This is a genomic window from Yersinia similis (assembly GCF_001053095.1).
Classification (GTDB): Bacteria; Pseudomonadota; Gammaproteobacteria; order Enterobacterales; family Enterobacteriaceae; genus Yersinia; species Yersinia similis.
Genome location: NZ_CGBP01000022.1, coordinates 1 through 57,671, shown reverse-complemented (window position 1 = coordinate 57,671; position 57,671 = coordinate 1). Strand labels below are relative to the sequence as shown.

Sequence of the window (57,671 nt, the reverse complement as noted above, 5' to 3'; positions counted from 1 at the left end):
CCAGTTCGCGACTGTATGGATGTGTCCACTCACCAACCAATTCAGCCTGAGTATGCGGGGCATTCACCAGCGGGTTGTCTTCCAATGGCCATTCGCCTTGAGCCACTTTATCTATCTCGGCGCGGATAGCCAACATCGCATCAATAAAGCGATCTAACTCAACTTTGCTTTCAGACTCAGTGGGTTCAACCATCAACGTACCGGCAACCGGGAAGGACATGGTCGGTGCATGGAAACCGAAGTCGATCAAGCGCTTGGCGATATCCATTTCACTGATACCAGTCGCTTCTTTCAACGGACGGATATCCAAAATACATTCGTGCGCCACACGGCCATCATGGCCGGTATAGAGCACCGGATAAGCATTTTTCAAGCGAGTAGCAATATAGTTGGCATTTAAGATCGCGACCTGACTGGCTTGCATCAGACCATCGGCCCCCATCATGCGGATATACATCCAACTGATCGGTAAAATAGAAGCACTGCCAAACGGTGCGGCAGAAACCGCCCCTTGCTGCGTCGTCATGCCATCAATTTGCACCACGCTGTGACCGGGTACAAAGGGGGCTAAATGGGCTTTCACACCAATAGGCCCCATACCTGGGCCACCGCCGCCGTGTGGGATACAGAAGGTTTTATGCAGATTAAGATGCGAAACATCCGCGCCAATATAACCCGGTGTGGTGATCCCAACTTGGGCGTTCATGTTCGCGCCATCCAGATACACCTGCCCACCAAACTGATGAACGATCTGGCAAACTTCACGGATGGTTTCTTCATAAACCCCGTGAGTTGATGGGTAAGTCACCATAATACATGACAGCTCATCACCCGCGAGTTCCGCTTTCTGACGTAAATCGTGCAGATCAATATTGCCTTGTTTATCACAGGCGACCACCACCACCGACATACCCGCCATTTGTGCTGAAGCCGGGTTCGTTCCATGGGCTGAACTTGGGATCAGGCAGATATGACGGTTCGCCTGATTGCGGCTCTCATGGTAACGGCGGATAGCCAGTAGACCAGCATACTCACCTTGCGCCCCTGAGTTTGGCTGCATGCAGACAGCATCATACCCCGTCAGTTGCACTAACCATTGCGATAGCTGACCAATCATCTGCTGGTAACCCGCAGCCTGTTCTGGTGGACAGAATGGGTGCAATTCAGCGAACTCCGGCCAGGTGATTGGGATCATTTCAGCCGCGGCATTCAGTTTCATGGTGCAGGAACCCAGCGGGATCATCGCCTGATTCAGTGCCAAATCTTTACGCTCTAATCGATGCATATAGCGCATCATTTCCGTTTCGCTGTGGTAACGATTAAACACCGGATGGGTCAGGATCGGATCCCGGCGCAGCATACTGTCTTGAATTGATTGGCTATGCTGACTCACGACGGCATCAATTTGATCGATATCCAAACCGTGGTTATCGCCAACGAACAAGGCAAACAGCGTCTGAATATCTTCGCGTGAGGTGGTTTCATTCAGTGTGATCCCTACCGCGCCATGAATGTCAGTGCGCAGGTTAATGCCAAAACTTAATGCACGGGCCAGTACCGCTGCTTTATCTTTAACCTCAACGGTTAGGGTATCGAACCAGTGTTTGAAACGTAAGGTCAACCCCGCTTGCTGCAAGCCAGCAGCCAGAATGTCAGTCATCCGGTGGATGCGACCAGCAATACGCTGTAAGCCCTGTGGGCCATGATAAACCGCGTACAAACTGGCAATATTGGCCAGCAACACCTGCGAGGTACAAATATTGGAATTGGCTTTTTCACGGCGAATATGTTGTTCGCGAGTTTGCATCGCCATTCGCAACGCCGTATTGCCTGCAGCATCACGGGACACCCCGATAATCCGGCCTGGCATTGAACGTTTAAACTCATCACGGCAAGCAAAGAATGCGGCGTGTGGACCGCCGTAGCCCATAGGTACACCAAAACGTTGTGCGGAACCAAATACCACATCCGCCCCCTGAGCACCCGGAGCGGTCAACAGTACCAACGCCATAATATCAGCGGCAACACTGGTAATAATTTTACGTTTTTTCAGTTCGGCCAACAGGGCGCTGTAATCATGTAACTCGCCGGTGGTCCCCACTTGTTGCAACAGCACACCAAAGATACCGTCCAGTTCCAGTACTTTTTCTGCGCTATCAACAATAACATCAAAACCAAAGGTCTCAGCGCGGGTCAGTACCACATCCAGCGTTTGTGGGTGGACATCATCTGCGACAAAGAAACGGTTAGCGTCTTTCAGCTTACTGGCACGTTTTGCCAGTGCCATGGATTCTGCCGCTGCCGTAGCTTCATCCAGCAAAGAGGCTGATGCCAGATCCAAGCCAGTCAAATCTTGTGTCAATTGCTGGAAATTCAGCAGTGCCTCAAGGCGGCCTTGAGAAACTTCGGGTTGATAAGGGGTATACGCGGTGTACCAGCCGGGATTTTCCAGCATATTACGCAGGATGACCGGCGGGGTCAGTACCGGGCTGTAGCCCATGCCAATATAGGATTTATAGCATTGATTCTGGCTGGCAATCCCTTTGAGTTCCGCCAGCGCCTGATGTTCGGTGGCGGCATCACCCACTTGTGGTGGGCCAGGCAATTGGATATCTGCCGGAACAATTTGCTGGATCAACGTACCTAACGAACTGGCACCAACGGCGGCCAACATCTGCTGCTGCTGTTCAACTGAGGAGCCAATATGGCGCTGAATAAAAGCATCGTTATGTTCAAGCTGGCTGAGATTCTGAGTCATTTGCTACAAATTCCTGAATAGCGCTGGGACGGGAAATGGGCTGACACAACTTATACCCTTCGAACTTGACGCTACAGGGCGCTAACGACATACACTCGCCTGAATCAGTGACCTATATTGGATAGGCTCATCGGGGACGTTCGTTTGCACCGGGCTGTAGCGCCAATGCCTTTGGGTATATTGAGTTACTCTTCAATCGCCGCGAGGTAAGCATCAGCATCCAGCAGATTGTCCAATTCGGACTCATCAGCGGCTTTAATACTGAATAACCAACCATCGGTATAAGGCGCACTGTTAACCAATTCTGGCGAGTTTTCCAACTCAGTATTAACTGCAACGATTTCACCGCTGATCGGCGCGTAAATATCGGAAACGGCCTTCACCGATTCGGCAACCGCACAATCGCTACCCGCCGAAACATCGCTGCCCACATCTGGCAGATCAACGAATACCATATCACCCAGCAGCTCTTGCGCATGTTCAGTGATCCCGACGCTATACACACCATCGCCGTCAGCACGAACCCATTCATGAGATAAGGCATATTTCAATTCTGTTGGTACATTGCTCATTGCTATTCCTTAAAAGAGATAGAGCCAAAAGAGAAGGCTCTTATAATTCAGAATAATGGAAAACAAACTTACAATACGATGGCTTTGCCCGCTCGCACAAAACCGGGTTTTGTTACCCGTACCGGCATTTCACGGTTACGGATTTGTACCACAGCATGTTCACCGATACCTGCGGGTACACGGGCTAGCGCAATACTGAAACCCAGGGTTGGCGAAAATGAACCGCTGGTTATCACCCCAACATGCTGATTGCCTGCGGCATCAAAAAAATACACCGGTAATTCATTACGTAACACGCCTTTTTCCGTCATGATCAGACCGACTAGTTGCTCAGTCCCTTTAGCTCGCTGCCTTTCCAACGCAGTACGGCCAATAAACTGGCGATCTTCTGGTTGCCAGGCCACGGTCCACCCCATATTGGCGGCTAACGGAGACGTTCTTTCATCCATTTCCTGACCATATAAGTTCATCCCTGCTTCTAAGCGCAGCGTATCACGCGCACCAAGGCCTGCGGGCTTCACACCGGCGGCCAGCAGTTGCTGCCAGAACGCGACGACCTGCTGTTTCGGTAACGCAATTTCATACCCGGCTTCACCGGTATAACCCGTGGTAGCAATAAATAAATCGCCGGTTTGAATACCAAAGAATGGCTTCATGCCTGCAACAGCTTGTTGCTGTTCGGTAGTCAGTAACGTGGCCACTTTCTGTTGGGCTTGTGGGCCTTGCACTGCAACCAGCGCCAGATCGTCACGCACAGTGACCTCGACCTGATAAGGTTCAGCATGCTGAATTATCCAAGCCAGGTCTTTATCACGGGTAGCGGAGTTAACCACTAAACGGAAATAATCTTCGCTGAGGAAGTAAACAATCAAATCATCGATAACACCGCCGGATTCATTCAGCATCCCGGTGTAAAGGGCTTTGCCCGGTTGGGTCAGTTTGGCTACATCGTTAGCCAACAGATAGCGCAAAAACTCACGGGTACGGCTACCGTGCAAATCAACGATGGTCATGTGGGAGACATCAAACATGCCTGCATCCTGCCGCACAAGATGGTGTTCGTCAATTTGGGAGCCATAATGCAATGGCATCATCCAACCATGAAAATCTACCATACGCGCACCGCACGCGACATGTTGGTCATACAGCGGGGTCTGCTTAGCCATCTTTTTCCCTCAATATACACTTCGTGTTTGAAGCCGCAGGATACCTGCTTCAAAACCACAATAAACAGGTATGAACACCACGACGCAAACGATACCGTTTACTCAACGTTAGCACCGATCTCTTCAGGGAACCATAAGTTAAAATAGGCGACATGCTCTATTCAAGCGAAAAAAAACAGAGGGATTGTGCAGAGTTTTCCACTGTAAAACTGCGTACAGAAGCACACAATTAACAATTAATTCGTAAAAATGACGAGGTTATATAACTAAATGGCCAAAATCCTGTCGGATTAAACTTTTCAAACCTCGATTATCCGTGAGAAAAACTAATGCGAAAAATAGACTGAAATTAGATTATTTCAACTGAGAGATCGTAGGCTGATACCGCTAGTGATAATGAATACGGCTTATTGATATCCATAACATCTTATCCATAAATCACGGGCACCGGCCACACGTGCACAGAATATCGGCATTTTAGCCCCCCAAGCCAACTTTTATTTATCGCACAACATTCATCACACAAACGGCCCATAGTTCGAACGGCTGACACCCCCCAATGGCGTAATATTGGGCCAGGCCGTCCCACGCCAGAGAGCACGCGGTTTGAGGCTCCAGCGAGGGCTGTTTTGTACATACATTGGTGGTGTCTCATTAATACCCGTAACGGCGTATTATTAAGAACGCTCCAGCCATTCTGGCAAATCATTCAGCCCCATCGCCTGCCGTACCAGTTGCGGTTTAACCCCCGGCAAGTTATCGGCCAGCGTTAACCCAATATCACGTAATAACTTTTTAGCCGGATTGTTGCCAGCAAACAGATCACGGAAGCCCTGCATGCTCGCCAGCATCATTGCAGCACTGTGTTTGCGGCGGCGTTCATAACGGCGCAGATAGAGATGCTGACCAATATCCTTCCCTTGACGCTGTAAACGCCGAAGTTCAGACACTAATTCGGCTACATCCATAAAGCCCAGATTGACGCCCTGCCCAGCCAATGGATGTACGGTATGTGCCGCATCACCGACTAACACCAGCCGGTGCGCGGCAAAACTACGGGCATAACGCCCGGTTAGCGGGAACGTTTGCCTCTCACTCTCAAGCTGACATTGCCCAAGGCGCATATCAAACGTCATCGCCAATTCACGGTTAAATTGCTCTGCGGGCAGCACGGCTAACTCGTCGGCACGCTCCGGCGGTAATGACCAGACAATAGAACTGAGATGAGGGTCGCTAAAAGGGAGGAAAGCCAAAATACCGTCACCGTGGAACACCTGACGCGCGGTCGCCTGATGCGGCTCTGCAGTACGGATAGTCGCCACCAAAGCATGGTGGGCATAATCCCAGAAGGTCAGAGGAATATCTGCATGCTGACGCAACCACGAGTGTGCGCCATCAGCCCCAACAACCAGCCGAGCACTGAGCATCCGGTCATCGGTTAGGGTAATAAACGCTTCAGTCTCGCCCCAAGCCACTTGTTTGAAGCTGGCTGGTGCCAATACCGTCACCTCTGGCAGTTGGCTGGCCCGCAGCCACAATGCTTGCTGAATTACCTGATTTTCAATGATATGACCAAGATGGCTAAAACCATATTCATCCGCATGAAAGGCAATTTTGCCGAAGCTGTCTTTATCCCACACCTCCATACCGTGGTAAGGGCTAGCACGCAGTGCCTGAATCGTTTCCCACACCCCGATTTTTTGCAGTAAGCGCTCACTTGCTGCATTGATCGCCGAGACTCGCAGTGCCAGCTCACCGGTCAGAGGTGTCGCTAACGGCATCGGTACAGGCTGATGCTCGATAATGGCGATACGCAGGCCACTGCCTTGTAAACCACAAGCCAGCGCCAGACCAACCATCCCACCACCGGCGATAACTATGTCAAATGATTGCATGCCGAACATTTCCCCATGAAAATATGAACTTTATTTACCCTATGGATTTCTCGATGCAGGAAGGCGCAAACAAGAAGTAAATTGGTCGGGAACCGATTTGAACAGCATTTATGCTAGCCCATAGGGTGAGACTCAAGGATGAGGCCCATTAATCCCGATGAGTCTATTTAGTTAGCGCTCTACCCAGCCCAACGTGCGCCGGGCGAAAGTATCACGTATTGCAGGTATCTGTTCCATGGCCATCAGCGCCAAATTCCGCCCTGCGATTAACGGCCCATAGCGGTTCGCAAATAAGCGGATCAAGCCATCAGTAACGCCAATAGTCGCCTGTTGATCCTGCTGACGCCGCTGCTGATAGTGGCTAAGAACGGTATAGTCACCGAGATCATTCCCCATGGCCGCAGCCTCTGCAAGGGTTTCAGCTAGTGACATCACATCCCGCAAGCCAAGATTAAACCCCTGACCGGCTATTGGATGTAAGGTTTGTGCCGCATTCCCCACCAACGCCAGGCGGTGGCTGATATGACGTGAGGCGGTCAGTAACTGTAATGGGTAACTATGACGTTTACCTGCCTGAAGCATTTTCCCCAACCGCCAACCAAAAGCTTGCTGTAACTCCGCCAAAAAACGCGCGTCATCCCAGCTATCGATCTGTTGTTGGTCATGCTTAGCATGGCACCAAACCAGAGAACTGCGCCCCTGAGACATCGGTAGTAAAGCTAATGGCCCATTGCGGGTAAAACGCTCAAAAGCACGGCCATCCGGTGGCTCAGAGGTGGTAATATTCGCAATAACTGCAACCTGTTGATAATCCTGTCGCAACCATTGGATATCACAGGTTTGGGCTAATGCCGAGTGAGAACCGTCTGCGGCCACCAGCAATTTTGCCGTCAGTTGTTGCCCGTCATCCAGCGTCACACTGGCGGATTCAGCGGTACGAACCACATCAACCACTTTGGCCGGACAATGCAGCGTCACCCCCGGTGCTTTCATCAGCAAGGCAAATAACCGCTCACCTGCATCATGTAGCTCGATAACATGACCCAGCGCCGGTACGCCGTAATCTTTAGCCCGTAAATTGACAAAGCCAGAATGGCCGCGATCACTGACATGAACATGATCAATGGCCGTGGCACAATCGGCCAATACCGACCAGGCACCAATGCGATCCAACTGCTGGCAAGTCCCCTGCGCCAGCGCAATCGCTCTGGCATCAAAGCCCGGATGCTGTCTGTCATTGGGTTGCTGCGCCTCAACCAGTGCAACGGGTACCTGCCCCTGAGTAAGGGATGAAATGGCCAGTGCCAGAGTTACCCCCGCCATTCCACCACCAACAATTATCACACTCATCAGTTATCTCGCGGCCATCAGTGCTTCAATGTCATCAGGATCTTTAACCACGCCTGCGGTCAAATTTTCGTTACCTGTGGCGGTAATCACAATGTCATCTTCAATACGAATACCAATGCCCCGGTATTGCGGCGGGACATCGGCATCTGGTGCAATGTACAAGCCCGGCTCCACGGTTAATACCATACCCGGTTCGAGGATGCGACCACGATCACTGCTACCGTAATCGCCAACATCATGGACATCCATCCCCAGCCAGTGGCTCAGGCCGTGCATAAAGAATGGCCGATGTGCTTGTTCAGCGATCAACTGCTCGATATCACCTTTCAGAATACCCAACTCCACCAAACCGACGACCATGATCCGCACCACCTCTTCCGTGACCTCACGGATGCTGGTTCCGGGGCGGAACAACGCCAGCGATTTATTGATAGCCGCCAGAACGATGTCATAAACCGCCCGCTGAGCAGGGGTAAATTTGCCATTTACCGGGAAAGTGCGGGTGATATCACCGGCATAGCCGCGGTATTCACAACCGGCGTCGATAAGAACCAAATCCCCGTCGCGCAGTTCACACTCATTCTCGGTGTAGTGCAAAATACAGCCGTTTTCACCGCCACCAACAATGGTGTTGTACGCTGGGTAACGCGCGCCATGGCGGGTAAATTCATGCAGAATTTCCCCTTCCAATTGATATTCAAACATACCGGGGCGGCATTTTTCCATCGCACGGGTATGGGCCAGTGCGCTGATTTCACCTGCGCGGCGCAGCACGGCAATCTCTTCTGCTGATTTAAACAGGCGCATTTCATGCAACCAAGGCCGCCAATCGGTTAACGTGGCTGGCGCTCGCAGATTTTTACGAAAACCATGACGTAATTTTTCCAGCGCAGCAAAAACAAGGTTGTCTGCGTAAGCATATTGCCCCTGAGCGTGATAAATCACATCCAGGCGATTAAGCAGCAAATAGAGCTGCTCGTTGATTTCATCGAAAGGTAAGGCGCGATCCACCGCCAGTTTCGCGGGGGCGGCCTCTTGCCCTAACCGACGACCAAACCAGATCTCAGCGGTTAAATCCCGTACCCGGTTGAACAGCACGCTGTGGTTATGAGTCTCATCGCTTTTAACCAGAATCAACACCGCTTCTGGCTCGTTGAAGCCCGTCAGATAGCTAAAATCGCTATTCTGCCGATAAGGATATTCAGAATCTGCACTGCGTGTGGCTTCTGGTGCGGCAAAAATCATGGCTGCACTGCCAGGGGCCATCTTCGCCAACAGTGCCTGACGGCGGTTCTGGTATTCTTGCTGAGTCATTACCTTCTCCTGAAATATCCGGTTTGCATCACCTGAAACGCACATAACCACACTCGCTAATTGATAAAATTAGCTCATTGATCAAAATCAATGCAGTGTTGGTTTACGCATTTCAGGGGCGGTAGGTTTCTGCTGGGTAAATTCGATATGGCACAAAATTGCCGCAACACGCACATACTCGACAACTTCTTCTAATGATTGCGCCAATTCTTCTTGATCTTCATCTTCGTCATATCCCAATTGGGCGATATTACGCAAGTCGTCAATGGCCTCACCCACTTCATCTTTCACCTGTGCCAGCTTCGGCTGCAACATCCCCAACCCCAACAGGAAATGATTTACCCAGCCAGACAAGGCGTCAGCCCGGTCAAATACCGTGACGTTATCCCCTTCAGGGATCAGTAACTGGAACATAAACCCTTCGTTCTCCAGCGCTTCTTGTGTTGCTTCATGTAATTGTTGTAACGGCAGACTGAGAGCCTGTGGGAAAGCAACACCCTCATTGGTCAAGTCATGCACCAGCGTCTGCCAGCCGTTGTCTTTACTGCCACCACAGAGCATTCCGCTAATCAACCCATGCATCTCAGCTGGGGTTAATGCTACTGCTTGCTGGCTGAGTGCCAAGGCAAGTGATGGGTAAGTTGGTAATGTATTCTCTATAGACATGCGTATTGGTCATCGTTGGCAGGATAAGTTCATGTTATGCTACCATCAAGATCAGTCGCTATACCAGAAAACGCAGCACCCTATACCCTATAGATTGCAAGATGCAGGAAGGCGGCAAGCCAGAAAGTCCCAATAATCTTATCGATAAGTAACGTCTACGACAGATAAGTGATTTGGGTGAGTGGGAGCAGCTAACACACCTACAACTTGGAAGATGATGGATATTAAGGGGTTGTATCTTGGTATCGAGGTATATATAGTGACGCCCGCTTTGCAGCTACGAGCAATTGGCCTCTGGTTTTGCAGTGCTGGCGCGAAAATTAGGCAGGAAGGTAGCATGTCTGCACAACCGGTAGATATTCAAGTTTTTGGTCGGTCATTAAGAGTTAATTGTCCACCAGAACAGCAAGATGCGTTGAACATGGCAGCAGAAGATCTTAGCCAACGGTTGCAAGATCTCAAAGTTCGCACTAGAGTCAACAATACTGAACAGTTAGTTTTTATTGCAGCATTGAACGTATGTCACGAACTGGCTCAGGAAAGATTAAAAACACGTGACTATGCCTCCAATATGGAGCAACGTATACGGATGCTACAACAGACCATTGAACAGGCATTACTTGAACAAGGTCGTATCTCTGACCGTCAAGATACACAGTTTGAATAAATCTCTGTGTTTGAATAAATTACTGTTGAATGATAGATTCTACAGTGAGTAAAGAATTTCTCTGAGGTGTTTGCCAGCGGGCCAGTCCCCTGAGCCGATATTTAATACCAACAGAATGTAGTGCTCCGTAACCGGTGAGCATGCTCGGTCCGCCGAGAAGCCTTAAGGTTGCGACGCTGCGTTCACCTTGAACCAAGGGTTCAAGGGTTACAGCCTGCGACGGCACCTCGGAGATCCCTTTACTATCGTTGATGAGTCGTATTGATGATCAACAGTATTGATATCCAAAAGTAGCGATGTTCAAAAATAGCGTTAATCAACACTCTTTGGGTTATCGCACACATCCAAATACAGGCAGTTAGTATGCCGCAAAATCCACAATATGCCCTTGAGCGGCAACGTATCCGCGCGGAAATCCGTGAGCGTCGGCATCTGCTAACACCCGTTCAACAGCAACAATCGGCACATCTGGCGGCACAGCATATTGCCGAGCACCCCAAAATCCAGCAAGCTCACACGGTAGCCGTGTTTCTCTCCTTTGACGGCGAACTTAATACCCAGCCAATTATTGAGCAACTGTGGCAGCAGAAAAAACAGGTTTATTTGCCTGTCCTCCACCCGTTTAGCCCCGGTAATTTATTATTTCTGCGCTATCGCCCAGAAAGCACACTTATCCGCAACCGCCTGAAAATCCTTGAACCCCAACTCGATGTCCGGGAAATTTTGCCATTGCACCAACTCGACGTGGTGATTACCCCATTGGTTGCCTTTGATCGCTATGGGCGGCGTTTGGGGATGGGGGGAGGGTTTTATGACCGTACGCTGCAACGCTGGCAGCAAAATGGCCCTTATCCTATTGGCTTGGCCCATGATTGTCAGTTAGTCGAACAGTTGCCAAGTGAATATTGGGATGTGCCGTTGCCAGAGATTGTGACACCAGCAAAAGTGTGGCAGTGGTGAGAGAAAATCGTTCTAAAAAAACACCCGAGATCCTATGGATGCCAGGTGTTTAATTATTTCAGGTATTAGTACAATAAACGAGCACGGATCGTCCCTGGAATGGCCTTCATCGCCTGCAATGCTTTTTCCGCATTATCTGCATCATCGGTTTCAACATCAATCACGACATAACCAATATCAGCGCTGGTTTGTAGATACTGTGCCGCGATATTAACATTCTGCTCAGCAAAAATGGTGTTAATGCTGGTCAAAATGCCTGGCCGGTTTTCATGAATATGCAACAACCGACGGGTATTATCACCATGTGCTGGCAGAGAGACTTCGGGGAAATTCACCGCAGACAGTGTCGAGCCATTATCAGAATACTTCGCCAACTTACCAGCCACTTCATCACCGATATTTTCCTGCGCTTCCTGAGTAGAACCACCAATATGCGGGGTCAGTAACACATTATCAAATTCACACAGTGGTGAATTGAACGGGTCTTTATTGGTCGCAGGCTCTTCAGGGAAGACGTCAATTGCCGCACCTGACAAGTGATTACTGGACAGCGCATCGCACAGGGCCGGAATATCGACCACGGTGCCGCGAGAGGCATTAATCAACAGCGCCCCCGGCTTCATCTGTGCCAATTGCTCAGCGCCAATCATATTCTTGGTAGTGTGGTTTTCCGGTACATGCAGGCTGACCACATCGCTTATATTCAGCAAATCTGACAATTGGCGGACTTGCTGCGCATTCCCTAACGACAGTTTATTTTCGATGTCGTAAAAGAAAACTTTCATACCGATACTTTCAGCCAGAATACCCAGTTGAGTACCGATATGACCATAACCGATAATCCCCAGTTTCTTACCTCGGGCCTCAAAGGAACCTACCGCCAGCTTGTTCCACTCGCCACGGTGCGCTTTCGCGTTAGCAGACGGAATGCCTCGGAACATAAGCAGCAACTCACCCAGTACCATTTCGGCTACCGAACGGGTATTGGAGAATGGGGCATTGAATACTGGCACACCACGTTTGGTCGCCGCTTTTAAATCAACCTGGTTAGTACCAATACAGAAACAACCCACGGCAACCAATTTTTCTGCTGCCGCAAAAACGTCTTCGGAAAGATGTGTGCGCGATCTAATTCCGATAAAGTGAGCATCACGAATGGATGCCTTCAGTGATTCGGCGTCTAAGGCACCTTTATGGTATTCAATATTGCTATATCCGGCTGCACGCAGGTTATCAACCGCGCTCTGGTGCACCCCTTCCACTAACAGAAACTTAATTCTGTCTTTCTCCAGTGATACTTTTGCCATGTCCCCGACCCTATTTTCAGACTTCAGATGCGGCTGCCGATATCGAATGAATCTGGTCAGCACCCTGTCAACATAACAAATATTACGTAAGCAGCAATACAAACGATTGCCTGCCCATCAACATAACCGTCAGTGTGAATGTTAATTTATGGAAGAAAAAACTAGCGAACCGAGGGAGGGCGGCAGGTTAATCAAAGGAAATGACGAAATGTGATATATATCACCAAATACAATGATTTTAAGAAAAGATATTTAAAGGTAAAAATTATCAGGGTGAAGCCAAATAAACGACACCCTGAAAAATTTTATCCAATCACTTTAACACCATTGGCCGTACCAATCAGGGCCACGTCAGCACCACGATTCGCAAATAGCCCCACCGTTACGACACCGGCAATGCCATTAATTTTATTCTCTAAAGCGATAGCATCCAAAATACTCAAGTTGTGGATATCCAGAATAACGTTACCGTTATCGGTCAGGACATTCTGGCGGTATTCAGGCAGCCCACCCAACTTAATCAGCTCACGCGCCACATAAGAACGGGCCATCGGGATCACTTCGACTGGCAGCGGGAACTTACCCAGCACACCGACTTGTTTGGATTCATCAGCAATACAGATAAATTTCCGGGCGATAGCCGCAATAATTTTCTCTCGGGTCAGTGCTGCGCCACCGCCTTTAATCATCTGCATCTGGCCGTTAATTTCGTCAGCGCCATCAACATAGATATCCAATACATCAACGTCATTGCAATCAAATACAGGGATACCATAGCTTTTCAGCTTGGCGGTTGAAGCATCAGAACTGGAAACAGCACCTTCAATCTGGTGTTTAATCGAACCTAGCGCATCAATAAAATGCGCCGCGGTTGAACCAGTGCCGACACCAACAATAGTACCGGGTTTAACGTAATCTAATGCTGCCCAGCCTACCGCTTTTTTAAGTTCATCCTGAGTCATGGTAAGTTCACTGCCTATGATCTGAAAACAAAAGCCTATTATAGAACATGCACAGCAAAAATCGTCTCAATAAAGCCCGTTTGTGACGGGGTTAATTCTAGCGAGATCACAGTTACACTCAAAGTCATTGGCGCTGCAACCAGGCAAAGTGTGGGAATTCTGATGAGCTGATGCAAGTTGGTGATTGGGATAAGCAAGAGCAGCAATATCATGCTTGAAGGAGGTATGCGTGTTTATTTAGAGCGAACACCTCAGTATTTCCCTTATAGAAAAATGACCAAAATGTCACAGCGAAATGTGGCATAGTGTTGTATCGATTTACTATTTTGGAGAGATGACTCCGATGAAACGCCCAGACTACCGTACGCTACAAGCGCTGGACGCGGTGATCCGTGAACGCGGTTTTGAACGTGCGGCACAGAAGCTTTGCATCACCCAATCGGCGGTATCTCAACGTATTAAGCAGTTGGAGAACCTGTTTGGTCAGCCACTGCTGGTACGCACAGTGCCACCACGGCCAACGGAACAAGGGCAGAAACTGCTTGCTCTGCTGCATCAGGTTGAGCTATTGGAAGAAGAGTGGCTCGGTAATGATAACGGGGTCGATACACCGTTGCTGCTATCGCTGGCCGTGAATGCTGACAGTCTGGCGACCTGGCTACTACCAGCGCTGAAACCGGTGCTGGCTGATTTACCTATTCGGCTAAATTTACAAGTGGAAGATGAAACCCGTACACAGGAGCGTTTAAGGCGTGGTGAGGTCGTTGGAGCCGTTAGTATCCAGCCACAACCACTGCCAAGCTGCCTGGTGGACCAACTTGGCGCTCTGGATTACCTGTTTGTGGCATCTAAGGCCTTCGCAGAACGCTATTTCCCTAATGGCGTGACCCGTTCAGCGTTGCTGAAAGCACCCGCGGTGGCATTTGATCATCTGGATGATATGCATCAGGCGTTTTTACAGCAAAATTTCGATTTATCACCGGGTAGCGTGCCCTGCCATATCGTCAACTCGTCTGAAGCCTTTGTGCAGTTGGCCCGCCAAGGTACCACCTGCTGTATGATCCCGCATCTGCAAATCGAAAAAGAGCTGGCCTCCGGCGAGCTGATTGACCTGACACCGGGGTTACTGCAACGGCGGATGCTGTTCTGGCACCGGTTTGCACCAGAAAGCCGGACCATGAGAAAGGTCACTGACGCCCTATTATCCTACGGGCGTCAGGTATTACGACAGGACTCGTTTATTGGGCAGTAGCTGCGATCGATGCCGGGTTGGCTCCCGTTTGCAGCTCAAAGACCACATCAACCTGATCATCAAAATTGATGGTCTGTTGTTCGTAGGTTTGCTCCACCGCCGTGTCGGATACCGCTCCAGCACTTTTATACATGCGAGCTACCGGCATTGGCTGGTAATTCGCTATGTGGTAACGAATGCTATAAACCGGGCCTAATTTAACTTTAAATCCATCAGCCAGTGCGCCGGCCTGCGTAATCGCATTCTCAATGGCTTTTTTACGTGCCTGCTCACGGTAGGTTTCTGGGCTGGCAACACCCAACTCAACGGCGCGGATCTCATTCAGACCCGATTTCAACGCACCATCCAGCAAATCATTTAATTTATCCAACTGGCGCAATGTCACCTGAACCTGACGCACAGCACGGTAACCTTTCAATACAGCTTCACCGCTTTTCTGGTAGTCATACTCAGGCTGGGTACGAATATTAGCCGCATTGATATCTTTCTTTTCAATACCGCTTTTACTTAGGAAATCAAAATATTGCGCGACGCGGGTATCGACCTGTTTTTTGGCATCTGCTGCATCTTTGGCAGATACACTGACTTCAATTGCGATAGTCGCAATATCTGGGGTTGCCTCAACGCTGGCGGTACCTGATGTGACAACATGCGGCCCTTCTGGCACTTCGGCCGCTTGAGCTTGCAGCGCCAAAGGTAACGTCCCTAATCCTATCATTGCGGCCAAAGCCAATGTCTTCAACTTCACGGTGCCTCCTAAGATATGCATGACAAATGAACCTGCACCTGTCAGAGAATCAATGCACGACACTCACTGAAATTCCATTAACATCGCGATTCATTCGCCGTTGATCATTCATTGTTAATAAATAGAGGTATTAACCTATCAAACGTAGCATATCTTATAGAGTTAGGGATTCAGATTAGTGATAAAAACTCATAGGCCTAATCCCTGTCGTGCCAATTGGAAGGCAATAAACCCCATTACCCCGCCAACAAATAGGTTAATGATTCGTTGTGCCACTGGACGATTTAACCATGGTGATAGCCATGCCGCTAGCAACGCTAAGGCAAAAAACCAAACAATGGAGGCAGTGACCGCCCCTAAAGCAAACCAAGGGCGAATATCAGGTAATAGCTGCCCACCCAGACTGCCCAAAACAACAAAGGTATCCAGATAAACATGAGGGTTAAGCCAGGTGACCGCCAGCAATGTCATTAATATCCGCCAGCGCCCCTGTGCCACTACGGTTGTGGTAGAAGATATACTGTCACCCCGCCACGCCGCCATCAATGCACCCCAACCGTACCACATCAGGAACGCAACGCCCCCCCAGGTCACCAACGCCATCAATAAAGGCGAACGGCTCAATAAAGCACTGCCGCCAAAAATCCCTGCGCAAATCAAGATAATGTCGCTGAGAGCACAAAGGGACGCGCTCATCAAATGATGCTGACGCTTGATCCCCTGATTCATCACAAAAACATTTTGTGGCCCAAGCGGCAAAATCATCGCAGCGCTAAGGACAAAACCTTGCAAATAGACCGCTAACATACTGTTACCTTTAAATACTGTTACCTTTAAATAAGGAATAGACGCCACTGAAAATACAGGAGACCGAGTATCGGCATATTACGGGGAGATGATCATCAGAGGAAATGGATATTTCTTATCAAGCATAAGACAGGCTAATAATGCGACTAAACGGATAAAACAGTAGAGCGAGTAAAAACGGGCACTGAGGCCCGTTTAATCTATTTACCGCTTACTGTGGTGAAAACCTTACTCCGGCTTCCCGGCTTCGACTTTTGCCACTTGATGCAAATGCACATCCATTTGTGGGTAAGGAATACTAATTTTGTGCGTATCCAGCGCCCGCTTGAAGTTTTCAGTCAAGTCCCAAAACACCTCTTGCGCATCACCATTGGTCGTCCAAACACGAACAACAAAATTCAGTGAAGACGGTGCCATTTCATTCAAGCGTACCGTAACCCCTTTCTCGTGCATGATCCGGCTATCAGCTGCAATAATGTCACCAAGAACCTTTTTCACCACATCAATATCAGCATCATATGCCACACCCACGATCATGTCGGTACGGCGGTTCGGCTCACGGCTGGTATTAATAATATTGTTGGCAATAATTTTGCCATTCGGTACCACAATGATTTTGTCATCAACCGTACGTAGGGTAGTTGAGAAAATCTGCACCTGCACCACTGTCCCGGCCACACCGCCCAGATCGACGTATTCACCCGCTTTAAACGGACGGAAGGCAACCAGCAGCACACCGGCAGCAAAGTTGGACAGCGACCCTTGTAGGGCTAAACCAACGGCCAAACCCGCAGCACCAATGACCGCAATGACTGATGCGGTTTGTACACCCAGCCGCCCCAGTACCGCCACAATGGTGAAAGCCAGAATACTGTAGCGCGCCATTGCAGATAAGAAGTCGGCAACAGTGACATCAATGCCACGCAATCTCATCACCCGATTGAGCATGCCAGATAGCACTTTAGCGATGATCGAACCGACAATCAGGATCAATAACGCGGCAATAATATTGACTGCGTATTGAATCAGTAAGTCCTGATTATTTACTAACCAGCTACTCGCATTATTGAACCCATCAACTACGTTTAGTTCTTCCATTTAAACCATCCTACAAAAAGCTCCCGACAGGAGCAATTACGCAAAAAAAATCACCACCTAACGCTGACTGCCATAGCCAACGGCCTATGTAGGGTAACTAACAATAATGAATGTTGCCAATTTTCTCAGAAAATATCAGCACAGCATACCAAGCCATTAAGTCAGTAACGACAGTGGATCATGTTGGATTGTCAGCAACGAAAAAAGGCCCCGCAGGGCCTTTTAGGTCAGTCAAAATAGACTGAAATTACAGTACGTCGATGGCATTCAGTTCTTTGAATGCCAGTTCCAGACGGGTGATCATTGTCACCTGGGCAGCACGCAACCATACGCGTGGATCGTAGTATTTCTTGTTCGGCTTGTCAGCACCTTCTGGGTTACCCAGTTGGCCTTGCAGATAACCTTCGTTCTTTTTGTAATAGTTCAGAATACCTTCCCACGTCGCCCACTGGGTATCGGTGTCGATATTCATTTTAACTACGCCGTAGCTTACTGCTTCTTTGATCTCTTCAGCAGTAGAACCAGACCCGCCATGGAACACGAAGTTCAGGCTGTTGTGCGGCAGATTGTGTTTCTTGGAAACATAATCCTGAGAATCGCGCAGAATAGTTGGGGTCAGTTTAACGTTACCTGGCTTGTAAACACCGTGTACGTTACCAAAAGAGGCAGCAATGGTGAAACGTGGGCTGATAGCATTCAATTTTTCGTATGCGTAATCAACATCTTGTGGCTGAGTGTACAGAGAAGAAGCATCCATGTGGCTGTTATCCACGCCATCTTCTTCACCACCAGTACAACCCAGTTCAATTTCCAGTGTCATACCTATTTTTGACATACGAGTCAGGTACTTGCTGCAAATTTCAATGTTCTCTTCCAGAGACTCTTCAGACAGGTCAATCATGTGAGAAGAGAACAGTGGCTTGCCGGTCGCCGCAAAGTGTTTCTCACCCGCATCCAGTAAACCATCTAACCATGGCAGTAATTTCTTCGCGCAATGGTCGGTGTGCAGAATAACCGGAACACCGTAATGTTCAGCCATCTGATGTACATGGTGTGCACCAGAAATAGCACCCAAGATTGCAGCACCTTGTGGAGCGTCAGTCTTCACGCCTTTACCTGCGATAAACGCAGCGCCGCCGTTGGAGAACTGAACGATAACAGGTGCGCGCACTTTGGCTGCTGTTTCCAGCACTGCGTTGATAGAGTCAGTGCCTACACAGTTAACTGCTGGCAGAGCAAAGTTATTTTCTTTTGCTACTGCGAAAACTTTCTGCACGTCATCACCTGTGATGACACCTGGTTTTACGAAATCAAAAATTTTAGACATGTAAGTTGTCCTGTATCGTCGGCCGAAGATAAATGTGAATAGGTTCGCTGTTATACCCGCCCGCCGTCATTGCGAGGGGAAATAGCGAAACGGGCGGCATTGACCCCCCGTTATCCAAATTACTGCTTAGCGCGCTCTTCCAGCATCACTACTGCAGGCAGTTTTTTCCCTTCTACGAACTCAAGGAAAGCACCACCGCCAGTAGAAATGTAGGAGATTTGGTCAGCAATACCGAAGAGATCGATTGCTGCCAAAGTATCACCACCGCCTGCGATAGAGAATGCTTCGCTTTCTGCAATGGCGCGAGCCACGATCTCGGTCCCTTTACGGAAGTTAGGGAACTCGAACACACCAACCGGACCATTCCACAGAATGGTTTTGGCATTTTTCAGGATCTCAGCCAGACGCTCCGCAGATTCGTCGCCCAGATCCAAAATTTGTTCGTCATCTTTAATTTCGCTAGCTGGTTTCAGCGTCGCGGCTGCCGTTTCAGAGAACTCAGTTGCAACACGAACATCAGTAGGAACTGGGATATCACAGGTCTCTAGCAGTCTTTTCGCTTCTGGGATCAGATCGGCTTCATACAGAGATTTACCGACATTGTGACCTTGAGCCGCAACGAAGGTGTTAGCGATACCACCGCCAACAATCAGTTTGTCTGCAATTTTAGACAGCGAAGCCAATACAGTCAGTTTGGTTGAAACTTTAGAACCACCAACAATAGCAACCATTGGACGCGCTGGGTTACCCAGAGCTTTACCCAATGCTTCCAGCTCTGCTGACAACAGCGGGCCGGCGCAAGCAATAGGAGCAAATTTACCCACACCGTGAGTCGATGCCTGAGCACGGTGAGCGGTACCAAAAGCATCCATCACATAGACATCACACAGCGCGGCATATTTCTTGGACAGAGCTTCGTCGTCTTTTTTCTCGCCTTTGTTAAAGCGAACGTTTTCCAGAACAACCAACTCACCAGCTGCAATTTCAACGCCATCCAGATAGTCCTTCGCCAGACGTACCGGAGAAGATAACTTCTCTTTCAAGTAGTTAACGACGGGCAGTAAGGAGAACTCTTCGTTGTACTCGCCTTCGGTCGGGCGCCCCAAGTGAGAGGTAACCATTACTTTAGCGCCTTGCTTCAATGCCGCTTCGATAGTTGGCAGAGAGGCACGGATACGCGCATCAGAAGTCACTTTGCCTTCTTTTATCGGAACATTGAGGTCCGCACGGATCAAAACGCGTTTGCCAGCCAGATCCAGATCGGTCATCTTAATTACAGACATGGTGAATCCTCTTGTTGATTCTCTTTAAAGTTGCATAAGCTGCACATTAACGCCCATAAGACCGCAGTAAATAACGGTAAAACAAGACGTTAATACGCCATACTAGAAACCACTTTTGGCCATCGCCAATGTCGTATCCAACATTCTATTGGCGAAGCCCCATTCATTATCGCACCATACCAACGTCTTAATCAGGTGCTGCCCACTAACCCGCGTCTGGGTGCCATCGACAATAGCACTGTGCGGATCGTGGTTAAAATCCATCGACACCAATGGTAATTCCGTATAGTCAACTATACCACGAAATGTACCTCTTGCTGCCTTTTGCAAAAGCTGGTTAACCTCCGCCACGCCGACAGGATGAGTAACGCTGACACTTAAATCGATAGCCGTAACGTTGATAGTCGGTACCCGTACCGAGATAGCCTCAAACCTGTCACAAAACTTCGGAAAAATGCGGGTAATACCTGCCGCCAGTTTGGTATCCACAGGAATGATGGATTGGCTGGCCGCTCGAGTACGACGTAAATCCTGATGATAAGCATCAATAACCGGCTGGTCATTCATTGACGAATGAATGGTAGTGACAGTGCCAGATTCAATGCCATAAGCAATATCCAACAACTGAATAATAGGAATAATGCAGTTCGTGGTACAGGAGGCGTTGGACACAATCCGGTGCTCTGCCCGTAAATCCTGATGATTAACACCATAGACCACAGTAGCATCCAAATCATGACCGCCGGGATGGGCAAACAGCACTTTTTTTGCACCAGAGACTAAATGCGCCTCGCCATCCTCACGGCTACCATACACACCGCTACAATCCAGAACGACATCTATTCCTAATTCACCCCAGGGTAACTGCTCAATCTCTGACTGATGAATCAGCCGGATACTATCGTCCCCGACATACAATGAATCACATTCCTGACGAACATCCCAAGCGAACCGGCCATGGCTGGAGTCATACTTCAGCAGATGGGCCATCCCTTCTGCATTAGCCAACTCATTGATTGCGACCACCGAAATTTCTGCCCGACGACCTGATTCATACAACGCGCGTAAAACACTACGGCCAATACGGCCAAAGCCATTTATCGCTATGCGGATTGCCATGTGACTCCCTGCTTCTGGTTATTATCATGCAACCCCATAGAGTACTGTAGCGCGTCCTTAGATGTTAATCGTATTATCACAATTCGGCCATAATACTGGCCGAGGTTTTCTCGATGGGATCTGATTAGATCCGAAAGCAAACCATAACTGAAACGCTTCAGCTAGAATAAACCAAAGTCATGATAAAAGGAATATTTCCCTGAAAAAGGACACAATTCATCCATGGATTTGACAAAAAAAAAGACCGCAAAAGCGGTCTGAGGTTATTGACAAAGTGCCCGCGACGGAGAGAACAGGCAGATCGTAAAGACGCCGGCTTCCCTGTATAAAAATAGCCTTCCCTGGGGGCTCGAGCCGCGCCATCCTTGGCGCGGACTCTTTACTCTTCTGCCTATCCTCACCGTTCAAGAGTGAGCCATCGGGGTTTGTCAGCAGTCTGAGACCGCAAAAGCGGTCTTTTAACAGGTGCATTACCGAGATTCTCATCACTGTTCACACCCATTTGCAGTATTGATAACGTTACTGCCAGTTTTAACAGTTAATGGCTTATTAACCGTTAATTACTTCAACAGCGCCTGAGCTTTCGCCACCACGTTTTCCACGGTGAAACCAAACTCTTTGAACAGCAATTCAGCGGGTGCTGATTCACCGAACGTGGTCATACCTACTACCGCGCCATTCAGGCCAACGTATTTGTACCAGTAATCAGCAATACCCGCTTCTACCGCAACACGTGCGCTAACCGCAGATGGCAATACAGACTCACGGTAAGCCGCGTCTTGTTTATCGAATGCATCAGTTGATGGCATAGAAACAACACGGACTTTACGGCCAGTGGCAGTCAGTTGATCAGCAGCAGCAACCGCTAATTCCACTTCAGAGCCGGTAGCAATTAGGATCAGTTCAGGCTGGCCTGCACAATCCTTCAGCACATAACCGCCTTTGGCGATATTGGCTAGCTGCTCAGCAGTACGTGGCTGCTGTGCCAGATTCTGTCGGGAGAAGATCAGTGCACTTGGGCCATCTTTACGTTCCAGCGCATACTGCCATGCCACTGCAGATTCGACCTGATCACAAGGGCGCCAGGTACTCATATTCGGTGTAACACGCAGGCTGGCCATCTGTTCAACAGGCTGATGGGTTGGGCCATCTTCGCCCAGACCAATAGAGTCATGGGTATAAACGAATACGCTACGGATTTTCATCAGTGCCGCCATGCGCACTGCGTTACGGGCATATTCCACAAACATTAGGAAGGTTGCGCCGTAAGGGATGAAGCCGCCGTGCAGGGCAATACCGTTCATGATGGCAGACATACCAAATTCACGGACACCGTAGTGAATGTAGTTACCAGCCAGATCATCGCTCAATGATTTAGAGCCAGACCAGATAGTCAGGTTACTCGGTGCCAGGTCAGCAGAACCGCCCAGGAACTCAGGTAACACTTTACCGAAGGCTTCCAGCGCATTTTGTGATGCTTTACGGCTGGCAATATTCGCTGGATTGGCTTGCAATTGTTCGATAAATTTCTTGGATTCAGCTGCCCAGTTAGCCGGTAATTCACCGCTCACACGACGTTTGAATTCAGCCGCCAGTTCTGGGTAAGCCTTGGCATACGCGGCAAACTTCTCGTTCCAGGCCGCTTCTTTGGCTTTGCCCGCTTCTTTGGCATCCCATGCCGCATAGATATCTTGTGGGATTTCAAATGCCGGGTATTTCCAACCTAATGCTTCACGGGTTGCTGCAACTTCCGCTTCACCTAATGGCGCACCATGGGAATCATGGGTGCCTGCTTTGTTTGGTGAGCCAAAACCAATAATCGTTTTGCACATCAACAATGAAGGCTTGTCGGTAACCTGATGGGCTTCTTCGATAGCCGCTTTGATGGAGTCCGCGTTATGACCATCAACACCACGTACCACATGCCAGCCGTAGGCTTCGAAACGGGCAGCCGTGTCATCAGTGAACCAGCCTTCAACATGACCATCAATAGAAATACCATTGTCATCATAGAAAGCCGTCAGTTTGCCCAGCTTCATCGTACCGGCCAGAGAGCAAACCTCGTGAGAGATACCTTCCATCATGCAACCATCGCCCATAAAGGCGTAGGTATGGTGATCGACAATGTCATGGCCTGGGCGGTTAAACTGCGCACCCAGCGTACGTTCTGCGATAGCAAAACCAACAGCATTGGCAATGCCTTGCCCCAATGGCCCGGTGGTAGTTTCTACACCAGCGGTATAACCATATTCAGGGTGACCAGGCGTTTTAGAGTGCAGTTGGCGGAAATTTTTCAGCTCTTCCATCGACAGGTCATAACCTGTGAGATGCAACAGGCTATAAATCAACATGGAGCCATGACCATTTGACAGGACGAAACGGTCACGATCAGCCCAGTGTGGGTTTGTTGGATTATGGTTCAGATAATCACGCCACAGGACTTCGGCAATATCTGCCATACCCATCGGGGCTCCGGGATGGCCGGACTTCGCTTTTTGCACGGCATCCATGCTTAGTGCGCGGATAGCGTTGGCAAGCTCTTTACGAGAGGACATGTTTTACTCCAGGTCGGATTAACAAAGCGTTCAAGGTTACCATTTTCTCAGACTCAGCATTGAAACGGCAATCACTATACTCTAAATAATTCGAGTTGCAGGAAGGCGGTAACTGAGTGCATCCCCAAGAGCTTACACAAGTAAGGGATTGAGGTGAACAAAAGCAGCCACCGCACAGCGACAAACCATAGGCTACAACAATAATTTCGGGCAAGACCTATTGCCAACAGAGTAGAACAAGCGTGAGCGATCCAACAACTATTAATGCGATTCCAACAACTATTAATGCAATAGCTAATAATGATGTGATGATTACGCGCGGGTAGCCGTGATAAGGATAACTATGATAAATAGACCGCCGTGATAAACAGATAACATTGATAAACAGATAACAGCTGCTCATTCGGCGTCATCACCGATAGAATAGCCTTCTTCAATGAAAAAAATGGCAACCCCACAGGAAGAACGTGTTATGAAAATTCGTACCTCAATGATTGCACTGAGCCTGACAGCACTATTAAGTGGCTGTCAAAGCCTCAATACTGAAGGCTTAATGCAGTCAGGTGCGCAAGCATTTCAGGCCGCAACCTTGAATGATGCTGACGTGAAAGCCCTTAGTGAAAAATCTTGCGTTGAAATGGATCAAAAAGCCCAGATCGCCTCAGCGGATAGTCAGTACGGTAAACGTATGGCAAAAATTGCTGCGGCCTTGGGCGATAACATTAATGGCACCCCAGCTAACTATAAGGTCTATGTGACCAAGGACGTTAATGCTTGGGCAATGGCTAATGGCTGCATTCGTGTCTACAGCGGTTTGATGGATATGATGACCGACAATGAAGTGGAAGGTGTCGTGGGCCATGAAATGGGCCATGTGGCATTGGGGCATACCCGTAAAGCCATGCAGGTAGCCTACGGAACAACCGCGCTACGGACTGCTGTCGCCTCTGCGGGTGGTGTCGTGGGTACCTTATCGCAATCTCAGCTAGCGGATCTCGGTGAGAAACTGGTTAATGCCCAATTCTCGCAAAAACAAGAAAGTGAAGCCGATGATTACTCATTCGATTTGCTGAAAAAACGGGCCATTGACCCGAGCGGCCTGGTAAGCAGTTTTGAAAAACTGGCCTCTATGGAAGCGGGCCGTAACAGCAGTATGTTCGATGATCATCCATCATCACAAGCCAGAGCAGAGCATATTCGCCAACGCATTGCGGCGGAGAAGTAACACTTAACGCCAGTCTCTTATAAATGCAAACGCCCTCGCTGTTGGGGCGTTAGACTGCTGACAAACCCCAATGACGTGATCTTGAACGGTGAGGATAGGCAGAGGAGTAAAGCGTCCGCGCCAAGGATGGCGCGGCTCGAGCCTACATGGATGTATTTACGGCGTCTTTACGATCTGCCTGTTCTCTCCGTCGCGGGCACTTTGTCAATAACCTCACGCCCCACTGTTGGGGCGTTAGTTCTATAGCTGACGTTTGATATTTGATATTTGATATTTGATAGCTAATACCTAATAGCTATTAGCCATGCCTGCTACTCGCCATCGCCATCCAAATTAACGTCGATCTGATCGCCATTGATCCGCACTGCATAGGTGTTTAAATCGCGATCGCCCGGCTCACGCAAACACTGCCCCGTCCGCACATTAAACAGTGCACCATGTAGCGGGCACTCAATGATTTCACCATCATTAATTCCCTGACTTAGCAACGCATAGGCATGAGGGCAGATATCCTCCATCGCAAAATACTCGCCCTCAACCAGATAAATACCCACTCTGTTATTACCCGCTTGAGCCGAAAACGGAAAATCTGGTTTGATATCATTCACCTTACAGACGCTGAACCAGCCCATTGAGATGCCTCCAGATTATTATTACGACGAAAGTCTAAACCGTTAACATAAGTGTGGTTGATATTCGGGTAATTACCACCGAATTAGAAGGGGATAGCGCTGAAAAAAAGGACAAACCTGAGTTTGCCCTTTAATCGATACTGAATGAATCGTTAGCGATTATTCATCTTCAAGATATGTGTAGCCGTATAAGCCAGCTTCAAACTCTTCCAGGAACTGCGCCTGCAATTCAGTATCCAGATCGGTCTCTTTTACCTGACCGCGGAAATGTTCCAGCAATTTTTCAGGGTTCAATTGGACGTATTCCAACATATCAGCCACTGTATCGCCTTCATCGGTCTGTTCAACCTCTACCGTGCCATCAGGGAAGACATAAACGTCTACCGCCGCAGTGTCACCAAACAGATTGTGCATATTACCCAAAATTTCCTGGTAAGCACCGACCATAAAGAAACCTAGCAGTGGCGGGTTTTCCGGATCATACGGTGGCATTGGCATGGTGGTCGCTACCCCATCCCCATCAATATAATGATCGATGGTGCCATCGGAATCACAGGTAATATCTAGCAATACTACGCGGCGCTCTGGTGGCTTATCCAACCCTTCCAATGGCAAGACTGGGAACAGTTGATCGATACCCCACGCATCCGGCATTGACTGGAACAGCGAGAAATTTACATACAACTTGTCAGCCATCCGCTCTTGCAACTCATCAATGATTGGACGGTGGGCGCGGTTGCTTGGATCCAGCTGTTTTTGAATATCATTACAAATACTTAGATAAAGCTGTTCTGCCCAAGCACGCTGAGTCAGATCCAGCATACCGTGAGCATATTGGGTATGGACGTCGTGTAAATCCATTTGGCTATCGTGTAACCATTCGCGCAGTGAACGGCGGTTTTCCGGCTCCTGCATCTCCTGCCAGGTACCCCATAAACTTTCCAAAGCACGTGGCGCATCAACTGTTGGCGGTAGTGGTTCACAGAACTCATTGCGTTCTACACCGATAACATTGGACACCAATACCGTATGGTGAGCGGTAACCGCACGACCAGATTCTGTAATAACAGTAGGATGCGGCAAACCGTGTTCGTTACATGCATCACCGATACCCCAGATAACGTTATTGGCATATTCATTCAAGCCATAGTTAACAGAGCAATCAGATTGAGAGCGCGTCCCTTCATAATCGACGCCCAAACCCCCGCCCACATCAAAGCACTGGATATTAACGCCCAGCTTGTGTAACTCCACATAAAAACGAGCAGATTCACGCACGCCAGTGGAGATATCACGGATGTTGGAAAGTTGAGAGCCTAAGTGGAAATGCAGTAATTGCAAACTTTCCAGGCTATTCGCCTCACGCAGCATATCAACCAGTTGTAATACCTGTGTTGCAGACAAACCAAACTTGGACTTTTCACCCCCACTGGCTTGCCACTTACCGGAGCCTTGTGATGCCAGGCGGGCGCGAACCCCCAAACGTGGAACCACATTCAGCCGCTCAGCTTCTTCCAGTACCATTTTGATTTCTGACATCTTTTCGATGACCAGATAAACCTTATGGCCCAGTTTTTCACCAATCAAAGCCAAACGAATGTATTCACGGTCTTTATAACCGTTACACACGATAACCGAACGAGTCATGCCAGCATGGGCCAGCACCGCCATCATCTCAGCTTTAGAACCCGCTTCCAGCCCTAATGGTTCACCGGAATTGACCAGCGACTCAATCACCCTACGGTGCTGGTTTACTTTAATGGGGTAAACCAAGAAGTAGCCGCCTTCATAACCGAAAGACTCACGCGCACGTTTAAACGCCGCGTTAATTGAGCGTAAGCGATGCTGTAAAATTTGTGGGAAGCAGAACAGCGCAGGCAAACGTTGCCCTTGTTCGAGCTGCATCTTCTTAACCAGTTGCGCCAGATCGACACGCGCCTCACGAATATCCGGATCAGGGCAAACACTGATATGACCTAATTCATTGACGTCATAATAGTTGCCACCCCAGTAGGCGACGTTATACGTGCTCAGCATCTTGCTGGCATTCCGATCATTCATGGCAACCTCCTGCATGGAGCGTAAAGAAACATGTGCGCCCGCAATTGACGGACGGCTAATCAAGTTATCATCAGACATAATTCGCCTCTATTGCGATACTGACGATAACGTCAGCCACTATCGCAGCTACAACCTACAAGGACAATCCGTGTGCACGCCCAGATATTACGCTGAAAGCCTGGTTCACGAGCGGTTTATCACTCATCGATTCATTACTAAGGAAAGAGTAAACACGTTTCAGTATCAATACGTATTAAGGTTTCGTGAATTGGACTCGCCGCAAAATAGCACCAGCTATCCAGATTCAGTACTTCGGGTAACCGTTAACCGGCCCGCGAATCCTGAGTCGCACCCATGTGGGTATAACATCGGGTTGATGGGGTACAAGAAAGGAAGGTTGCAAGGGGGGATTGAACGTCAGAACGACGCAACTGTTGATATGCAGCAACCAGTAGACAACGGATCATTAATCCAACCACCTCCATGCATGCCGCTCACGATTGAGCGAACAAGGCTTTATTAATATACCCTTTTTACTTGAAGTGGCAGCGATGTTAGCGGTTCTTTCTCACTCAAATCACAGGTGTGAGCCACACTCATCATGATTTGCTCGCTACGCGCAACTCCATTTAATTTGGTATAGACATTTAATTTGGTATAGACAATTTAGGTAACAGTTCGATGACGCCACTATTTTTGCACTCACCCAGAATAACTTCCCACAAACCGAGCACAAAACACTGAGAATTTAACAATGAGCTAATGTCATCTTCTGCCATCTTCATCATTGCTTATCAAATAAGCCGCGCGCGCAGTTTATACCGATAACCAAGGCAAAATGCAAAATGAAATTTGCAATGTCACCATATCAAACAGTAAAAAAAGCCTGCCACAGCTAAATCGAGAAATATCTTAATACAAAAAGGGCTGGCTTTCAGAGCAAAAGCTAACCTAAAATAGACGTCCAGATGTTAATACATCCATACTCTTTAATTGCTAGAATGCTAACAACGTTATCTCCTCAAAGTCAGTAGCGTGACAGTATGTTCCATTAACATCGCTGCAACGTCAGGTAAAAAGGGGAGATGTTGAAGGTTTCTAAGTTGATAGACTGCTAAAGGCTTTGCCTAAAGGGGCATTGTGAACTGCCAACACAACAGAAAGTCAGGTACTGTTCTGTCTGCTGTTGCTTGGTTTCCAGCGCTATGCAGTGACTTCTCACTTGTATTTCAAGGTAAAGAAAATAATGGCTAAACACCTATTTACGTCAGAATCTGTCTCTGAAGGACATCCAGATAAAATCGCTGACCAGATTTCCGATGCCGTACTTGATGCAATTCTTGAGCAAGACCCAAAAGCGCGGGTTGCCTGCGAAACCTATGTCAAAACGGGAATGGTATTAGTAGGCGGTGAAGTTACCACCAATGCATGGGTTGATATCGAAGAGATCACCCGCCGCACAATACGCGAAATTGGTTATGTACATTCCGATATGGGTTTTGATGCTAACTCTTGTGCGGTTTTAAGCGCTATCGGTAAGCAATCTCCTGATATTAATCAAGGTGTTGACCGCGAAAACCCACTGGAACAAGGTGCGGGTGATCAGGGCCTGATGTTCGGCTATGCCACCAACGAAACCAGTGTCTTAATGCCAGCGCCCATTACCTATGCTCATCGTTTGGTAGAGCGTCAGGCTGAGGTGCGTAAAAATGGTGCCTTGCCATGGTTGCGCCCAGATGCCAAAAGTCAGGTTACCTTCCAATACGATGACGGTAAAATCGTGGGTATTGATGCGGTAGTCCTGTCGACTCAGCATTCAGAAGATATCAACCAGAAAGATTTGCACGAAGCAGTAATGGAAGAGATCATCAAGCCAGTTCTGCCTGCTGAATGGATCACTGCCAATACCAAATACTTTATCAACCCAACTGGCCGTTTTGTTATCGGTGGGCCAATGGGTGACTGCGGTCTGACTGGCCGTAAAATTATTGTTGATACCTACGGCGGCATGGCTCGTCACGGTGGCGGCGCATTCTCGGGTAAAGATCCATCAAAAGTGGATCGATCTGCGGCATACGCTGCCCGTTATGTAGCGAAAAATATCGTGGCGGCGGGTCTGGCTGACCGTTGTGAGATTCAAGTATCTTACGCCATCGGTGTAGCAGAGCCGACCTCCATCATGGTTGAGGCTTTCGGCACGGAGAAAATCCCAGCAGACCAACTGACCCTGCTGGTTCGTGAATTCTTCGATCTGCGCCCTTATGGCTTGATTAAAATGCTGGATCTGTTGCACCCAATCTACCGTGAAACTGCAGCCTATGGTCACTTTGGCCGTGAGCATTTCCCATGGGAAAAAACCGACAAAGCAGCGTTATTACGTGATGCTGCGGGTTTGAAATAAATTTCATTCCCTGTGTAATTGAAGCAGTAAAACGATGAAGAACCACCCTGTAAGCAACACGCTGGCAGGGTGGTTTATTTGTATGCACCCTGGGAAAATACGCCCCGGAACTGTTCAAGTGAAAATGAACCCACCCCGTGGTGATGTCAGCTTGCATCTGGCTATCCACCGTTTTATTCTTCCGCATTATGAGCACACTAAGAATCCCCATCGCACTACAGCAAGCGGTTATGCAGTGCCTGCGTCACCATTTGCAACTGGCTAACCAGTATCTTGGCACCGCGTATCCGGAGCCAAAAATTAATTGTCATCAGCGTGGTACCAACGCGGGCAGTGCCTATCTGCAATCATTCGAAATTCGTCTTAACCCAGTATTATTGTTGGAGAATAAACAGCCGTTTATTGATGAAGTCGTACCACATGAATTAGCGCACTTGCTGGTTTACCGCCAATTCGGCCGCGTAGCCCCCCATGGCAAAGAATGGCGATGGATGATGGAACACGTCTTAAAAGTACCCGCCAGCCGCACCCACCAATTTGAAGTGGCGTCAGTGCGCAGTAAGACCTTCAATTATCAATGCAAATGTCAGCAACATGCTTTAACCATTCGCCGCCACAATAAAGTGCTGCGAGGAGAGAGTGAATATCACTGCCGGAAGTGTGGGGATAAACTCCAGTTCATCGCAATAAATCCCAATTAATGACTAACGTTACTTGTTATAAAACAGCACGTTAACTTGCCATTCATCATGATTATCTATAACATGCGTACTTTTCATTATCGGGCTGTTTTGAGATATGTTACGCAATATTTTGTTCTTGCTAGTTTTATCTTCTCCACTGTTTCCTCTGATCAGTCACAGTCACGGCATCAATAACTTCTCCCAGGCAAAAGCGGTGGCCGCTAAAATTCACCAAGATGCACCTGGCAGCTTCTACTGCGGTTGCCAAATCGACTGGCAAGGTAAAAAAGGTATCCCTGACCTAAACAGTTGTGGCTATCAACCCAGAAAAAATGCAGCGCGAGCCGCGCGGATTGAATGGGAACATGTGGTTCCTGCCTGGCAATTTGGTCATCAGCGCCAATGCTGGCAAGAGGGGGGCCGTAAAAATTGTGCCAAAGATCCGGTCTATCGTCAGATAGAAACTGACTTGCATAACCTGCAACCTGCTATTGGTGAAGTGAATGGTGACCGTAACAATTTCATGTATTCACAATGGAATGGCGGCAATGGTCAATATGGTCAGTGTGCGATGAAAGTGGATTTTAAAAATAAATTGGCAGAACCACCGGTACGTGCACGTGGTGCCATTGCCCGCACCTACTTTTATATGCGCGATCAATATCAACTGCGCCTTTCCAGCCAGCAAAGTAAACTCTTTGGTGTCTGGGATCGTCAATATCCCGTCACTGACTGGGAATGCTTACGCGATGAGCGAATTGCGAAAATTCAAGGTAATCATAATCCTTATGTGCAACGCGCTTGCCAGCGGCCAAAAAGCTAATTGAGCCATATTTTCAGATCAATCGCCCCCCATCATACCTTGTTGCGGATGACGTTAGTTTCTAATGGGGTGGCGTTATTTCCTGGTGGGCTGCAATTTTCGATTGGCTGAAACTTCCCTGCCTCTGCTATCCTTAGGTGCTTATTTATTTTGCGTTTATTTCGCGCGGTACTCATCACCGCACGGTATGATTTTCGTTTCAGGACTTAGAGCAAACCCATGCGTATACCCCGCATTTACCACCCACAGCCTTTGCAGGCCAATACCGAACTGGCGCTCACTGATGAAGCAGCAAATCATGTAGGCCGCGTACTACGGATGACTGAAGGGCAAAGCCTGCAATTATTTGACGGCAGTAATCAGATTTTTGACGCTGAAATTATACGGGCAGATAAAAAGAATCTGATTGTCCGACTCGCTGAAGGGCAATGGGAAGATCGGGAATCCCCCCTGAATTTACATTTGGGGCAGGTTATTTCTCGTGGGGAAAAAATGGAATTTACCGTCCAGAAATCCATTGAGCTAGGCGTTAATGTGATTACCCCTCTGTTTTCAGCACGCTGTGGCGTTAAGCTTGATGGCGAACGTCTGACGAAAAAAATTCAGCAGTGGCAAAAAATTGCTATCGCCGCCTGCGAACAATGTGGCCGGAATAAGATCCCAGAGATCCGCGATGCCATGCAACTTGCTGACTGGTGTGCTGAATCCGATGACAGTTTGAAACTAAATCTGCACCCACGTGCCAGCAACAGTATTAATACTCTCCCTTTCTCACTCAACAAAGTGCGTTTGCTGATTGGCCCAGAAGGTGGCCTCTCTGCTGATGAAATTGCGATGACCTCACGCCTCGGATTTACTGATATCCTGCTGGGGCCACGAGTTCTGCGGACAGAAACTACAGCCCTTACCGCAATTACTGCGTTGCAGGTGCGGTTTGGCGATCTGGGATAAACCCATTTCCCACTAGGAGAAAAGAATGATTAAGCTCGGTATCGTAATGGACCCTATTTCGTCCATTAACATCAAGAAAGACACCAGTTTCGCTATGCTGTTAGAAGCACAGCGCCGTGGCTGGGAATTGCATTACATGGAGATGGGGGATCTCTATATGCGTGGGGGTGATGGCCGCGCACGTACCCGCCTACTCAATGTGAAGCAGGATAAAGAGAGCTGGTTTAGTTTTGGGGCTGAACAGGACTTACCGCTATATGATCTTGATGTCATTCTGATGCGTAAAGATCCGCCGTTTGATACCGAGTTTATCTATGCCACCTATATTCTGGAACGTGCAGAAGATAAAGGCACACTGGTGGTGAATAAGCCACAAAGCCTACGCGATTGTAACGAAAAACTGTTTACGGCCTGGTTCCCAGAATTAACACCGGATACGCTGGTCAGCCGCAGTAAAGACCATATCCGCAAATTCCATCAAGAACACGGCGATATCATCCTGAAGCCATTAGATGGCATGGGTGGCACCTCAATATTCAGGGTAAAACAAGGTGACCCGAACCTCTCGGTTATCATTGAAACACTGACCGAATTAGGCAGCCGCTTCTGCATGGCACAAAACTTCTTACCGGCCATTAAAGAAGGCGATAAACGCGTGCTAGTGGTTGATGGCGAGCCTGTGCCTTACTGTCTGGCACGTATTCCGGCCCAAGGTGAAACCCGTGGCAATCTGGCTGCCGGTGGCCGCGGCGAAGCCCGCCCACTGAGTGAAAGTGATTGGGAAATTGCCCGCACAGTTGCACCAATACTGAAGCAAAAAGGCCTAATTTTTGTTGGGCTGGATATCATTGGCGATCGCCTGACTGAAATTAACGTCACCAGCCCGACCTGCGTACGTGAAATCGAAGCGGCCTTCCCCGAGATTTCTATTACCGGTATGTTAATGGACGCCATTGAAATACGTTTGGCTGACAAAAAAGCCTAATACATAAAAACGGGGGGTGGTGTTTTTCTAAGCGCTACCCCCGTGACTTTATCCTCATTTATCCGCATACTGGCACCAGTTCATCCATTAACTCAGCGAATTCCCTATATAATATAATGAATTTACAGCATCATTTTCTTATTGCCATGCCCTCACTTCAAGACCCTCAATTTAAACGCTCGGTTATCTATATCTGCGAGCATAACGAAAAGGGGGCGATGGGTTTAGTGATTAACAAACCCTTGGAACAGTACACCGTAGAAACGATACTGGACAAACTGAAGATCAAATCCCCCTCACGCGATCCAGCAATACGTTTAGATAACGTGGTATTAGCCGGTGGGCCTCTGGCTGAAGACCGTGGATTTATTCTGCATTCACCGCAGGAAGGCTTTGCTTCCAGTATTCATATTTCACCAGAGACGATGATTACCACCTCCAAAGATGTGTTGGAAACACTGGGAACATCGGGGCAACCTAAAGATTTGTTAGTGGCTCTGGGATATGCAAGCTGGCAGCAAGGGCAGTTAGAACAAGAGTTACTGGATAATGTCTGGCTGACCACTGAAGCCGATACCAATATTTTATTCGACACGCCAATTACCGAGCGCTGGCAGGCCGCGGCCAATAAACTGGGCATTAATATCTTTAATATTGCTCCGCAAGCAGGACATGCCTGATGGCTAACCGCACAATTATTGCTTTTGATTTCGGTACCAAAAGTATCGGTGTCGCTATCGGTCAGGAAGTCACCGGAACGGCCAGAGCGCTAACGGCGTTTAAAGCACAAGATGGCACCCCAGATTGGCAGAAAGTCGAAAAACTGTTGAAAGAGTGGCAGCCCAATTTAGTCGTCGTCGGCCTGCCACTCAATATGGATGGCACTGAACAACCACTAACCGCCAGAGCTCGTCGGTTTGCCAACCGTTTACATGGGCGCTTTGGTGTACAGGTAGCCTTACAAGACGAACGCCTCAGTACGGTAGAGGCCCGCGCCAATCTGTTTGACCGCGGTGGCTATCGCGCTCTGGATAAAGGCAGTGTCGATGCAGCCTCTGCGGTTATCATTTTGGAAAGCTGGTTTGATGAGCAAGCAGGTTGAACCCGCTATGTTCTGTTGGGCACCTGCTGTTTCCTGCTTTCCATTCCCGCTATCTGAATAAGTAATCCCTGCATAACGTTGTATACTTAATAACTTTGTATACTGCGGCTATGCCAATCAGCGGTTTAAAATATTGCGCACCTCTTGCAGGTGTTTTTTTACATTTATTGAGGTTTTCTCATGACAAAAGTAACTGTTGCTGCGACTCAAATGGCCTGTTCTTGGGACCTGCCGAAAAATATTGAAAATGCCGAAAAACTGGTACGTCAGGCGCATGCCAAAGGCGCACAGATCATCCTGATTCAGGAACTGTTTGCCGCACCTTACTTCTGTATTGATCAAAGCCCAGAGCACTACTCACTGGCCCAGGAACTGGGTAATAGTCCATTAATCAAACACTTTTCCAAGCTTGCCGCTGAGCTTGAAGTAGTACTACCGCTGAGTTTCTTTGAGAAAGCCAATAATGCTTACTATAACTCGCTAGTCATGATTGACGCCGATGGCTCGGTGTTGGACGTCTACCGTAAAACCCACATTCCTAATGGCCCGGCTTATCAGGAAAAACAGTTCTTTATCCCTGGCGATACAGGTTTTAAAGTTTGGCAAACTCGTTATGCCAAAGTGGGCGTAGGCATCTGTTGGGATCAGTGGTTCCCTGAAACCGCCCGCAGCCTGGCACTGCTTGGGGCAGAAATTATCTTCTACCCAACAGCTATCGGCTCAGAGCCTGCTTACCCTGAAATCGACAGCCAACCGCACTGGACCCGTGTCCAGCAAGGCCATGCAGCCGCAAACCTGGTTCCGGTGATTGCCTCTAACCGCATCGGTACTGAGAAAAGCAAATACATTGATGGGCTGGAGATGACGTTCTACGGCTCCTCGTTTATTGCTGACCAGACCGGGGCTCTGCTGGCTCAAGCTAATAAAACTGACGAAGCGGTTCTGGTGCATGAGTTTGATTTGCAGGAGATTGCTGCCCAACGTGCTTCATGGGGCTTGTTCCGTGATCGCCGCCCGGAGATGTACCAAACATTAGCCACGTCAGACGGCAAGACCCGGAGATAATTTATGTCAGTGCAAGACACAATGTTACAACAACAGGCATTACCCGGCACACCGCGGCGGGATGGTTTCTTTATGCCTGCAGAATGGGCACCACAGGATGCGGTATGGATGCTTTGGCCATATCGCCAGGATAACTGGCGCGGTAAAGCTATCCCCGCTCAGCAGACATTCGCCAAAGTCGCCGAGGCCATTAGCCGTGCTACACCAGTATTTATGGGCGTTCCCGCCGAGTTTATGGCACAAGCCAAGGCAACCATGCCTGCAAATGTGACCTTGGTTGAAATGGCCAGTGACGACGCCTGGATGCGCGATACCGGCCCGACTATGGTGATTAATGGTACGGGCAAGCGCCGGGCCGTTGACTGGCAGTTTAATGCATGGGGTGGCCTGAACGGTGGCTTGTATACTGACTGGCAACAAGATGAAAAAGTCGCCGTTCAGGTCAGTGATTTTTTGAAAAACTCGCATTACAGTGCGCCATTGATACTGGAAGGTGGCTCCATTCATACTGATGGCGAAGGCACCTTACTGACTACCGCCGAATGTTTGCTAAACCCGAACCGCAACCCGCATCTGAATCAAGCGCAAATTGAACAGTTGCTGTGTGACTATCTGGGGGTAACTCACTTCATCTGGTTACAGGATGGTGTATATAACGATGAGACCGATGGTCATATCGATAATATGTGCTGTTTTGTACGCCCTGGCGAAGTGGCTCTACATTGGACAGACGACCAGCAGGACCCACAGTACGCACGTTCAGTCGCGGCGTTCGAGGTGCTATCCAATGCCGTCGATGCCAAAGGGCGTAAACTGAAAATCTGGAAGTTACCGGCTCCCGGCCCACTCTATAACACGGAAGAAGAAACCTCCGATGTGTTGTCCAGCGATGCGGTTCCTCGCACGGCGGGTGAACGCCTGGCGGGCTCTTACGTCAACTTCCTGATCAGTAACCAGCAAATTATTTTCCCACTGCTGGATAGCCGCACTGACGGGCAGGCTAACGAGCTGTTACAACAAATGTTCCCCGACTACGCAATTGTCGGCGTGCCTGCCAGAGAGATTTTACTCGGTGGCGGTAATATTCATTGCATTACCCAGCAGATCCCAGCGGCTTAATCCGCACGAAAATAAGCCTTCTACTTAACCGACCCGGATCATACGATCCGGGTTAATTTATTTCATTACCGTCTCACTTAAAATGACTACGGTGTTAGCGGTACCTTGCCCAATCAGTGACTGAGAGCCAAAGCCCCCTGCTTTTGCCGCTGTGCGATACTTTGTTCAAAGGTTTGCATCCCCCACTGCCCTCCGGCCTGTATCACGGTTGGCAATTGATAGGTTTTACCTTCTCGGATCAAATGACTTACCGCCGTGGTTTGCGTGAGTATTTCAAATACGGCTATACGCCCACCACCGTTTTGACGACACAATTTTTGCGTAATAACACCACGTAAACTGGCAGCCAGTTGCGTCCGTATTACGGCTTTCTCCTCAGGAGGAAAAACATCAATCAACCGATCAATAGCTTGTGTTGCCGTACGGGTATGTAATGTGGCCAGCACCAGATGCCCGGTTTCGGCTGCTGTCAGAGCTAATCGGATAGTCTCCAGCCCCCGTAACTCGCCGAGTAAAATAATATCTGGATCCTGACGTAAAGCCCCACTCAAGGCACGGCTGAAGCAGTGAGTATGACTGCCAAGCTCCCGTTGCTGGATCAAACATGATTGGCTGTTATGAATAAATTCAATCGGGTCCTCAAGGGTAATAATATGCCGTGCCTGCTGCTGATTAATCGCGCTTATCATGGCATTCAGCGTCGTCGACTTACCGCTGCCAGTCGCCCCCGTCACCAAAATTAGTCCATTCTCCTGTTGAATCAATTGGTTCAGAATAGGTGGTACCGCCAATTGTGTCAGTGACGGACAAATGGCCGGAATAATACGAAAAGCAATGGATTGGCCCTGTTGTTGCTGAAAAATATTTGCCCGTAACCTTTGTCTGCCCACGGTGGTGTAGGCACAGTCAACCTGCCCCTGTTGCTGTAATTGGCTTTCTTGTGCGTCACTCAACATATGCCGACGTAGCCCATTTAACCAACCAGCAGTGACCTTCGGCCAGTCAGTAACGGTTTTTAGCTCGCCATCAATACGTAATACCGGGTGAAAACCGGTACAGAGGTGCAGATCTGAAGCATTATGATCTACACTAGCCGCCACCTTATTGGCAAAATCCTGTTTGTTAAAGCCATCACTGGCAAGGTCAGGGTTTTCTAAATCAATGCGTTTGGTTTTTATACGGCTAAACGCGGGGTTATTCAGATCTGAATGTTGGTTATTCAGGCTTGTGAAATCCATATCCAACTCCTGGGTCCATATGAGCACTATCCAACAGAATCTACAGGATGTCAGAGCGCGGATCGCAACGGCTACACACAATTGCGGGCGCTCTCCAGAAGAAGTTACATTGCTTGCAGTCAGTAAAACCAAACCTGTGGCGGCTATCGAAAAAGCCATCGCCGCTGGGCAATATGCTTTTGGTGAAAACTATGTACAGGAAGGGGTGGATAAGATTCACTACTTCGCGGATAACAAAACGCTTGAATGGCACTTTATTGGGCCGCTGCAATCCAATAAAAGCCGGTTAGTGGCTGAAAACTTTGCCTGGTGTCATACCGTTGATCGGTTGAAAATAGCCCAGCGTCTGAGTATCCAGCGCCCAGCGGCTATGCCAGCGTTAAACGTACTGATTCAGATTAATATCAGCGATGAGCAAAGCAAAGCTGGGATTTCCCTGAGCGAGCTGCCCACCCTGGCTGACAGCATGAGTGCATTACCTAACCTGTGTTTACGCGGTCTGATGGCTATCCCAGCGCCAGAACATGATTATCAGCGGCAATTGGCAGTATTTGCGCAAATGAATCAGGCGTTCTTGACTTTAAAAGCCAGCTACCCTCAGATAGATACGCTTTCTATGGGGATGACTGATGATATGGACGCCGCCATTAGCGCCGGCAGTACACTGGTTCGGATTGGTACGGCCATTTTTGGTGCCCGCGTTTATAACGCGGATTAATCACGGCATTTATTGTTCACTGTACTTATGGAACATAACTATCTGTTGAACATAAAGACTGAGTACGCTTAGGAGAATTCGATGCAGCATCGCAATATTACATTCATTGGTGCCGGCAATATGGCCCGCGCGATTATCGCTGGTTTGGTTGCAGGGGGGTATCCGGCCAAAATGATCAGCGTTTGCGCGCCTTCCTCCAAAAACCGTGATGCATTAGCCACTGAATTTGGTGTTATCAGCAGTGATGATAATATCCGCGAAGCGCAAAAGGCGGAGGTTGTGGTGTTAGCGGTAAAGCCCCAGTTAATGGCCGATGTATGCCAGCAATTGCAAAAGCAGGTCGATTTTAGCGATAAATTGGTGCTGTCGATTGCGGCGGGTGTTCAGGTTGCACGTTTCTACGCGCTTCTGGGAAATAAACTGAATCTGGTTCGTATTATGCCGAATACCCCATCTCTGGTGGGAAAAGGAATGAGTGGTCTTTACGCCCCCGAGCAGGTTTCAGCAGCAGATCGTGATTTCACCACTGAACTGATGAGTGCAATTGGCAAAGTTTGCTGGGTGGACAATGAGGATGGCATTAATAGTATTATTGCCGCAGCGGGTAGTTCACCTGCCTATTTCTTCCTATTTATGGAAGCGATGCAGCAAGAGACGGAACGCTTAGGGTTTGACAGTGAAACCGCCCGTCAGTTAGTGCAACAAGCCGCTTCCGGGGCCTGTGCACTGGTCGAGGCCAATCCACACGTGCCACTTTCGGTATTGCGGGAACAGGTCACGTCCAAAGGGGGAACCACTGCCGAGGCAATACGGGTGTTCAATGAACAGCACTTACCAGAAATGGTTGCCCATGCCATGCAAGCCGCTATTGTTCGAGCAAAAGAGATGGAAAAACTGTTCTAATTAACGGCAAGATTTACAAAAACCGACACTGCCCCTGACACTTTCTCGTTAAAATAGGGGCCGTTAAAGCATGTGAATAGATTTTTTATTTGTACCTACATGCCCAATAGATTCCAAAGTGCAGGAAGGTGGTAAACGAATGACAAATCGGCTGTGAGTCGGTTTAAATGCTGCTTGCAGCGGCCTCCCAGAGGCAATGCCCATGAATGGGCCGAGTAACCAGAACAACCAACACACCTGCACGTTACAAGATGACGGGCATACAATATTAAGGACTAAGGCAACTCATGCTAACGCTGACTTTTCTGGCAAAAACGGTCATTGACCTATATGTGATGGTACTGTTGTTGCGCATCTGGATGCAGTGGGTTCACAGTGATTTCTATAATCCATTGTCTCAATTTGTGGTGAAAATAACCCAACCTATTGTTGGCCCACTGCGCCGAGTGGTTCCCTCAATGGGGCCAATTGATAGCGCATCATTGTTATTGGCATTTTTACTGATGACCATTAAATACCCGCTGCTATTACTGATTGATAGCGGGTCCTTATCACTCAGTATTTATAACCTCTTGTTCGGCCTTATTGCGCTGGTAAAAGCGGTGGGCTACCTGATTTTCTGGGTCATGATTATCCGTGCACTGATGAGTTGGATCAGTCAGGGCCGTAGCCCGGTAGACTACCTGCTGCTGCAGTTAACTGAACCATTAATGGCACCGATTCGCCGTATTTTGCCTGCAATGGGGGGGATTGATTTCTCAGCAATGGTTGTCATCCTTATCTTGTATCTACTCAACTTTTTAGGCATGGATATATTTGGAGCGATGTGGGTCATGCTGTGAGTGCAGTCCTCTCCTCCGTAAACGGGCTGATACTCAAGCTATATATTCAGCCCAAAGCCAGTCGAGATAAGATAGTCGGTTTACATGGCGACGAACTTAAAGTCGCCATTACCGCCCCGCCTGTTGATGGTCAGGCTAATGCCCATTTGGTTAAGTTTATCGCCAAGCAGTTTCGGGTAGCCAAAAGTCAGGTGATTATCGAAAAGGGCGAACTGGGGCGGCATAAACAGATTAAAGTGATTAACCCGCAGCAGATTCCGCCAGAAGTCACCATACTGCTCAAGTAAGTTGATATTTCTCCGCGAGAATTGGGTTATTGATTGTCAGCACAAACAGCGCTCAATACCGATAGCCGTCAGCCCATAAAAACTCAGGATTCATCGATGCAAAAAATAGTATTAGCCACCGGCAACCCTGGCAAAGTGCGTGAACTGGCAAACCTGCTGGCCGACTTTGGTTTGGATGTCGTCGCACAAACCGAACTGGGTGTTGAGCCTGCAGAAGAGACTGGCTTAACCTTTATTGAAAACGCCATTTTAAAAGCCCGCCATGCGGCGCAAACAACTGGCTTACCGGCCATCGCCGATGACTCAGGCTTGGCAGTAGACGCTTTAGGCGGCGCTCCGGGGATTTATTCCGCACGCTATGCCGGTACTGATGCCAGTGACCAAGAGAATCTGGAAAAGCTGTTGGTCGCATTGCAAGATGTCCCCGATGAAAAACGCGGTGCTCAGTTCCATTGCGTACTGGTCTATATGCGCCATGCTGAAGATCCAACACCGCTGGTGTTCCACGGTCAATGGCCAGGAGTAATTGCTCACCAACCTACTGGGGCTGCTGGGTTTGGCTATGACCCTATTTTCTATGTCCCCGCGCTGGGTAAAACCGCAGCGGAACTGACTCGTGAAGAGAAGCACGCGGTATCTCATCGTGGTCAGGCCCTGAAATTGATGTTGGATGCGCTACGCAATGCTTAAATTACCCCCGCTCAGTCTCTATATCCATATCCCTTGGTGCGTACAAAAATGCCCTTATTGTGATTTCAACTCACATGCGTTGAAAGGCGATGTACCTCATCAGGAATATGTAGAGCACGTACTGGCGGATTTGGATGCTGACGTGCCTCTGGTTAGTGGCCGTGAAATCAGCACTATTTTTATTGGTGGCGGCACACCCAGCTTGCTGAGTGCTGAGGCCATGCAGCAACTACTTGATGGTGTTCGTGCGCGTTTGCCCGTTGCCAGTGACGCTGAAATCACCATGGAAGCCAACCCTGGTGCGGTCGAAGCCGATCGCTTTAGCGGCTATCAACGGGCCGGCATTAACCGTATATCCATTGGCGTCCAGAGCTTTAGCGCACAGAAATTAACGCGGCTGGGCCGGATACATGGGCCGGATGAAGCAAGGCGGGCGGCAGAGCTGGCAACCTCACTGCAATTACGTAGCTTTAACCTGGATTTGATGCACGGTTTGCCTGATCAAACACTGGAAGAAGCATTGGATGATTTACGTCAGGCTATCGCCTTAAACCCACCGCACTTATCCTGGTATCAACTGACTATCGAGCCGAATACTGGCTTTAGTTCCCGGCCCCCAATCCTGCCCGATGACGACGCGTTATGGGATATTTTCCAGCAAGGTCATCAGCTACTCAGTGCTGCTGGTTATCGGCAATATGAAACCTCGGCCTATGCCAAGCCGGGTTATCAATGCCAGCATAATCTTAACTACTGGCGCTTTGGTGATTATCTGGGGATTGGCTGTGGGGCACATGGCAAGATCACATTTAGCGATGGGCGTATTTTACGGACCATAAAAACCAAACATCCACGTGGTTTTATGCAGGGAAAATACCTGGATAAACAATATGAAGTGGCAGCAGTCGATCGGCCTTTCGAGTTCTTTATGAACCGTTTCCGTTTGTTGGAAGCCGCCCCTCGGGCTGATTTCTATCACTTTACCGGATTAACTGAGAGCACTATTCGCCCGCAGTTAGATGAGGCAATAGCAAAAGAGTATTTAATCGAAACAGCAGAATACTGGCAGATTACCGAAAAAGGAAAATTGTTCCTTAACTCGTTACTGGAGCTGTTTTTATAGTTGTGAAAGCTATGCTAAAAATGGCGATACTCCTAATACGTCGAGTGGCAGGAGATAGCTAACGCACAAGCAGTTTGAAGTATGACGGCTGTATCTGAGGGCAGAAACCTGCCCTCAGTCTCTCTTCCAGCTAATCTATTTTGCTATCAATAAGCTGCAATAGAATCACTCATAAACTGATGAGTAGTTATTGCCATTGCCGTTTGCCGCTCTAGCGAATAGTTTTCAGTTGATTCCAATCCCCCCATAGCCTCCGCTAATTGGCTAATATCCTGATCAAGCACTCCCTCTTCATTAAATATTCTCAATTTCTGAAGCTCAAGCTGAGTTTGTAATTTTTGGGTAACAGCCTGTTCGATGGGAATATTTTCATCCAATAATAGGGTCAACTCATCAAAACTCATATTGTGCTCCACTAAACGACCAATATGATCTTTTGTTAAACTTTTCTGATTGAAATAATGTCTTAAATCTATTGGTTTTCTCAAGACTAAAGGCAGCTCAGATTCACTGACCTCCACGCCATACTCTTTAAGCACATGAATATTAGAGATCAGTAACTCAAAGTGCGCACGGCCTGTGACATGATATTTCATCGCAAAATTAATAAGACTCTGGCGGTTGATCCCATATTCTTGCTGACATAATTCAATACCGGCCGGTGTCAGATCGATTCTATTTTTGAATGTAAAATCCAAGGCTTTGTCACTTAATGGTGATGCTTTGAGTAAACCCAATTGTTCCAGCAGATAACTAATTTCATTGTGGCTACGCAGATGATAATTGTTTACCCACTTGGCGATATCAACAGTATCGAATTCCTCGCGGTTGATCCAGGTAACATGTTCTTCCGTAAGGCTAATTCGTTCTGCTATCAACGGTTGGAAGAATGCATCAATTTTCTGCTCGATTAACGGTAATGGATCAGTATTACGAGCGTTACCACGCCAGGCAATTGACGACATGGCCACCAGATAATCCAAATCAGCAAAATCATAAATCGGGTTATTGGTTGCCCATGCTTTAATAGTCTTTAGCTGATTGAGGGTGTTATAGCCGTCTTGAGAATCAATATCCGCCAATTGCCTGACGGTAAGGGCCAACCCCATGGATTTAAGTTGTTGACATAATTGGTAGTATTCATCGGAATACGGACGCAGGCTGAATAGCTCATCAAAAGTAATCTGAGAGTCCTCTACCCAAATAAACTCAACTTTATTTTCATCATCAAGATACCAGTCAACAAAAACAATACGACCAGATGTATCATCCGCTATATTTAGCACTAGATTGTTTTCACGCCGTTCTGCTGACAATGTATGCAGCAGAATGTGCTTATCCAGATAAAGATTATCCAGACCACTGGCATCGGAAATACTTATCGCGCCACTCTCCGCACTATAGTAATAAGTATCATCGCCGCCCCCCCCTTTCAGCATTGTACCTTCGTGTCCACGAATATAAATAATTGTGTCATTACCATCGCCGGTGTCAATATAATTACCCGGTAAGAATGTCGCCGAATTAATCACAACTTCATCATTACCGCTGCTGACAACAGGGGCCTGTTGAGCTGCTATAAAAGGATGACTATCCTGATCGAGATTTATTTGATAATCAATAAATATTCCAGCAACAGGATCACGATATTGTGACTGACCACTTTTATCCGTTATCTTTAGATGCCGATAACGTTTATCTTTCATATAATTAACTAACCGTATACTCTGGTGTTTTTCTGGTTGGTCACCGTGACGTAATAATAAATCATTAGCCGACCGCTCAACAATAACATCACATAATAACCAAGATGACAAAACCAAAGTATCTGGAGCTAATGAATCATCAAAATTATTGATAGTAATATCTGTTGGGTTCCCCTCTTCTTCTTGAATACAGTAAGTATCTTGTCCACTGCGCCCCTCTAATACCCCTTCCCCTTTTAACACTTGCAATAGATTATCTTTGTTATCCCCCAATAACTCATAGCGAGGTAAAAAACCCATTAGCATTGAATGTTCTTGAGGTGAGAGCATAATAAAATCAGGCAATATAACTTGCCGTAAAAAAATATCTTTCTCTCCTTCTACTCTTTTAATATGAGTCACCTGCTGCTGTTGATAATCATTGTCTAATGAGATCTGTACGACGATATCACCAGGATCTCCCTTACCTACTAATTCCTTATAATTACGATCAACCAACGAGGAATAATAAGCGACCATATTCGGGGAAAATTCAGTAACTTTATTAAGGTAGCTTGGCCATAATGGCACCATTGTAAAACCATCAACAGTCTGGATGGTGAAGTTAAGCACTTGCTGCTTTTGATTATTATTTATATTATAGACACCAACCAACCTGATCTGGGTCATAAGTCCATTATCATTCTTTATATTAATCAACACATCAATATTATCTAACTCAATAGACGTTATTTGGTTGAGCTTATGCTCAAGAAATATATTACTGATTTGTATATCTGTATTGTTATTTTCTGACACTTCCTCAATTCTAATCTGTAACGATTTTTCATGAGTACTTTTCAGAATATAATAACTATCTAATCCAATGCCTCCCTGGGCTAAACCAGACTGTAGTGCTAATAAATCATTACCTCCATTACCCAATATTTTATCATCGCCTCCCATGCCATTAAGATAATTATCCACATCATTTCCGATGATAGTATCATTAACATTTTCATGGCCCAGAATATTTTCAAAATCATAAAGTAAAGCAACTTGTTTTTCGACACCACCATTCACCTGACTATAATAGCCTTTGCTAATATCAATAACACTGTCAATTTCATTTCCCAGCACTTCTCCCAGAGCGACTGTATCATTTCCTTCGCCACCGCTAAGGATATGACTCTTAGAGGCCGCAGCACTGGTCAATATAAACGTATCCGCATTTTCACCGCCTTGATATTGCTTAAACCCACCACCAATAGTAAATATATTTTTCTTTTTATGATAACCTTTTGCGACATCATCGCCCCCACCTAAATCAAATAAAGCGGCAACATCATTCTCTTTTATCTCGCGAAGAGGATGAGCAAGCAATTTCCCTGAATCAGAGAGAGAGATTAATCTATTTTCACCTTGATCACTCGGAGATATCGCTATTATTTTATGTTTATCTATTTGAGACAGTCTATTTTGCTGATAACGGACACTGTCCCCTCCCTCACTCTTAATCGTTATTTTATTAACCATTAAAGGTGTATCAAAATAATACCTACCATCTCTTTTATAACCCAACACCTGATAATAACGCCCATCATTAAGAATGATAACTAAATCAAGCACCCCATCTTTATTTAGATCAGTTGCTTGTAACTGTGAACGATGGAGGTTAGAGGAGGAGAGTAATGATGTTAGTTCAGAAGATAACTTGGTCTTATGCTGCCTAAAAACACCACTATTATTTCCCATCAGGTGTAACATCTCCCCTGATTTATTTAGTAGTAAAATATCGTCAAAGCCATCATTATTGATATCGCCAGCAAGTGAATAAGGATAATTTTTACTGTTTTCACCCTCAAACGTCTGCCTCACTGGCTCAATAAAATCTCCGATATTAATTACATTGTGATTATCTTTTCCACTCTGATTAAAATCCAGACTATCATAATGATAAGTTGTCATTTTATCATCATGAAAAATAACCAATTCAAACACGTTATCACCGTTAAAATCCCCTAGCACAGGGAACACAACCTCATTAAATTTATCTACCTCTATTGCATGAGATAATTTCTCCCACTCCAGCCTTGTATCTATTTTCAGGTAGCTACCATCTGACTGAGCCAACCAAGTGTATAATTCATAGTGCCAACAACTAACGTAGTCATCGATCACTGTCATACCCACTGAGTTTTTTCTTGATGCTATTGTCGTGTTATATTTTTCGTTGATCACGATAAAATCGTTAAACCCATTACGATCAACATCAGCAGAAAGGATAAATGAACTATAGGTAGAATCAATATCAAGTTCAGCGAATTCCTGATGCAGATTTTTATTTTCCAGCTTAACTACGTTGCGATTATTCTCCTCGAAAACATCAGCGATAACATGATCGTTAACATCATTTATTTGTTCCAGTTTATAATACTCATGCTTTCCCATTTCTGCATAAGTGGTATAAATTTTGGCATTGGTAAAGGGATCACCTGAAAAAATACTTAGCTTTTCTAAATCTCTCTCTGTTTGCGATCGTTCATCTCGTTTTATAAAAGGGATCGCTTTAAGAACCGCCTCGCCCCGACTATAAAATAGTGTGTCTACTCCCTGTTTACTTGCTAATAAGGACTCATAATAATCTCTCTGTCGCTGGTAAACATTTTCCATGGTCTGGTTATATCTAATCTGATTATCTAGCCCCGGCGTTAAACCAAATTTTAAAAATAATCGCAAACCATTCTCAAATCGTTGGCTTCCCGTCATATCAGGTACAATATCGCGGATCCTTTCAATCTGACTAACGGCTGAGTAAATATCGCCAACAATAATCATGGTAAAAGCCAGGGCAATACCCGCCGGCCCGGCAGCAGTGGCGGCAGTCCCCCCCATTGCCATGGCAAACGCGACGCCCAAACCAATGGTTGCATTAATGGTCGAAAAGACCCCGCTGGCGATAAGATCTCGCCTAACATGGGGATCTGTTTCCGTCGCCAATTGTGAAAATGCATGGTATGCCTGATAAATATCAATACCAGATGTGAGTGCTGAAAGCAGTGGCATACTAAAACGTGCAGCACCATGCGAAAATTGGTTGAGTGCTAATTTTCTTAGGTCTTTAAGAAAGCCCGGGGTCAATAGCAATGCGGGGTTGCGCTTTAATAATGTTAATTGGCTTAGAAGGGCCGGTGACAACCCCCCTCCTTTACTCGCCAATTTTTGTAGGTAGCCAATTCCCCACTTACCGAACCCATATTGCAAGCCATCCGTCGCCAAATTAGCCCCTATACCTCCCCAGGCCATGGCTAATTGCAATTGTATTTCTTCCTCTTGTTTTTCTGTTAAGTCACCGTTACTTATCCAACGTTGGTAATCAGCAGATAAACGTAAAGCAGAAATAAAGCCATATCCCTGCATACCATAACCGAAGCGCCCAAAAATCGCTGTTCTTGCTTTAGGATTAGATGTTCTTAGTTCGGGATCAGATGTTCTTGATCTAGGATAAGTCGCTAAATCAGTTTCATGCTGTGAACCTGATTTAATCATTACATCTTGTAACGTATTACCATCAGCCTTGGTTATTTGCCAATGTTCAACATCAAAATCAGGTCTGTCTGATATTTTCTGTAAAAACTGCAAATCATATTTTAAAGCCTGCATACGCAACGGATCATGTAAAGTTAATAACAACTCACCTTTATTCAGTTTTTTATCTGTTAATTGTGGAAATATCTCTGCTAATTTATACTGTTGTTTTTTATTAAGTTGATTGACTGATAACTGTCTTGTCATCAGCTTATCCAATAGATTATCTATATTATTCAACCGGCCATTTATATCTTTTTTACGCTGTGTTGTTATCTCCCCCCAACGGTTCCAATATAACTTTTCAGTTCCTTTTATTGATGATAAATATTTATTATTGTAACTATCAATATCGGGAATATTCACGTCATTTTTATGCCCCTGAGGATCAACTTCGATGGCCTTTGTTGACGCTGAAACATTAGCTCTAATGCCATACGCATTCAAATGAGACATAAATTTATGTGCAAAACTGGTGTACCTATCACTACTACTCATAGCACACCCCACCAAACTGACTTGCTGAGGTGAAATATTTATCTGATGTTCGGTCTGTAAATAGTGAGAAAATTTATTCAGGCGGGCTGTTAGTTGTTCGGGTCGTTGCCCACCCAGTGTCGGATACTTATCATTGCCACCTCCAGAACGGCCATGCCCAACAACTTGCCAACGTATTTTACCGTTTTCAGGCTGGATTTTTAGTTTAGTGATGAGTTCATTATTACTAATTTCACGCCACTCGCCGTGAATATTATCGTCAATGATAAAAGCCCTATAATTATTATCAGCATCTAACTGAATAATAATTGAATTATTAGCATGTTTCCCTGCAAGTCTCGTAGCAGCACGATTAACTGTTGGGTTATTTTCACATTGAAAAATAATCTGCGTATCGTATTGGCTTGTCGTAACCGTTTTATCTATATTGGCGATAGCAGGCAGATCCCACTCATTGACTTGAATAATGTCTGGATATTTTATAAAGTGCTCATCCAGTAACGTCACAAGGAATCTGGTCGGATTATTCGCGACAACTAATTGCCAATTATCACTATTACGTAACTCAGGGCTTTGTCTAATAATATCAAGGTAATTTTCAAATTTTGAATGTGTCTCAGAATCATTGATAGTTAATTCTAATAAATTACGGTCGATAACGCCATTATCATCAGAGAAGAACGGCGCTAAATACTGTGAATAAGATTCAATCAGTTGATCAACCGTCTTAATTTTATTTTTTACATTATTAAGCAATAACTCAACCACCGGAATACCATTAGTGAATAATATATCATTCCGATAATGATATATAACCTGATGATCATCTATATTTTCCAGTATTCCTCCATTATTTTCCGGATCGAATACCACGAGTTCACCGGGGCGATTTACTGAAACGCCCACCTTTGTTGTATAGGCCAATATAGGGATATCAAATCCTTCCTGGTGCATCATATTGACAATTTCCAGTGCTGGATGAGCACCATTAAACCCCTTTTTTCCTTGTCCATTATCAGCAATATTACATATGACTAACCTAACTTTTACTGGGGGAGGTAATGCAAATGAGTTAGTTGTAAACTTATAAATTTGAATAATATTAGCTATACTAAAACTATATAATCCATCATTAGTGCCATGAGTCACTAATGATAATTCAAACGCCCCCACTTTGGCTATTTCATTCGGAACACCATAGGCTATTCGCGCTTCAGAACCTCTGGCATCTAATTGTAATACTACTGATTTATCATGATGATATGATGCAATAACCTCTCCCGCTCGCTTAGAAATAGAATCATCTTGTAATAACACAATAAACTGTGGATATTGATTTTTCTTATTTTGTTTAGCGGCGTATTCTAAAACAACATTCTTGTCAATTTTATCCCAAGTATTCATATACATACCAGGCTTAATATCGTATGAAAAAAAATGAGTAAAATCTTTTATCTCCTGCAATACATTTATATTGTTATTTATATCATTTGATAAGCCGTCTAATACTTTACTATAACGAGGGTTCGCAAATGGATGCTTGCTATTTTTTAATAGATAATCTATATCTAAAAAATTCTCCATGACTTTAGGATGCGTATCAGGAAGTATCGATACTAATCTAGAGTGCTTTCTTAATGAAGATAATATTAGCGCTACAGACCTTGACTCTGCATAATTCAGATTTACTGACATGGTTATTTCATTTAGATTTTTTATTTGATCTGATAGATCTTTTTTATAAAGCAGAACCCATGTTTCTCCATTTCTATAAGCAACTTGGTACGTTCCCCCTTCGTCATGGGCAAATATACATTCTTTATTTTCAGAATTTTTCTTTACAATCAGATACTCTGGTACATCATTAAATAAAAAATAATTACCCCCGATAAAATCTTTAATATTCTTTAAATTAAAATCATCATTAGTATTTATAATTACGTCTCGACTATCCTCAGGATCTGTTATTAAATAGAGAACAAATCCATTGTCATTTGTCTTTACCCCTAAATTATTACTTTTCAGGAGATAATCAAATGCACTTAATTTGACTTTTTCTATCATCTGCTTATTATTATGCCAACCACTGTTACCTCTTCTCTCCGCTAATATTACATCGCCACTCATAATAGTATTTTCAATTAACTTTAAATCTTGAGGTGCGTTTTTTGGAGTAAAATTAGCCAATAAAAAACGTTCAAGAGTAGCAATTTGTTTTAACTGATTATGGTTAGTATCCACCTTAATTATTATTTCTCTACCAGCAGAAAAATGTATAATGAGTGTTCCTTTCAATAAATCACGATCACTGATTATGACATCCCATTTTTCCCGTAACAAATTAAAAGGAATGAAAGTGTTTTTTAATTTATTTGTGTTAATATTAATCACATCACTATTAAAATCCAGAGGAATAGGGAGTTTTTTAATATCACGAATATTATAAAAAAGTAGACTTTCTTTTTGTAATAAACTCTCAAGAATAACTTTTCTTTCATTAATATCTATTGCGGGTACATTATCTAACCAACTTTCTATTTCACTGCCCACCGCTAATTTTTTACTTACAAAACTAATGCGCTCCGATTCAGTTAATACTTTAAACTCTGTAATTTCACCTAATCGTTCATGTATTTTGATAAGAAAATAGTGTAACAGTTCTACTTCAGGTGAGTTTCTAGCAATATCGATAGTATTAATAATCTCTTTACTAACAGTAACTAAACTGGGCTGAAATTCCTCATCTAGCCATCGCTGGTAGATATCGACCAATAACTTTTCTTGTAACCAAACGGGAAGAAACTGATACTCCACAGTCATTGAGAGATCTTTTACTGTCAGTAAATCTCCCAGCTTATCCAAGGGAGTATCTTTATAAAATTCCAAAGGTTTATGAAGAATACGAATATCACCTATCAATCCTTTCTTCTGCAATGCTCGTAGTACAGGCAGCTCGCTGTTCCAAAAATAGTTATTGATCCGTAGACCACCTGGTGAGGATAAGTAAACCGTCCCACCACGTTCAGCGCTGTAGGTGGCATAAAATGAACTGGCATATGAAATCATTTCATACCGCAGGTGATTGATTAAATCCACCATCCGCTTATCCGATGAATTAGTAATGTTAAGTTTTAGTGACTCTGCCATGTCAATCATAAATCGTAGACCAGTGATACTTTGTATATCGGATAGTTCAGTTCCACTCCCTACTAATAAATCACCTCGCCACACATCCATATAAGTGTGAATATCACCACTAAAATAGATATACAATCTATTCCCGCCCTCTTCTTGTGGCAGTGGAGGGGTCACAGATATACCTAATGAGCTAATATATATAATTAACTCATTGAATCTTCCATAGTCATTGAAAAGAGCCGCATCAATTGCCAGATCGGCAATTTTTATTTTTTCTGCTTGAGTAAAACCATCAGGTACAGATATCCCCTCGCGAATTAAACTATAAAGTTGCGCATCGATATATTTAATGAATTTTTTCTTAATGAGTTCAATGTCAGAATAAGAATAGTCAAACCTTTCTTTTTTATTTTCTTTATTAATCCGCTCATACGTTTCAGCGACAATCGCGAGCCGTTGTGATAATGACAGTTTATCTATATGAAATTCAGCCCTTCCATTTCCATTTGGCATATAAAACCCTTACATCATAAGTTATATTTTTTAATTAAAAAAATAAATACAATAATTATAAATATTTTCCATGCAGATTTTATAATAAAACAGATGAAAACTAAAAATACAAGCTTACAATTAACACCAAGGTTAATTTATTTTAATAGAAATGAGTGAAATAATGATAAGGTGATTTATTGAGAACAATAGAGTATATGATCTAAATAATTAGAATTAAAGGTGGATAGTAACTGAATGATAAATCGTCGGGAACCAATTTTAACCGCATTAAAGAATAAGGCGTATTAATCAGTAGCGGCTCTATTGAGGATCTATCACAGGCCAGCACACGTGCAGTATGCCGGATATATGGCGGTTTTAAATTTGGAGGGGAAATATCCCCTCCTTCTATTACCCCAAGGATTTATATTACCCTAAGGATTTAAGTAACTCGATACGCTGCTGTTCCAAAGTGGTAACTCGCCCGCAAACCTCGCGGCCAAATTGCTGGAAATCCTGCTCCTGATCGTTCCATTCATTTTTGATAGCCTGCTGTAACCCGCCCAGATTGCCTAGAATGGCCTGCAATGGATTATTACCACTACTGGTGGCCTGCTTAACCCCCATCTCATTTAGGCTGTCCTGCAACACGCCGCCCATGCTCTGCTGGACCAACTCACGACCATCTTTTTCTACCTGAGCAATCGCCTGATGGTGAAAAGCTAAACCGTCACTGCGCTTCTCGATGATGCGAGCCATCTGCTGCTTGAGTTGATCACTTAACGTCGTCAGACGGTTACGGACATTACTGCTGCTACCGAGTTGCTGAACAATGACTTTATCCAAAGAAACCCGTGCTTTTTCCAAACGTTGCTGCGCGCCCTGATCAATCCATGGCAAGTCTTTACGTAATGCTGTTTGATAACGGAATGCCTGCTGGCGCTGAGCATCAGTCAGCGTCAACGTTTTGCCATTACGGGTGACATCACCGTCAGGTGAAATCTGTAAATTGCCACTGGCCCCCACAATTTGCACAGATTGCGGGCTGATAATCACATCATCTTGTGGTTTTACGCTACACTGATATTCAGCCTGCGCCTGCAAAGCGGTGAACATCAACAATGCCAATCCTGTGGTACGTAATGCTTTTATTTTATGTAACATAAGACTCCTGAAAAACTGTGCCATTCGATTACTACCTGACTGTGACCTCAAGTACTTTGGGGATATTTCTATACCCTGCCAGAACTTATCTTTGAGCAGAAGAAGAGCTGTCTTAAAAGATAGAACGACCAATTTGTTGTGCCAGTCTCTCTAAGGCAGCAGTACCCGCCAATGAGTTCCCTGCATGGTCCAATTCAGGTGACCAAACGGCAATACAGAGCTCATCCGGCACAATGGCAATAATACCACCACCAACTCCCGATTTACCTGGCATCCCCACTCGGAAGGCAAATTCCCCAGCGCCATCATACATACCGCTGGTGATCATCAGAGCATTAATTTGCCGCGCCTGCATTGGGGTAATTAAAGACTCTGAGCCACTAATGCTGCGCCCCTGATTCGCCAGATAGACAAAGCAACGGGCCAACTCAACACAACTCATACGCATTGCACAGTAGTGGAAATAGGTCTGTAATACCGTCAATACGTCGTTATCGAAATTACCAAAAGACTTCATCAGATAAGCAATCGCCGCATTGCGATCTGAATGCTCAAACTCGGAACGCGCCACACGAGGATCATAACTGATGCTGTCATCCTTAACTAACTGGCGTACCACTTCCAACATACGTTGTTTCGGTGCACTCAGGCGGCTTTGCAACATATCGCAGACCACCAACGCCCCAGGGTTAATAAATGGGTTGCGAGGCTTACCCTTTTCTAACTCCAACTGAACCAATGAGTTGAATGGTTGACCAGAAGGCTCTTTCCCCACCCGCTGCCAAATATCTTGCTCACTGTAACGGGATAAGGCCAGCGTCAGACTTAATACTTTAGAAATCGATTGGATAGAGAAGCGTTCATCGCCATCCCCTGCCTTAAATATCTGGCCATCCAGTGTACAAACGGCAATTCCCAGCTTATTGGTCGGAACCTCCGCCAGCGCGGGAATATAATCAGCGACTTTACCCTGACCAATCAGCGGGCGGACCTGCTGCAATATATCGTTTAGTAAGGCATCATCTAACGTTGTTACCACTACAAGGCTCCCAATAAAAACCCGCTAACAATTTCGACTAAAGACACTCAGTAAAAACAAAGGCGCCGGTTAGGGCGCCCTGTTTAATGATCAGCCGTCAAGACGGAAGATCAATCCCACCAGATATCAAACAACTCACTGGTTTCTACATTTTTTAGCTTACGTGCTTCTAACCATTTGGTGACCAGAGCACGGTGCTCATCAGTACAATGACCGATTTCTTGTAGGCAAATCAGGCCTTCCCACTGTAAATAACCACTTCCGTCAAATGCCAGACCATTCGCTTCAATGACTTCATCGATAAACGCATCGACCGTTTCATCAATCACATCAACGCTAGTGCCTTCAGCAAAAGCCCACTGTACGGAAAAACCCAATTCTTGAAACTCGTCGATATGCATCTTTTTGCGTAAACGACGACTGCGATTCTTAGCCATTATTCTTTCCTCTCAAACATCAAATCCCAAACGCCATGTCCCAGACGCTGGCCACGTAATTCGAATTTTGTCAGCGGACGTGAGTCCGGACGGGGTACATAATCATTTTGCTCTGAAAGGTTGAGATAACCGCTCACACCCGACATAACCTCCAGCATATGTTCCGCATAAAGTTGCCAGTCGGTGGCCATATGAAATACGCCCCCCACCTTTAATTTACTTTTTACCAGCTCGACAAACGGTGTTTGAACGATACGACGCTTATTATGGCGCGCTTTGTGCCATGGGTCGGGGAAAAAGAGTTGTACCATCTCTAGTGAAGCCTCTGGGATCATATTTTCCAGAACTTCGACCGCATCATGACACATGATCCGCAGGTTACTCAGGCCAGCGTCATGCGCTGAACTCAGGCAAGCACCGACCCCCGGTGAATGCACCTCAATGCCTAAAAAGTTTTGCTGCGGATTATTGGCAGCCATGGTCACCAGCGAGGTGCCCATACCAAAACCGATTTCCAGTACTACCGGGGCCTCACGGCCAAACAAGGCATCCAAGTCAACCGGGGACGCCTGATATTCCACGCCCATCACCGGCCAGTAACTGTCCAGTGCCAGTTGCTGGCCCTTGGTCAGGCGCCCCTGACGGCGGACAAAACTACGAATACGGCGCAGTGCACGGCCGTTTTCATCAAATTCCGGAGATATGACGTCATTTATCATTGGTGCTTTCTATCTGTTGGTTGTGCATATGAACGCGCATTATGCAAAGATGCGCCAGTTTATCAACTATGAACGTCATAAGTACAAAATTAAGCAGTAAATAGATTATATAGACTTAAAATGATTGGTGTTGTAGTAAAGCAAACAAGTGAGTTCCAATGAGCTTACATCAGTAAGTGATTCGGGTGACAAATCTGCCGGGAGCGGATTTGAACGCTGCTTGCTGCGGCCTCGCAGAGGCGAGGTCCATGGATGGGCCGAGTAACGAGCGCCGCTAACGCCGCGTCAGCGTCAGCGTCAGCGTCAGCGTCAGCGTCAGCGTCAGCGTCAGCGTCAAGCAGAAGAGTATACTCAAAGTCATTGGCGTTGCAGCAAGGCAGCAAGCGAATGAGTCCCGATGAGCTTACATCAGTAAGTGATTCGGGTGAGTGAGCGCCGCTAACGCCGCGGCAGCGTCAAGGACGAAGAGTATAAGGAAAGTTCCGGTTTACAGCACAAGAACTCTATGCTGCAATCCAACTCTCATTTATTTACCTGTCGGATATTGATACCTGCTTATGATGCAAGCGCAACAATTCGCGCACGTGGTACTTGATTGGTACCAACGCTTTGGCCGCAAAACCCTGCCATGGCAGTTGGATAAGACCCCCTATCAAGTATGGCTGTCAGAAGTGATGTTGCAACAAACTCAGGTTGCGACCGTCATCCCCTATTTTCAACGTTTTATGTTGCGCTTCCCTGATATTCAGACGTTGGCGGCTGCACCGTTGGATGAAGTACTGCATTTATGGACCGGTTTGGGTTACTACGCCCGCGCCAGAAACCTGCATAAAGCGGCCCAAATGGTTGTGGAACACCATCAAGGGAAATTTCCCACGACGTTTGACCAGATACTGGCATTGCCTGGAATCGGGCGCTCAACTGCCGGGGCCATTTTATCGCTGTCTTTAGGCCAGCATTTTCCTATTTTGGATGGTAACGTCAAACGGGTGCTGGCCCGTTGTTATGCCGTTGACGGATGGCCGGGGAAAAAAGAGGTCGAAGGCCATCTGTGGCAAATCAGCGAAGATGTCACGCCCGCCAATGGGGTGGGCCAGTTTAATCAGGCAATGATGGATTTAGGCGCGATGGTGTGTACTCGCTCTAAACCTAAATGTGAACTTTGCCCATTGAATATCGGCTGTATGGCGTACGCTAACCACAGCTGGGCGCGCTATCCGGGCAAAAAGCCTAAACAGACGTTACCGGAAAAAACCGCGTGGTTCTTATTAATGCAAAATGGATCGCAAGTGTGGCTCGAACAGCGCCCCCCAGTCGGTTTATGGGGCGGTTTATTCTGCTTCCCGCAATTTTCTGAACAAGAAGAACTCATTCACTGGCTACAAAAACAGGGTATTCCCTCCAGTGAAACCCAGCAGTTAACGGCGTTTCGCCATACTTTTAGCCATTTCCATCTGGATATTGTCCCTATATGGCTGAATACTGCCTCAGTCCGAGGATGCATGGATGATGGCGCAGGTCTCTGGTATAACTTAGCCCAGCCACCTTCGGTAGGGTTAGCCGCTCCGGTTGAGCGTTTATTGCATCAGTTATTAAAAGACTCGTTATTAAAAGATCCGTTGGCAAAAGATGAGTTAACGGAACAATAACTCACAAAGCAATCGCCTACCCAACCAGCTTTATTTGACTAGATACCCGAAGACATTGGAGATGCAGGTAGCCAGCAAGCGAATGACAAATCGGCCAGTGCCCATTTGAACTGCATTCATGCCAGCCCACAGGGTGAGTGAACGTAGCTAACTATTAGTGCGACAAACACCCCGCCGCTTCAAATACGAAGGGTATAACGCCACAGAAGAGGATTTAGCATGAGCAGAACAATTTTTTGCACGTTTTTAAAGAAGGATGCCGAAGGGCAGGATTTCCAACTTTATCCCGGTGAAATCGGCAAACGTATCTATAACGAAATATCAAAAGAAGCCTGGTCACAATGGATAACCAAACAAACTATGCTGATTAACGAAAAGAAACTCAGCATGATGAACATAGAAGACCGTAAACTGCTTGAACAAGAGATGGTCAACTTCCTGTTCGAAGGTCAAGATGTTCACATTGCAGGTTATACTCCCCCGAGTAAGTAACCACACGGGGCCAACTCAGGCCCCGCTGTTATTCCCTAAAGAGTTCGAGTTACAAGAAGGCGGCAACTGAGTAAATCCCCAGGAGCTTACATCAGTAAGTGACTGGGGTGAGC

The 57,671-nt window shown here is 46.6% G+C and carries 47 protein-coding genes, 1 other RNA gene and 1 pseudogene (1 of these 49 running past the window's edge); 23 read left to right on the top strand and 26 right to left on the bottom strand.

The window, feature by feature from the left end; all coding sequences use genetic code 11:
• The 7 genes from gcvP to AC971_RS15440 form a co-directional block, all read right to left on the bottom strand.
• Window positions 1-2,758, bottom strand: partial view of an aminomethyl-transferring glycine dehydrogenase gene (gene gcvP / locus AC971_RS15470; RefSeq protein WP_025381108.1) — the 5' portion only. The gene continues 122 nt to the left of window position 1, outside the view; only the first 2,758 of its 2,880 coding nucleotides appear in the window; the start codon lies at window positions 2,756-2,758; its stop codon lies off the left edge, out of view.
• 185 nt (window positions 2,759-2,943) lie between these two features.
• A complete protein-coding gene (gene gcvH / locus AC971_RS15465) occupies window positions 2,944-3,330 on the bottom strand; it encodes a glycine cleavage system protein GcvH (protein WP_025381109.1) in 387 nt (128 codons plus the stop codon).
• Window positions 3,331-3,398: 68 nt separating this feature from the next.
• Window positions 3,399-4,496, bottom strand: coding sequence for a glycine cleavage system aminomethyltransferase GcvT (gene gcvT, locus AC971_RS15460; protein WP_025381110.1), 1,098 nt, complete (start codon window positions 4,494-4,496; stop codon window positions 3,399-3,401).
• A 677-nt stretch (window positions 4,497-5,173) separates the two neighbouring features.
• Window positions 5,174-6,391 (bottom strand): FAD-dependent 2-octaprenylphenol hydroxylase, encoded by a 1,218-nt coding sequence (gene ubiI / locus AC971_RS15455; protein WP_025381111.1) that lies wholly within the window; start codon window positions 6,389-6,391, stop codon window positions 5,174-5,176.
• Between the two features lie 171 nt (window positions 6,392-6,562).
• The gene (ubiH, locus tag AC971_RS15450) at window positions 6,563-7,741 is read right to left on the bottom strand and encodes a 2-octaprenyl-6-methoxyphenyl hydroxylase (RefSeq protein ID WP_025381112.1); all 1,179 of its coding nucleotides are present in this window, start codon (window positions 7,739-7,741) and stop codon (window positions 6,563-6,565) included.
• Between the two features lie 3 nt (window positions 7,742-7,744).
• Window positions 7,745-9,055: a Xaa-Pro aminopeptidase gene (pepP, locus tag AC971_RS15445; protein ID WP_025381113.1), complete on the bottom strand. Its 1,311-nt coding sequence runs from the start codon at window positions 9,053-9,055 to the stop codon at window positions 7,745-7,747.
• Window positions 9,056-9,142: 87 nt separating this feature from the next.
• Window positions 9,143-9,721: a YecA/YgfB family protein gene (locus tag AC971_RS15440; RefSeq protein ID WP_025381114.1), complete on the bottom strand. Its 579-nt coding sequence runs from the start codon at window positions 9,719-9,721 to the stop codon at window positions 9,143-9,145.
• Between the two features lie 337 nt (window positions 9,722-10,058).
• Here AC971_RS15440 and zapA point away from each other — a divergent pair, with 337 nt between their 5' ends.
• The 3 genes from zapA (at window position 10,059) to AC971_RS15430 (ending at window position 11,348) form a co-directional block, all read left to right on the top strand.
• Window positions 10,059-10,388: a cell division protein ZapA gene (gene zapA, locus AC971_RS15435; protein ID WP_002209954.1), complete on the top strand. Its 330-nt coding sequence runs from the start codon at window positions 10,059-10,061 to the stop codon at window positions 10,386-10,388.
• A 55-nt stretch (window positions 10,389-10,443) separates the two neighbouring features.
• Window positions 10,444-10,626, top strand: a non-coding RNA gene (gene ssrS / locus AC971_RS23240) — 6S RNA.
• 125 nt (window positions 10,627-10,751) lie between these two features.
• Window positions 10,752-11,348, top strand: coding sequence for a 5-formyltetrahydrofolate cyclo-ligase (locus AC971_RS15430; RefSeq protein WP_025381115.1), 597 nt, complete (start codon window positions 10,752-10,754; stop codon window positions 11,346-11,348).
• A gap of 65 nt (window positions 11,349-11,413) precedes the next feature.
• Here the strand turns inward: AC971_RS15430 and serA are convergent, their stop codons facing one another.
• Together serA and rpiA are read right to left on the bottom strand one after the other, a co-directional pair.
• Window positions 11,414-12,655, bottom strand: coding sequence for a phosphoglycerate dehydrogenase (gene serA, locus AC971_RS15425; protein WP_025381116.1), 1,242 nt, complete (start codon window positions 12,653-12,655; stop codon window positions 11,414-11,416).
• Between the two features lie 305 nt (window positions 12,656-12,960).
• Entirely contained in the window at window positions 12,961-13,617 is a 657-nt protein-coding gene (gene rpiA, locus AC971_RS15420; protein ID WP_025381117.1) for a ribose-5-phosphate isomerase RpiA, read from the bottom strand.
• A 343-nt stretch (window positions 13,618-13,960) separates the two neighbouring features.
• Between rpiA and AC971_RS15415 the strand changes: the two genes are divergently transcribed.
• Complete coding sequence (locus AC971_RS15415) at window positions 13,961-14,869, top strand: LysR family transcriptional regulator ArgP (RefSeq protein WP_002209958.1); 909 nt, start codon at window positions 13,961-13,963, stop codon at window positions 14,867-14,869.
• Here the strand turns inward: AC971_RS15415 and AC971_RS15410 are convergent.
• The 8 genes and pseudogenes from AC971_RS15410 to tkt form a co-directional block, all read right to left on the bottom strand.
• A complete protein-coding gene (locus tag AC971_RS15410) occupies window positions 14,856-15,617 on the bottom strand; it encodes an oxidative stress defense protein (RefSeq protein ID WP_038402334.1) in 762 nt (253 codons plus the stop codon). The genes AC971_RS15415 and AC971_RS15410 overlap by 14 nt on opposite strands.
• A 189-nt stretch (window positions 15,618-15,806) precedes the next feature.
• Window positions 15,807-16,424 carry an arginine exporter ArgO gene (gene argO, locus AC971_RS15405; RefSeq protein WP_025381119.1) on the bottom strand — a complete coding sequence of 206 codons (618 nt, stop codon included), beginning with the start codon at window positions 16,422-16,424 and terminating at the stop codon, window positions 15,807-15,809.
• A gap of 228 nt (window positions 16,425-16,652) precedes the next feature.
• The gene (mscS, locus tag AC971_RS15400) at window positions 16,653-17,522 is read right to left on the bottom strand and encodes a small-conductance mechanosensitive channel MscS (protein WP_025381120.1); all 870 of its coding nucleotides are present in this window, start codon (window positions 17,520-17,522) and stop codon (window positions 16,653-16,655) included.
• 247 nt (window positions 17,523-17,769) lie between these two features.
• A complete protein-coding gene (gene fbaA / locus AC971_RS15395) occupies window positions 17,770-18,849 on the bottom strand; it encodes a class II fructose-bisphosphate aldolase (RefSeq protein ID WP_002209962.1) in 1,080 nt (359 codons plus the stop codon).
• A gap of 119 nt (window positions 18,850-18,968) precedes the next feature.
• Window positions 18,969-20,132 (bottom strand): phosphoglycerate kinase, encoded by a 1,164-nt coding sequence (gene pgk / locus AC971_RS15390; protein WP_025381121.1) that lies wholly within the window; start codon window positions 20,130-20,132, stop codon window positions 18,969-18,971.
• 102 nt (window positions 20,133-20,234) lie between these two features.
• Window positions 20,235-21,251, bottom strand: a complete 1,017-nt coding sequence (epd, locus tag AC971_RS15385) for an erythrose-4-phosphate dehydrogenase (RefSeq protein ID WP_025381122.1) — start codon at window positions 21,249-21,251, stop codon at window positions 20,235-20,237.
• Window positions 21,252-21,486: 235 nt separating this feature from the next.
• Window positions 21,487-21,564 (bottom strand): annotated as a pseudogene (locus tag AC971_RS25785) (gluconate 5-dehydrogenase); the annotation flags it as partial.
• 247 nt (window positions 21,565-21,811) lie between these two features.
• Window positions 21,812-23,806, bottom strand: a complete 1,995-nt coding sequence (tkt, locus tag AC971_RS15375) for a transketolase (protein WP_025381123.1) — start codon at window positions 23,804-23,806, stop codon at window positions 21,812-21,814.
• 472 nt (window positions 23,807-24,278) lie between these two features.
• On the opposite strand from tkt, the gene loiP reads away from it, so the two are divergent.
• Together loiP and AC971_RS25780 are read left to right on the top strand one after the other, a co-directional pair.
• The gene (gene loiP / locus AC971_RS15370) at window positions 24,279-25,031 is read left to right on the top strand and encodes a metalloprotease LoiP (RefSeq protein ID WP_025381124.1); all 753 of its coding nucleotides are present in this window, start codon (window positions 24,279-24,281) and stop codon (window positions 25,029-25,031) included.
• A 146-nt stretch (window positions 25,032-25,177) separates the two neighbouring features.
• The gene (locus tag AC971_RS25780; RefSeq protein ID WP_071825424.1) at window positions 25,178-25,288 is read left to right on the top strand and encodes a gluconate 5-dehydrogenase; all 111 of its coding nucleotides are present in this window, start codon (window positions 25,178-25,180) and stop codon (window positions 25,286-25,288) included.
• Window positions 25,289-25,342: 54 nt separating this feature from the next.
• On the opposite strand, the gene AC971_RS15365 is transcribed toward AC971_RS25780, so the two are convergent.
• From AC971_RS15365 to AC971_RS25900, 3 genes are all read right to left on the bottom strand, one after another.
• Window positions 25,343-25,663: a non-heme iron oxygenase ferredoxin subunit gene (locus AC971_RS15365; RefSeq protein WP_002209968.1), complete on the bottom strand. Its 321-nt coding sequence runs from the start codon at window positions 25,661-25,663 to the stop codon at window positions 25,343-25,345.
• Between the two features lie 159 nt (window positions 25,664-25,822).
• Window positions 25,823-27,802: a biosynthetic arginine decarboxylase gene (speA, locus tag AC971_RS15360; RefSeq protein ID WP_025381125.1), complete on the bottom strand. Its 1,980-nt coding sequence runs from the start codon at window positions 27,800-27,802 to the stop codon at window positions 25,823-25,825.
• A 245-nt stretch (window positions 27,803-28,047) separates the two neighbouring features.
• Window positions 28,048-28,191, bottom strand: a complete 144-nt coding sequence (locus AC971_RS25900) for a hypothetical protein (RefSeq protein WP_441368433.1) — start codon at window positions 28,189-28,191, stop codon at window positions 28,048-28,050.
• Window positions 28,192-28,970: 779 nt separating this feature from the next.
• Between AC971_RS25900 and metK the strand changes: the two genes are divergently transcribed.
• From metK to aguA, 9 genes are all read left to right on the top strand, one after another.
• Window positions 28,971-30,125: a methionine adenosyltransferase gene (gene metK, locus AC971_RS15355; protein ID WP_025381126.1), complete on the top strand. Its 1,155-nt coding sequence runs from the start codon at window positions 28,971-28,973 to the stop codon at window positions 30,123-30,125.
• Between the two features lie 188 nt (window positions 30,126-30,313).
• The gene (locus AC971_RS15350; protein ID WP_038402335.1) at window positions 30,314-30,826 is read left to right on the top strand and encodes a SprT family zinc-dependent metalloprotease; all 513 of its coding nucleotides are present in this window, start codon (window positions 30,314-30,316) and stop codon (window positions 30,824-30,826) included.
• Window positions 30,827-30,923: 97 nt separating this feature from the next.
• Window positions 30,924-31,631: a deoxyribonuclease I gene (endA, locus tag AC971_RS15345; RefSeq protein ID WP_025381128.1), complete on the top strand. Its 708-nt coding sequence runs from the start codon at window positions 30,924-30,926 to the stop codon at window positions 31,629-31,631.
• A 219-nt stretch (window positions 31,632-31,850) separates the two neighbouring features.
• Entirely contained in the window at window positions 31,851-32,582 is a 732-nt protein-coding gene (rsmE, locus tag AC971_RS15340) for a 16S rRNA (uracil(1498)-N(3))-methyltransferase (RefSeq protein WP_025381129.1), read from the top strand.
• 25 nt (window positions 32,583-32,607) lie between these two features.
• Entirely contained in the window at window positions 32,608-33,567 is a 960-nt protein-coding gene (gene gshB / locus AC971_RS15335) for a glutathione synthase (RefSeq protein WP_025381130.1), read from the top strand.
• A 116-nt stretch (window positions 33,568-33,683) separates the two neighbouring features.
• Complete coding sequence (locus tag AC971_RS15330) at window positions 33,684-34,247, top strand: YqgE/AlgH family protein (protein ID WP_025381131.1); 564 nt, start codon at window positions 33,684-33,686, stop codon at window positions 34,245-34,247.
• Window positions 34,247-34,669 (top strand): Holliday junction resolvase RuvX, encoded by a 423-nt coding sequence (gene ruvX / locus AC971_RS15325; RefSeq protein WP_025381132.1) that lies wholly within the window; start codon window positions 34,247-34,249, stop codon window positions 34,667-34,669. Before AC971_RS15330 ends, ruvX begins: the two co-directional genes overlap by 1 nt.
• 180 nt (window positions 34,670-34,849) lie before the next feature.
• Window positions 34,850-35,734: an N-carbamoylputrescine amidase gene (aguB, locus tag AC971_RS15320; protein WP_025381133.1), complete on the top strand. Its 885-nt coding sequence runs from the start codon at window positions 34,850-34,852 to the stop codon at window positions 35,732-35,734.
• A 3-nt stretch (window positions 35,735-35,737) separates the two neighbouring features.
• On the top strand, window positions 35,738-36,853 hold the full coding sequence (gene aguA, locus AC971_RS15315; RefSeq protein WP_025381134.1) for an agmatine deiminase: 1,116 nt from the start codon (window positions 35,738-35,740) through the stop codon (window positions 36,851-36,853).
• A gap of 113 nt (window positions 36,854-36,966) precedes the next feature.
• Here aguA and AC971_RS15310 read toward each other — a convergent pair whose 3' ends face one another.
• Complete coding sequence (locus AC971_RS15310) at window positions 36,967-38,091, bottom strand: type IV pilus twitching motility protein PilT (RefSeq protein WP_025381135.1); 1,125 nt, start codon at window positions 38,089-38,091, stop codon at window positions 36,967-36,969.
• A 19-nt stretch (window positions 38,092-38,110) separates the two neighbouring features.
• On the opposite strand from AC971_RS15310, the gene AC971_RS15305 reads away from it, so the two are divergent.
• The 6 genes from AC971_RS15305 to hemW all read left to right on the top strand — a co-directional run bounded on the left by AC971_RS15305 (window position 38,111) and on the right by hemW (window position 42,654).
• Window positions 38,111-38,809, top strand: coding sequence for a YggS family pyridoxal phosphate-dependent enzyme (locus AC971_RS15305; protein ID WP_025381136.1), 699 nt, complete (start codon window positions 38,111-38,113; stop codon window positions 38,807-38,809).
• Between the two features lie 81 nt (window positions 38,810-38,890).
• Window positions 38,891-39,712: a pyrroline-5-carboxylate reductase gene (proC, locus tag AC971_RS15300; RefSeq protein ID WP_025381137.1), complete on the top strand. Its 822-nt coding sequence runs from the start codon at window positions 38,891-38,893 to the stop codon at window positions 39,710-39,712.
• Window positions 39,713-39,999: 287 nt separating this feature from the next.
• Window positions 40,000-40,554, top strand: a complete 555-nt coding sequence (locus AC971_RS15295; protein ID WP_025381138.1) for a YggT family protein — start codon at window positions 40,000-40,002, stop codon at window positions 40,552-40,554.
• Window positions 40,551-40,841: a DUF167 family protein YggU gene (yggU, locus tag AC971_RS15290; RefSeq protein ID WP_038401986.1), complete on the top strand. Its 291-nt coding sequence runs from the start codon at window positions 40,551-40,553 to the stop codon at window positions 40,839-40,841. The genes AC971_RS15295 and yggU overlap by 4 nt, the downstream gene beginning before the upstream one ends.
• Window positions 40,842-40,937: 96 nt before the next feature.
• Window positions 40,938-41,531 (top strand): XTP/dITP diphosphatase, encoded by a 594-nt coding sequence (locus AC971_RS15285; protein WP_025381140.1) that lies wholly within the window; start codon window positions 40,938-40,940, stop codon window positions 41,529-41,531.
• Window positions 41,524-42,654 carry a radical SAM family heme chaperone HemW gene (gene hemW / locus AC971_RS15280; RefSeq protein WP_025381141.1) on the top strand — a complete coding sequence of 377 codons (1,131 nt, stop codon included), beginning with the start codon at window positions 41,524-41,526 and terminating at the stop codon, window positions 42,652-42,654. The genes AC971_RS15285 and hemW overlap by 8 nt, the downstream gene beginning before the upstream one ends.
• Window positions 42,655-42,800: 146 nt before the next feature.
• Here hemW and AC971_RS15275 read toward each other — a convergent pair whose 3' ends face one another.
• The 5 genes from AC971_RS15275 to trmB form a co-directional block, all read right to left on the bottom strand.
• The gene (locus AC971_RS15275) at window positions 42,801-52,076 is read right to left on the bottom strand and encodes a C80 family cysteine peptidase (RefSeq protein ID WP_025381142.1); all 9,276 of its coding nucleotides are present in this window, start codon (window positions 52,074-52,076) and stop codon (window positions 42,801-42,803) included.
• A 411-nt stretch (window positions 52,077-52,487) separates the two neighbouring features.
• A complete protein-coding gene (locus AC971_RS15270; protein ID WP_025381143.1) occupies window positions 52,488-53,222 on the bottom strand; it encodes a YggN family protein in 735 nt (244 codons plus the stop codon).
• A gap of 112 nt (window positions 53,223-53,334) precedes the next feature.
• Window positions 53,335-54,261 (bottom strand): glutaminase B, encoded by a 927-nt coding sequence (gene glsB / locus AC971_RS15265; protein WP_025381144.1) that lies wholly within the window; start codon window positions 54,259-54,261, stop codon window positions 53,335-53,337.
• Window positions 54,262-54,371: 110 nt separating this feature from the next.
• Complete coding sequence (locus AC971_RS15260; protein ID WP_025381145.1) at window positions 54,372-54,698, bottom strand: YggL family protein; 327 nt, start codon at window positions 54,696-54,698, stop codon at window positions 54,372-54,374.
• Window positions 54,698-55,417 (bottom strand): tRNA (guanosine(46)-N7)-methyltransferase TrmB, encoded by a 720-nt coding sequence (trmB, locus tag AC971_RS15255; RefSeq protein WP_025381146.1) that lies wholly within the window; start codon window positions 55,415-55,417, stop codon window positions 54,698-54,700. The genes AC971_RS15260 and trmB overlap by 1 nt, the downstream gene beginning before the upstream one ends.
• A gap of 560 nt (window positions 55,418-55,977) precedes the next feature.
• Between trmB and mutY the strand changes: the two genes are divergently transcribed.
• Both mutY and AC971_RS15245 read left to right on the top strand, forming a co-directional pair.
• The gene (gene mutY / locus AC971_RS15250; RefSeq protein WP_038402337.1) at window positions 55,978-57,066 is read left to right on the top strand and encodes an A/G-specific adenine glycosylase; all 1,089 of its coding nucleotides are present in this window, start codon (window positions 55,978-55,980) and stop codon (window positions 57,064-57,066) included.
• 219 nt (window positions 57,067-57,285) lie between these two features.
• A complete protein-coding gene (locus AC971_RS15245; protein WP_002230648.1) occupies window positions 57,286-57,558 on the top strand; it encodes an oxidative damage protection protein in 273 nt (90 codons plus the stop codon).
• The last annotated feature ends 113 nt before the right edge of the window (window positions 57,559-57,671 follow it).

Excerpts from the sequence above, each read along its gene's own strand:
- gcvH (WP_025381109.1), bottom strand. The coding sequence starts at position 3,330 with ATGAGCAATGTACCAACAGAATTGAAATATGCCTTATCTCATGAATGG.
- gcvT (WP_025381110.1), bottom strand. The coding sequence starts at position 4,496 with ATGGCTAAGCAGACCCCGCTGTATGACCAACATGTCGCGTGCGGTGCG.
- ubiI (WP_025381111.1), bottom strand. The coding sequence starts at position 6,391 with ATGCAATCATTTGACATAGTTATCGCCGGTGGTGGGATGGTTGGTCTG.
- ubiH (WP_025381112.1), bottom strand. The coding sequence starts at position 7,741 with ATGAGTGTGATAATTGTTGGTGGTGGAATGGCGGGGGTAACTCTGGCA.
- pepP (WP_025381113.1), bottom strand. The coding sequence starts at position 9,055 with ATGACTCAGCAAGAATACCAGAACCGCCGTCAGGCACTGTTGGCGAAG.
- AC971_RS15440 (WP_025381114.1), bottom strand. The coding sequence starts at position 9,721 with ATGTCTATAGAGAATACATTACCAACTTACCCATCACTTGCCTTGGCA.
- zapA (WP_002209954.1), top strand. The coding sequence starts at position 10,059 with ATGTCTGCACAACCGGTAGATATTCAAGTTTTTGGTCGGTCATTAAGA.
- AC971_RS15430 (WP_025381115.1), top strand. The coding sequence starts at position 10,752 with ATGCCGCAAAATCCACAATATGCCCTTGAGCGGCAACGTATCCGCGCG.
- serA (WP_025381116.1), bottom strand. The coding sequence starts at position 12,655 with ATGGCAAAAGTATCACTGGAGAAAGACAGAATTAAGTTTCTGTTAGTG.
- rpiA (WP_025381117.1), bottom strand. The coding sequence starts at position 13,617 with ATGACTCAGGATGAACTTAAAAAAGCGGTAGGCTGGGCAGCATTAGAT.
- AC971_RS15415 (WP_002209958.1), top strand. The coding sequence starts at position 13,961 with ATGAAACGCCCAGACTACCGTACGCTACAAGCGCTGGACGCGGTGATC.
- argO (WP_025381119.1), bottom strand. The coding sequence starts at position 16,424 with ATGTTAGCGGTCTATTTGCAAGGTTTTGTCCTTAGCGCTGCGATGATT.
- mscS (WP_025381120.1), bottom strand. The coding sequence starts at position 17,522 with ATGGAAGAACTAAACGTAGTTGATGGGTTCAATAATGCGAGTAGCTGG.
- fbaA (WP_002209962.1), bottom strand. The coding sequence starts at position 18,849 with ATGTCTAAAATTTTTGATTTCGTAAAACCAGGTGTCATCACAGGTGAT.
- pgk (WP_025381121.1), bottom strand. The coding sequence starts at position 20,132 with ATGTCTGTAATTAAGATGACCGATCTGGATCTGGCTGGCAAACGCGTT.
- epd (WP_025381122.1), bottom strand. The coding sequence starts at position 21,251 with ATGGCAATCCGCATAGCGATAAATGGCTTTGGCCGTATTGGCCGTAGT.
- tkt (WP_025381123.1), bottom strand. The coding sequence starts at position 23,806 with ATGTCCTCTCGTAAAGAGCTTGCCAACGCTATCCGCGCACTAAGCATG.
- loiP (WP_025381124.1), top strand. The coding sequence starts at position 24,279 with ATGAAAATTCGTACCTCAATGATTGCACTGAGCCTGACAGCACTATTA.
- AC971_RS25780 (WP_071825424.1), top strand. The coding sequence starts at position 25,178 with ATGGATGTATTTACGGCGTCTTTACGATCTGCCTGTTCTCTCCGTCGC.
- AC971_RS15365 (WP_002209968.1), bottom strand. The coding sequence starts at position 25,663 with ATGGGCTGGTTCAGCGTCTGTAAGGTGAATGATATCAAACCAGATTTT.
- speA (WP_025381125.1), bottom strand. The coding sequence starts at position 27,802 with ATGTCTGATGATAACTTGATTAGCCGTCCGTCAATTGCGGGCGCACAT.
- AC971_RS25900 (WP_441368433.1), bottom strand. The coding sequence starts at position 28,191 with ATGATCCGTTGTCTACTGGTTGCTGCATATCAACAGTTGCGTCGTTCT.
- metK (WP_025381126.1), top strand. The coding sequence starts at position 28,971 with ATGGCTAAACACCTATTTACGTCAGAATCTGTCTCTGAAGGACATCCA.
- AC971_RS15350 (WP_038402335.1), top strand. The coding sequence starts at position 30,314 with ATGAGCACACTAAGAATCCCCATCGCACTACAGCAAGCGGTTATGCAG.
- endA (WP_025381128.1), top strand. The coding sequence starts at position 30,924 with ATGTTACGCAATATTTTGTTCTTGCTAGTTTTATCTTCTCCACTGTTT.
- rsmE (WP_025381129.1), top strand. The coding sequence starts at position 31,851 with ATGCGTATACCCCGCATTTACCACCCACAGCCTTTGCAGGCCAATACC.
- gshB (WP_025381130.1), top strand. The coding sequence starts at position 32,608 with ATGATTAAGCTCGGTATCGTAATGGACCCTATTTCGTCCATTAACATC.
- AC971_RS15330 (WP_025381131.1), top strand. The coding sequence starts at position 33,684 with ATGAATTTACAGCATCATTTTCTTATTGCCATGCCCTCACTTCAAGAC.
- ruvX (WP_025381132.1), top strand. The coding sequence starts at position 34,247 with ATGGCTAACCGCACAATTATTGCTTTTGATTTCGGTACCAAAAGTATC.
- aguB (WP_025381133.1), top strand. The coding sequence starts at position 34,850 with ATGACAAAAGTAACTGTTGCTGCGACTCAAATGGCCTGTTCTTGGGAC.
- aguA (WP_025381134.1), top strand. The coding sequence starts at position 35,738 with ATGTCAGTGCAAGACACAATGTTACAACAACAGGCATTACCCGGCACA.
- AC971_RS15310 (WP_025381135.1), bottom strand. The coding sequence starts at position 38,091 with ATGGATTTCACAAGCCTGAATAACCAACATTCAGATCTGAATAACCCC.
- AC971_RS15305 (WP_025381136.1), top strand. The coding sequence starts at position 38,111 with ATGAGCACTATCCAACAGAATCTACAGGATGTCAGAGCGCGGATCGCA.
- proC (WP_025381137.1), top strand. The coding sequence starts at position 38,891 with ATGCAGCATCGCAATATTACATTCATTGGTGCCGGCAATATGGCCCGC.
- AC971_RS15295 (WP_025381138.1), top strand. The coding sequence starts at position 40,000 with ATGCTAACGCTGACTTTTCTGGCAAAAACGGTCATTGACCTATATGTG.
- AC971_RS15285 (WP_025381140.1), top strand. The coding sequence starts at position 40,938 with ATGCAAAAAATAGTATTAGCCACCGGCAACCCTGGCAAAGTGCGTGAA.
- hemW (WP_025381141.1), top strand. The coding sequence starts at position 41,524 with ATGCTTAAATTACCCCCGCTCAGTCTCTATATCCATATCCCTTGGTGC.
- AC971_RS15275 (WP_025381142.1), bottom strand. The coding sequence starts at position 52,076 with ATGCCAAATGGAAATGGAAGGGCTGAATTTCATATAGATAAACTGTCA.
- AC971_RS15270 (WP_025381143.1), bottom strand. The coding sequence starts at position 53,222 with ATGTTACATAAAATAAAAGCATTACGTACCACAGGATTGGCATTGTTG.
- AC971_RS15260 (WP_025381145.1), bottom strand. The coding sequence starts at position 54,698 with ATGGCTAAGAATCGCAGTCGTCGTTTACGCAAAAAGATGCATATCGAC.
- trmB (WP_025381146.1), bottom strand. The coding sequence starts at position 55,417 with ATGATAAATGACGTCATATCTCCGGAATTTGATGAAAACGGCCGTGCA.
- mutY (WP_038402337.1), top strand. The coding sequence starts at position 55,978 with ATGCAAGCGCAACAATTCGCGCACGTGGTACTTGATTGGTACCAACGC.
- AC971_RS15245 (WP_002230648.1), top strand. The coding sequence starts at position 57,286 with ATGAGCAGAACAATTTTTTGCACGTTTTTAAAGAAGGATGCCGAAGGG.